The organism is Serinicoccus sp. CNJ-927, from assembly GCF_001942435.1.
Classification (GTDB): domain Bacteria; phylum Actinomycetota; class Actinomycetes; order Actinomycetales; family Dermatophilaceae; genus Ornithinicoccus; species Ornithinicoccus marinus.
The window spans coordinates 1-56,727 of sequence record NZ_MKKF01000052.1 but is presented as its reverse complement, the minus strand read 5'-3'; the positions used below and the strand labels follow the sequence as shown (position 1 = coordinate 56,727).

Genomic DNA, 56,727 nt, shown 5'->3' with positions numbered 1-56,727 from the left:
GGTTCGATGACGGCAGAGATGGTGTCGCCGATGAAGGTGAAGACCGTGCTCACGATCCCGCCGTCGCCGCCGGCGCTGGCCCCGGCCAACCAGCCCGAGAGCCGGTCGAGCAGACCGAACATCAGCTCCAGGGGCAGCAGGATCGCGACCGCGAGCAGGTTGAAGAAGTCGTGGACCGTCGCGGCTGCGAAGGCGCGGCGGAAGACGTCCTTCTGCCGCGCCATCCCCAGGCTGACGATGGTGTTGGTCATCGTCGTGCCCATGTTGGCGCCCATGAGCATCGGGATGGCGACCTCCATGGGGAGGCCACCGGCGACCAGCCCGACAACGACCGAGGTCGTCGTCGACGAGGACTGGGTGAGCGCCGTCGCCAGCAGGCCGATCATCAGGGCGATGAGCGGGTTGTCGGCGAAGGCGAAGAGCTCCTCGGCGCGGTCCCCGGTCGCGGTCTTGAAACCGTCGCCGATGAGACTCACCGCCGTGATGAGCAGGTAGACACCCAGGGCTACCCCGATCCAGTCGCGCCGCTGGGCCGCAGCGCCGGACAGCGGGATGAAGTCGAGTGGACTGCGCGCGGGCAGATCCTCGGACGGTTGCTGCTCGATTCGCTGGTCGAGGTGCTCCTCGACGGCGGTCGTCCCGGTGTGGTCGGACATCGTTACCCTCCATGCACGGTGGCCTGGTCCCAGCCGACCGCCCCGCCGCAGACGGGAGGGACACGGCGGGCAAGAGGGTGATGAACGACCGGTGAATGTTGGTGTCAGGGGTGCAGCCGGGCGCCCTCGAGGACCTTGTCGACGCCGTTCTCCGGGCCGTGCACGGCCAGCCCCACCAGGTCAAGGTCGGTCCCCGCGACTGCCTCGACGACCGCGCGGTCGGCGGCATCGTGTCCCGTGGCGAACCTGTCGTCCGTGTAGACGGCGAGTGGGAGACCACGCCGCACCGCGCGCTCCCGAGCGGCGCGCAGCGTGTGCGCGGACGCCCCGAAGACGAGCACCGGCATACCGAGGATGGCCAGGTAGGTAGGTCTGCCCATCGGCGTCGACATGGTCCTGTCCCACGAGCTCGGGGCAGGCCGCGGCGACGCCTGGCGAACGGCGGCGAGAGCAGGTCGTCGGTCATGCATCCAGGGTGTGAGGGTTGGGTCGGGCCGTCTTGCACGTCCTTGATCCCGGCCGCGCGGTCTCAGCGGTGGGAGCGCTGGTAGCGCAGGGTGCGGAAGTGCCGCGTGACGTGGGCCTGGTCGGAGAAGCCGGCGTCGACCGCGACCTGCCCGGCGGGCAGACCGGTGAGCAGCAGCCGGCGTGCGTGGTCGAGGCGGCGACCGTGCACATACCGGTGCGGTGGTATGCCGTAGCTCGCCGAGAAGGAGCGCACCAGGTGCGGGACGCTCACCTGTAGCTCGGTCGCCACGGTGGTCAGCAGGTCAGGACCGAGCGGGTCCGCGCGAGGCAGAGCACCCGTTTGGCGAAGCCGCCCTCGGTGAGAGCCCGACCGTCGTGGGGGACGTGCGGCGGCAGGACGGTCCTTCCCGCGCGAGGCGGCGCCTGGCCCGCACGCCGGTCGAGGGCGTAGCCGATGGCGCCACGGTCCACGACCAGGACGGTCCTCGTGTCGTGGGTGTGCGTCGGGTAGGCGTGGTCCTTCCAGGCGGCGTGGAAGACCTCCTCCACCCCGCGCAGCCCGGGCCGAAAGGCCCGCACGCGGTCCGGGGCTGGCTCCATCGCTCGATCCTCGGGGCCGGCTCAGCAGCCAGTCGCCCGGCCACCATCCAGTGCGTCCAGCACCGCTGCTGCGGCGTGCCCATCGCCGTAGGGCGCGGCCTCGGTGGGCGCGGGGCCCGGGCGGGAGGCAGCCTCGCGCACGGCGGGGCCGGGCTCGGCGAGGACGTTCCAACCCAATTGGACCGTCTCCACCCACTCGGTCTCGGTGCGGACGGTCGTGCAGGGGGTGCGCAGGGCGAAGGCCTCCTTCTGCAGGCCGCCGGAGTCGGTGATGACCCCGCGGGCCTGGCTGACCGCGCCGACCAGCTGCGGGTAGGGCAGCGGGTCGCGGGTGGTGAGCGCGCCGCCGCCGAGGTCGAGCCCCTGCTCGGTGGCGCGGGCCCGCAGCCGCGGGTGGGCGAGCAGCATCACCGGGTGGTCGACCTGCTGGAGCGCCTCGACGATCGCGCGGAGGCGAGCCGGGTCGTCGGTGTTCTCCGCCCGGTGGATCGTCGCGACGGAGAAGCCGCCTGGCGGCATACCGAGCATGTCGAGGGTCGCGCCGACGTCGGTGAGCTCGTTGCGCACCTGGAGCAGGACGTCGATCATGACGTCGCCCACGACGACGGTGCGCATCGCGAGACCCTCGGCCGCGAGGTGGTCGCGCGCACCGCGGTGGGGGCGAGCAGCAGGTCGGCGGCGTGGTCGGTCAGCACCCGGTTGTGCTCCTCCGGCATCCGGCGGTTGAAGGAGCGCAGCCCTGCCTCCAGGTGCGCGATCGGCAGGTGCAGCTTCACCGCCGAAAGCGCCCCGGCGAGCGTGGAGTTGGTGTCGCCGTAGACGAGGACCCAGTCGGGACGGTGCTCCAGCAGCACCTCGTCCAGCGCGGCGAGGATCGCGCCGGTCTGGGCCCCATGCCCGCCCGAGCCGACGCCGAGATGCACGTCGGGGTCGGGGATGCCCAGGTCGGAGAAGAAGACGTCGGAGAGCATCGGGTCGTAGTGCTGCCCGGTGTGGACGATGACGTGCTCGACGTCGCGCGCTGCGCACTCACGGGCGATCGGCGCGAGCTTGACGAACTGCGGCCGAGCACCGACGACGGAAAGGACCCTCACCTGAGCGACTCCAGCCACCCTGCGATGGCGCGCCGGAAGTCATCCATCACCCGGGGAGCAGCTGCGGCAGCTTCTGCGACGATGGCGATGTCGACGGACTGGCTCAGGATCCGTTCCGTGGCCAGCCGGGCTACCGGATCGGCGGGGAGCGACGGATGACCCATGCCATCACCGAGCAGGCCCAGCAGGTCGCTGGTCAGGCCGACGAGGTCACCGCGCGTGCTCCCGGTATCCCAGGCGACCGCGAGATCCACGTCACCGGGGGAGTTGTCGGTGGGCTCTGCGGCGCTGCCGAACAGCACGACCAGGGCGAGCCCGTGCCGCTGAGCAGCGTCGGCGAGCGTGCCGTCAGTGAGCGCCCGACGCAGTCGTGCCAGAGCTGCAGCCCCGTCGCGCGTGTGCGTCATCGACATGGCTGCCAGCCTAGAGCCTGCCCTCGAGGCGTCGCGATAGCGTGGCCCGCGTGCGGGTCCTGGTGGTGACGACGTGGTGGCCGACCTCGTCGTCACCGGCGACCGGCGTCTTCGTCGCCCGTGACGTCGCCGCGCTCGCGACCCGGCACGACGTGCGGGTGCTGCATCTCGTCGCTCCCGGGCTGGCGGGACGACCAGATGCTCGCCCGGACGGCGAGCTCGCGGGGATGGTGCTGACGGAGTCGGTCGTGCCGGTGGAGCAACTGGTCATGGACGTCAAGCGGCCGGATCACGTGCTGTGGGCGGCGCGGCGGGTGCGGGAGCTGTCCAGGGGCGCTGACCTGCTGCACACGATGGCCATCTCCTCGCTGCTGCCGCTGGCGGGCTGGCGGCCCTCGGTGCCGTGGGTGCACACCGAGCATTGGTCCGGGCTGCTGGCTCCGGAGACCTTGACCCCGGCCCTGCGCGTGGCCCGCCGCGCCGTGCGACCGCTGCTCGCGCGGCCCGACGTCGTGGCCGTCGTGGGCGAGGAGCTCGCGGCGGGGATGCGCCGCCTGCGCTCCGGCCCCGTCGAGGTGGTCCCCAACATCGTCACCGTGCCGGCCGAGCTGGCTCCCCGGAGGCGACCCGACGCCGACCTCGCCGGGCGCGGGGTGCTCGAGATCGTGGCGGTGGGCGGCCTCATACCTCGCAAGGACCCGGTGCGCACGGTCGAGACGGTCGCCGCCCTGCGGACCCGGGGGATCGCCGCGCGGCTCACCTGGATCGGCGAGGGCCCGCTGCGCGGGAACGTCGAGCTGCGGGCGGATGCGCTGTCCGTGCTGGTGCGGCTGCCCGGCGGGGTCCAACCGCAGGAGGTGCCGGGGCTGCTGGGGGAGAGCGACGTCTTCCTGCTGCCGACGCGCGCGGAGACGTTCTGCCTGGCCGCGGCGGAGGCGCTGGCGGCGGGTCGCCCCGTCGTGGTCGGTGACACCGGCGGCCCGCGGGAGTTCGTCGGTCCGCCCAGTGGGGCGCTGGTCCGGCCCGGTGCGGCCCCGGAGTCGTGGGCCGACGCGGTGGAGCAGGTATGGCGTGACTCCCGAGGCCTCAGTGCTGAGGAGATCTCTGGTCCGGTGGCGCGGCGCTACGGCCCGGAAGGGTATGCCCAGCGGGTGGACGAGATCTATCGGCGGCTCGTGGGGAAGGGCGGAGCGGTGGCCGGTCGTGGGTCAGGCGAGGGCCCTCCCGCGGATGTCACCCGGGAGCAGCCCCTCGTCGACCTGGTGATCGCGCTGCACTCGGCCGATCGGCAGGTCGGCCGCGCGGTGCGCTCGGTGCTCGACGGCTCACCTGGCGTCGACGTGCGGGTCAGCGTGGTGGCCCACAACCTGGCGTTGAAGGACGCCCGCGCCGCGCTCGGAGACCTGGCCGACGACTCCCGGGTCCGGGTGCTCGAGCTGGCCGACGGCATACCGAGCCCGAGCGGACCCTTCACCCTCGGTCTGGACGCTGCCACCGCACCCTGGACGGCGATCATGGGGTCCGACGACACGCTGGCCCCGGGGGCGCTCGCCGGGTGGCTGGCGGCGGCCGATGGCCTCGACCCTCAGACGCCGGTCGTCGTCGTGCCGCCGCTGCGTCTGGCGGGGCGACGCGTGCCGACGCCGCCGGTGCGTCCGGTGCGGCGTCTGCGGCCTGGGGGGCTGGATCTCGTGCGCGACCGGCTCAGCTATCGCTCGGCACCGCTCGGGCTGCTCTCGCGCGGCGCGCTCGCGTTGCCGGGCGCGCGGCTGCTCCCTGGTGCGTTCGTCGGGGGCGACGTGCCGATGGTGACCGCGCTGTGGTCGCAGGCGGAGGTCAGGTATGCCGCAGCCGCCCCCGCCTACGAGATCCACGAGGACGCCGGCGACCGGGTGACCTATGACCCGCGGCCGCTGGCGCAGCAGCTGGCCAGCGTCGATGCGTTGTGGGACCTGCCTGTCGGCCAGCAGTTGACGGCGACGCAGCGGCGTGCCGTGGCGACGAAGGTGCTGCGGATCCACGTCTTCGGCGCGATCCTCACGCGCGCCGACCCCACCTGGTGGACGCCCGCGGAGCGCGAGGAGCTGGCACGGGTGACCCGGCGGGTGCTCGCCGAGGCACCCGGCTGCGCCGACCCGCTCAGTGTGGCTGACCACGCCCTGCTGGCCGCGATCCTGGACGTCTCGGTGCCGGCGGATCGGATGATCGAGCTGGCCCGGGCCCGGCGCCGGCACGGGCATCCGCGGACGCTGCTGCCGTCGTCGTGGCGGCACGCGCTGCACCCGGAGGCCCCGCTGCGCTTCATGGCTGCCTCGCTGATCGCCTCGCGTCGGTGAGTCACGCCCGCGCTTGAGCGTCGCCTCCACCTGAGTCTCGTCACGCTCGTGCGCCTGGTGGTGACACAGCCGTGGGCGGGAGAACGCCTGTGTCACCACCAGAGGCACAGGTATGCCGCATCGGCCGTCCGATCGGCGCAGACCCCCCGGCCAGTGAGGGCATATCGCGCGGCCGGTCAGGGCATGTCGCGCGGACGGTCACGGCATATCGCGCGGCCGGTCGACGCAGACCGCGCGGCCGGTCGACGCAGTCCCCGCGGCCGGTCCATCAGGGGGCCGAGGTGGTGGAGGCGGGGAAACGGTCGTCGAGCCAGCCCACCAGCTCGGTCTCCACCTCGTCGCGGTTGACCTCGTGCAGCACCTCGTGGCGGGCGTCCGGCCAGATCCGGGTGGTCACGTCCTGCAGGCCGACGTCGCGGAACATCGCGGCGACCTCCTCGGTCCCGGCCGCGCCGCCCACGGGGTCGACCTCGCCCGCGACCAGGTGCACCGGCAGCTCCCGCGGCATCTGCGCGGCCACCGACGGCTGGCTCACCCACCGCAGCCCGGTGAGCAGGTCGCGGTAGAAGCCGGCGCTCGCGGTCGCCCCGGACAGCGGGTCGGCCTCGTAGGCGTCGACCTGCGCGGTGTCGCGCGACAGCCAGTCCGAGCGGGTGCGGTTGGGGCGGAACTGCGCGTTGTAGGGCCCCATCGTCAGCGCCGTCATGAGGTGGCTCGCCGCGCGCGGCCCGCGCAGCCGCGCCTCGAGCGAGGCGACGGTGAGGCCGAGGTTCCCCAGGAGGCCGGGGGCACCGGCGGTGCCGGAGAGGACCAGCGCGGCGAGCCGCTCGCCGTAGCGTGCGGCGTAGGCGCGGGCCAGGAGCGAGCCCATGCTGTGCCCGAGCAGCACGATGGGCACGCCCGGGAGGTCGGCCTCGATGCGGTCGGTCAGCGCGAGCAGGTCGTCGACGACCGCGGCGAAGCCGCCCTCGTCCGCCAGGTGCCCGAGCACCCCGCGCTCACCCCGCCCCGACACGGTATGCCCGTGGCCCCGGTGGTCGGGGGCGTAGACGGCATACCCGTGGTCGGTGAGGCGCTGGGCGAGGTGGTCGTAGCGCGCGGCGTGCTCGACCATCCCGTGGGCGATGAGCACGACCGCACGCGGCGCCTCCTCGGGCAGCCAGGTGGTGACGTGGACCGGGGTGCCGTCGGGGGTGCGCAGGACGAAGGATGAGGCGTCGGGCATACCCCCATGATCCCCGATGCCCGGGCGCCGAGCACGGCGGGGAGGCAGCGCCCCGGACCCGTATCCTGGGCCGGCAGGGATCGCCGACCAGGACGGGATGCAGGTATGAAGATCGCGGTTGTCGCGATGGGCAAGATCGGGCTGCCGCTCGCGGTGCAGTTCGCCGACGCCGACCCCGCCCACGAGGTGGTGGGGATCGACGTCAACCCCGAGACGGTCGCGGCCATCAACGCGGGCCGCGAGCCCTTCCCCGGGGAGGCGCACCTGGCCGACAAGCTCGCCGAGCTGGTGCCTGCCGGGCGCCTGCGCGCCACGACCGACTACGCCGACGGCATCTCCGGCGCGGACGCCGTGGTGGTGGTCGTGCCGCTCTTCGTCGACGACGTCACCGGCGCCCCCGACTTCGGCTGGATGGACTCCGCGACCCAGAGCCTGGCGCAGCACCTGACCCCAGGCACGCTCATCTCCTACGAGACCACGCTCCCGGTCGGCACCACGCGTGGCCGGTGGAAGCCGATGATCGAGCAGATCAGCGGGCTGACCGAGGGCGACGACGGTGGCTTCCATCTCGTCTTCAGCCCCGAGCGCGTCCTCACCGGTCGCGTCTTCGCCGACCTGCGGCGCTATCCCAAGCTGGTCGGCGGACTCACCGAGGAGGGCACGCGTCGAGCCGTCGCGTTCTACGAGGCGGTGCTCGACTTCGACGAGCGCGAGGACCTGGCTCGCCCCAACGGCGTGTGGGACATGGGCAGCGCCGAGGCGGCCGAGATGGCCAAGCTCGCCGAGACGACCTACCGCGACGTCAACATCGGGCTCGCCAACCAGTTCGCCCGGTTCGCGGACAGCGTCGGCATCGACGTGCACCGGGTCATCGAGGCCTGCAACTCCCAGCCCTACAGCCACATCCACCAGCCCGGCATCGCCGTCGGCGGTCACTGCATCCCCGTCTACCCACGGCTCTACCTCTCCACCGATGCCGACGCCACCGTCGTCCGCAGCGCCCGCGAGGCCAACGCCGCGATGCCGGAGTATGCCGTCGCCCGCGCCGAGGCGCTGCTCGGCTCGCTCGAGGGCCTGCGCGTCCTCGTGCTCGGCGCGTCCTACCGCGGCCGCGTCAAGGAGACCGCCTTCTCCGGGGTCTTCGCCACCGTCGAGGCGTTGCGGGGACGCGGCGCGCAGGTGCTCGTCCACGACCCGATGTATGCCGCTGACGAGCTCGCGGCCCTCGGCTGGGAGCCCTACGCCTGGGTGCCGGGCGAGGCCGGCGACCCGGTGGACGTCGCGATCGTGCAGGCGGACCACCCGGAGTACGCCCAGCTGTCCGCCGCTGACCTTCCCGGGCTGCGGGTGCTGCTCGATGGCCGCCGCGCCACCGACCCCGCCAGGTTCACCGGGGTGCCCCGCCTGACCATCGGCGGGGGCGAGCCGGTCGCGAGATGACGCGCCGTCCCGGGGGCCGGTCGTGGGCGCGCCGCCGATGAGCGAGGGTGTCGGCTGGCTGACGGTGCTGCCGGGGACGCTCGCCCTGGCGGTCCTCTGGGTGCTTCCGGGGTATGCCGTGCTGCGGGCCCTCGGTGCCCGCGGCCTGCTCGCGCTGGGCGGCGCCCCGGCGGTGACGACCGGGATCGCCGGGGTGCTCGCGATCGGCTACGACCTGCTCGGCGTGCCCTGGACGCTGTTGACCTCCGCGCTCGGCGCCCTGCTCGCCGCGGTCGTCGCCGGGCTCGTCGGTGCCGCGCTCGGCACGACGCGCGACCCCAGCGGGGTGACGGTCGCGGGCGAACGGGCGCTGCGGCATACCGAACGCGGCTGGCTCGCCCTCACCTGGCTGCTCGGCGGCGGCGTCCTCGCGGCCACGATGACGACCGGGATGGGCCGGGCGGACCAGCCGCCGCAGGCGTGGGACGCGGTCTTCCACCTCAACGCGCTGTGGTTCGTCCGGGAATCCGGCAACGCGAGCTCGCTGGGCGGGCTGGCGCCGATGTACGCCGACCAGGCCGCGCCCTTCTACCCAGCCGTGTGGCACGCGCTGGTGGCGATCGCGCCGGGTTTCGCCGGGGTGACCGAGGCCGCCAACGCCTCCTCGCTCGTCCTCGGGTCGGTGATCTGGATCGCCGGCCTCGTGGCCCTGGCGCGGGTGGTCTGGCCGGCCCGCGCCCTGCCGACCGTCCTGACCCCGGTGCTCGCCGCGACCTTCGTGACCTTCCCGGCGGTCTCCGTCTCCATGCTCGCGGTGTGGCCCTTCGCGCTGTCGACCGCGTGCCTGCCGGGGACGATCGCACTGCTCATCGCGACCCTGCGCGGCGTCCTGACCTGGCGGATGCACCTCTCGCTGGCGCTGGGCCTGGCCTGGGCCGTCGCCGGGGTGGTCCTCGCCCACCCCTCCGGCCTGTTCTCGCTGGCGCTGCTGGCCCTCCCGCTCCTGGCGGTCCTGCTCGTGCGTCAGCTGCGGCGGCAGTTCCGCCTCGGGCGGCGGGCGGTCGCGATCGGCGTGGGCGTCGGCGGCGCGCTGGGGGCGCTGGGCGTCGCCGCCTTCCTGCTGACCTTCCCGCCAGTGCTCTCGATCATGGACTACCAGCGCGGAGGGCAAGAGTCCTATCTCCCGGGGATGGGGTCGCTGGCGATCGACCACCCGCTGGTCTACGTCTACAAGATCACCTCGGTCAACCTCGTCGTCACGCTGCTCGTCTGGCTGGGGATCGCCCTCACGCTGCGGTGGCGGCACGCGCGCTGGCTCGTCGTCGCCCTCGGCGGGGCGGTGGTGCTCACGCTGCTCGCGGCCGGGCCCCCGGAGCAGCCGCTGCGGGTGCTCGCCGGGTTCTGGTACACCCAGGCCTCCCGCATCAACCAGCTCGTGCTCATCCCGGCGATCATGCTGGCGGCCGGGGCCGGCGGGTGGCTCTGCGGCCGGCTGACGCGGGTCCTCCGGGTGCGGGTGGAGTGGGTCGCCGCTTGGCTCGTGGTGGCGCTCGTCGTGCTCACCTCGGGGCTGCGCTGGACGAGCCAGGTGCAGGTCATGGCCTCGACCTACACGGCATACCCGATCGCCTGGGGGACGATGCTGGAGCCGGAGGAGATCGCGATGATCGACCGGGCGGGCCAGACCCTGCCGGAGGACGCCGTGGTCCTGGGCGAGCCGGTGGCCGGTTCGCCCTACCTGCTGCACCGCGCCGGCGTCGATGTCGTCTTCCCCCAGCTCAGCCCGATCCCCGACAGCCCGGCCCGGACGGTCCTGGAGGAGCGTTTCGATGAGTGGGCGAGAGACCCGGCCGTCTGCGCGGCGGTGCGCGAGCTCGGGGTCACCCACGTGTATGCCGACTCGCTCGACTACTACGACGGCCTCAACGCGAAGTACGAGAGCCGCACCCAGGGGCTCTACCTGCTCGACCCCGACGGCGGCAAGGGCAGTGGCGGCGCCGACGAGGCGGGCGCCTGGACGCTCCTGGACGAGGGCGGCCGTGCCTCGATCTGGGAGTTCAGCGGCTGCCAGTGACAGCCGGTATGTCATCTGAGCGCCGGTATGTCATCGGTGAGCCTCCTCGAACAGGCTGTGAGTTGACGACCGGCTCAGAGACGTGTCGTGACGACGGGCGCCGCCCGCCGATGAAGGTATGCTCTTCAGATGAGTCGAAAGAAGCCAGAGGCTTCATCAGCGACGTCAGCGGTGTCGGTGCTCATCCCCTCAGGCGATCAGCCGTTCGCCCAGGGTCCGACGCCGGCCTCGATCCACGACGTCACCGAGTACTTCCTGGTCGGCAGCTTCGTCAGCTGGCTGATCGCCCTGGGCAGCCTGGCCCTCGCCAGCCTCTCCTGAGCCAGCGACGATCCAGGGTGCGGTCACCATCCTGCGACCTTTGGTCGCCCCATAGCCGATGAAGGTTGCCGGAAGGTGACCGCACTGGGGGAGTCGAGGCACCAGGTTCACCTGGGGCCGGCGCGGGCGACGAGCTGCCGCACCTGTGAGTCGGCGTCCCCCGCGAGCCGGTCGGAGACCTCGTGCGGGCAGGCCGGGTGCACCGCCACCCACCGGCGCACCACGGCGACGGCGTCCCCGGCGAGCCGGTCCAGCAGATCCGGGCCGGCCCAGGCGTTGCGCGCCAGGGCGACCCGGACCCGGGTGTCCTCGTCCTCGGCGAGGGCGTGCAGCAGCTCGGCCGGCGCGTGCCGGTGCGCCGCCGCGCTGGCCCGGATCCCCGGTCGAGGGTCGCGTGCCAGCGCGGCGAGGCGGCGCACCGTGGACCCGGTCACCTCCGGCGAGCGGAAGGTCGACACCGGCGCCCCGTCGAGCGCGGCCACGCGCAACCGCCGGCGCTGCTCGTCGGTGAGGAAGGTGACGCAGGACATCCCCGCTCCTCAGGAGTCGGCGCGGGTGTTGACCTCGTAGGAGGTGTTGATCGACTCGAAGAAGTTGACCAGCTGCAGGGTGTCGTTGGCCGCGGCCATCCACTTGGCCGGGTTGGCGACGCCGTACTCCGGCTCGAAGCCCAGCTCCTCCAGCCGCCGGTCCGCGAGGTAGCGGACGTAGGTGTTGATGTAGTCGGCGTTGAGCCCGAGGATGCCGTTGGGCAGCATGTCCCGGTTGTAGGCCTCCTCCATCTCCACCGCGTGCAGGATCATCCCGCGGATCTCGTCGGCGAACTCCGGCGTCGCGACGTCCGGGTTCTCCTCGAGCACGGTGAGGATGAGGTTGATGCCGAACTTCAGGTGCAGGCTCTCATCGCGGACGATCCAGTCGATGAGGGACCCGAAGTTGCGCAGCAGGTTGCGCTGCCGGAAGCTCAGCGCCACCATGAAGCCCGAGTAGAACCAGATGCCCTCGAGGATGACGTTGTAGGCGACCAGGTTGCGGACGAAGTCCTGCTTGCCCTCGGTCGTGGAGATGTCCAGCGTCTGCTCGGTCATCCGCTTGATGAAGCGGACCTCGAACTCCTCCTTCGCGGCCATCGAAGGCACGTCGACGTGCGAGGTGTATGCCGCCTCCCGGTCGATGGGGAAGGTCTCCAGCACGTACTCGAAGCTCATGCAGTGGTTGGCCTCCTCCCACATCTGCTTGGCGAGGTAGAGGTGGCACTCGGCCGCGTTGACGTAGGGGTAGACGCCGAAGGCCAGCGCCTTGTTGACCAGCAGCTCGTTGGGGTTGAAGTAGCTCATGAGGAAGGTGAGCGCGTGCCGCTCGTCCTCACTCATCCGCTCGAAGTCGCCGAGGTCCTCGCCCAGCTGCACCTCGTTGGGGAACCAGGTGTTGGCGACGGCCTGGTCGTAGAGCTCCATGGCCCACGGGTAGGTGACGGGCTTGAGCAGCAGGCCCTCGCGGATGCCGGTGCCAAGGATGCCGTTGCCGACCTCGGTGCCGTTGCCGGTGGTGGTCGTGTCGAGGGTGTCGGTCATGGGGTCGTCTCCTCCGGGAGGTCTGGTCGGCGGGTGGTCACTGGCAGGAGTCGCACTGCAGGCGCTCCATCGGGTCGATCGGGCACTGCTGGCCGTCGACCTCGTCGACGACAGGCAGCTGCTCGACCTGCGGCGGCGCCTCGACCACGGGGGCCGGGGTCGGGGTCGCCGAGGGGCGGGCGGCTGCGCCGAAGCCGGAGCGGGCGGGCGCGCCGCTGCCGCCACTGGCGCCGAAGCCGCGCCGGGCACCGCCACCCCCTCCGCCGGTGGTCGGCTGGGCCGCCTTGTTGACCTTCACCGTCGACTGCTCGGCAGTGTGCCGGGGCATCATGTGCAGGTAGTAGGTCGTCTTGACGCCCATCCGCCACGCGGCGGAGTAGAGCTCGGCCATCGAGCCGACGTCGCGGCTCGCGAGGTAGATGTTGCGGCTGATCGCCTGGTCGATCCACTTCTGGGCGCGGGCGGCGACGTGCAGGAAGGCGTAGGGCGAGAGCTGGAAGCTGGTGCGGTAGATCTCGGTCAGCTCGGCCGGGACCCCCTCCACCTTGGACAGGTCGCCCTGGTGCCGCAGCAGGTCCTCGCGCACCTGCTCCCACAGGCCGAGCTCGCGCAGGTCCTCGACGAGGTTGCGGTTGACCTCGAGGAACTTGCCGGCGCTGGTGGCCCGGCTGAAGATCTGGCTGAACTGCGGGTCCAGCCCCGGCGTGGTGCCCGCGACCAGGCCGATCGAGGCGGTCGGGGCGATGGCCATGAGGGTGGAGTTGCGCATCCCGCCGCGCACCTTCTCGCGCAGCACGTCCCAGTCCATGGTGCTGCTGCGGTCGACCTCGACGGTCAGGCCACGGTCGGCCTCCATGAGCCCGATGGTGTCGACGGGCACCATGCCCTCGCTCCAGCGCGACCCCTCGAAGGTCGGGTATGCCCCGCGCTCACGGGCGAGGTCGGCGCTGGCGTCGATGGCGTGCCAGGACACGAACTCCACGAGCCGGTCGATGAGGTCGTAGGCCTCCGTCGAGTCGTAGGACATCCCGAGGCGTTCCACCACGTCGGTGAAGCCCATCACGCCCAGACCGAGCGCCCGGTTGAGCTCGTTGGACCGCTCGGACTCGGGGACCGAGCTGATGGTGATGTCGATGAGGTTGTCCAGCTGGCGGACGGCGAGGCGGGCCGAGTGGGCCAGCCGGTCCCAGTCGATGCTGACCTCGCCCTCGCTGCGCCGTCCGTGGACGTGCCGCGAGAGGTTGATCGAGGCGAGGTTGCAGACCGAGACGTTGTCACGGTCCTGCGGCAGCGTGATCTCGGTGCACAGGTTGGAGGAGTGGATCGTCCCGGTGTTGTTGTTGAGCGCCCGGGTGTTGATCGAGTCCTTCCAGGTCAGCCAGGGGTGGCTGGTGGTCTGCAACGAGACGAGGATGGCCTTCCACTGCTCCCGCGCCCGCAGCTTCTTGTGCCGCAGCGTCCCCGCCTTGGCCTGTGCGACGTAGCCGGCATACCGGGCGGAGAAGTCGGCACCGGTGGCCTCGACCAGGTCCGGGGTCTCCAGCGGGTCGAAGAGGAACCACTCGTCGTCGGCGGCGACCCGCTTCATGAACTCGTCGCTCAGCCACACCGCGGTGTTCGCGGTACGGGTCCGGCGGTAGGGGTCGCCGGAGTTCTGGCGCAGGTCGAGGAAGGCGGGGAAGTCGAGGTGCCAGTTCTCCAGGTAGAAGCACAGCGCGCCGAACTTCTTGCCGCCGCGGCTCACCGCCCGCAGGGTCGAGTCGATGGTGTGCATGAAGGGGATCGGCCCGGTCGAGGAGGTGTTGTTGGAGCGGATCGGGCTGCCCTCGCAGCGCAGCTTGGAGACCGACATCCCGATGCCGCCGGTGCCCTTGGTGAGCCACATGACGTCGCGCACGCTCTTGGCGATGTGCTCGATGTCGTCCTCCATCTGCATGACGAAGCAGTTGGAGAGCTGGCTGTAAGCGGTGCCGGCGTTGACGAGCGTCGACCCGGCAGCGAGGTACTCCAGCCGGGACATCGCGTCGTAGAACTGCAGCGCGGCGGTCGTGGGGTCGGCCTCGTTGACAGCTAGGCCCATCGCGACGCGCATCCAGAAGAACTGCGGCGTCTCCAGCACGGTCTTCGCCGGGTCGGAGTCGTTGAGGGCATACCGGGTGCGCAGCGTCTGGGCCCCGATGTAGCGCAGCAGGTCATCGCGCGAGGGGTCGAGCGCGTCGGCCAGCACCTCGAGGTCGAAGAGCTCGGTCAGCCGGGGGTCGAGCAGGCCGGTCCGGACGCCGCGGGCGATGGTCCCGGGGAAGTACTGCCGGTGCTTGGCGGCGATGACCTCGGGGTCGTCCTCACCGAGCAGGTCGCGGGTGTCGCCGAAGACGGCCTTGTACATCGTCTTGACCAGCAGGCGGGAGGCGATGGTGTCGAACGCCGGGTCGTCCTTGACGTTCTGCAGCGCGACCTGGATGACCGCCTCGTCCAGCTGCTCGCTGGTGATGCCGTCGAAGAGGGTGATCTCCAGCTCGGACTGCAGCTGGGTGGCCCGGACGACCGCGTCGTCCAGGCCGCGGGCCGCCGCCTCGATGGAGCGGGCGATCTCGTGCCCGTCGTAGGGAACTCGGGTGCCGTCGCGCTTGACGACGGTGGTGGTGCTGGCCATCGGTTCACCCCTCGTGAACTCGGTCCTGCTGCGAGAGGCGCCCGCGCCGGAGGAGGGGGAGGGGTATGCCGTGGGTCCCGCGGTCCTCGCGGGTCGCCACTGCCAGCCCCAGACCGTCCCTCGCGGTCACGAGCCACGCGCGCCATCGGGGCGCCCGTGCACTGGCAGGTCTTCGGACTCACGGGCGCCCGGTCGGCTCTCGCCTCCCGGTCCTACTGGTCGCGGCTTCCCACGCCCCCTCAGGGGCGCAGTGCCTGGATGCGACGGTCGTTCCCGTTCACCGCTGCGGGGCAGTCCCGGGTTCTCACCGGGTTCCCTCTTGCGACGACCACGACCCACGGGAGCCCCGTGGACCGCAGCCGAACCAGCTGCGTGCGCCACTATATACAGAAGAATGACACGGATGTAACCCCACATCTTGTGAATCCCCCCGAGCGGCGCGGGTGGTGGCCCGCTGCCCCACCGAGCGCTGCTGGTGGTGGCCCGCGGCACTCCTGACACACTGACCTGCGTGGAGTTCTACAGCGCCTACGACCAGGGCTTCGCCCGCATCGCCGCCTGCACCCTGCCGGTGGCGATGGCCGACCCGGCCACCAACGCCGAGCGCACCGTCGCCCAGCTGCGCGAGTGCGACGTCGAGGGGGTCGCGGTCGCGGTCTTCCCCGAGCTCGGGCTGACCGGGTATGCCATCGACGACCTGCTCCTGCAGGACGCCGTCCTGGACGCCACGGTCGACGCGCTGTGGTCAGTGGTCGAGGCGAGCCGCGACCTGCTGCCGGTCGTGGTGGTCGGGGCGCCGCTGCGGCACCGCAACCGGCTCTACAACTGCGCGGTGGTGATCCACCGTGGTGCCATCCTCGGCGTGGCGCCGAAGTCCTACCTGCCGAACTACCGCGAGTTCTACGAGAAGCGGCACTTCGCTGCGGGAGCCGGGACCGACGGCCAGACCATCCGGCTGCCGCGCGCGAGCCACGCGGACGCGGTGGAGGTGCCCTTCGGCCCGGACCTCCTCTTCCGGGCGGTGGACCTGCCCGGGCTGGTCCTGCACGCCGAGGTCTGCGAGGACCTCTGGGTGCCGGTCGCGCCGTCCTCCGAGGCCGCGCTCGCCGGCGCGACGGTGGTCGCCAACCTCTCGGGCAGCCCGATCACGGTCGGCAAGTCGGCGGAGCGGCACGCGCTCGCGGCGCAGGCCAGCTCCCGCCTGCTGTGCGCCTACGCCTACGCGGCGGCGGGGGAGGGGGAGTCCTCGACCGACCTGTCCTGGGACGGGCAGACGATGGTGCACGAGCTGGGCCGGCTGCTCGTGGAGTCCGAGCGCTTCGCGCAGGGCCCGCACCGCAGCGTCGCCGACGTCGACCTCGTGCGGATCCGGGCCGACCGGGCCCGGCAGGGCAGCTTCGACGACAACGCGCTCGCCCTCGGCGACCGGGTCACCCGCTTCCGCACCGTCGACCTCGTGCTCGACCCGCCGCGGACCGACATCGGCCTGCGCCGCACCGTCGACCGCTTCCCCTTCGTCCCGGACGACCCCGCCGACCTCGCGCAGGACTGCTACGAGACCTTCAGCATCCAGGTCACCGCGCTGGCGCAACGCCTCGGCGCCATCGGCGACCCGAAGGTCGTCATCGGGGTCTCCGGCGGCCTGGACTCCACCCACGCCCTCATCGTCGCGGCCCGGGCGATGGACCGCGCCGGGCGCCCGCGCAGCGACATCCTGGCCTTCACGATGCCCGGCTTCGCGACGAGCGACCACACCAAGGACAACGCGACCGAGCTCGCGACCTCGCTCGGCGTGACCCTCGAGGAGATCGACATCCGGCCGATGGCGCGCCAGATGCTCGAGGACCTCGGCCACCCCTTCGCCGACGGCGAGCCGGTCTACGACGTCACCTTCGAGAACGTCCAGGCGGGCCTGCGCACCGACTTCCTCTTCCGCGCGGCCAACCAGCGCGGCGGCATCGTGCTCGGCACCGGCGACCTCTCCGAGCTCGCGCTCGGCTGGTGCACCTACGGCGTCGGCGACCAGATGTCGCACTACACCGTCAACTCCGGGCTCGCCAAGACGCTCATCCAGCACGTCATCCGCTGGGTCGTCGAGGAGCAGATGTTCGACGAGGTGACCGGGCGCGTGCTCACCTCGATCCTCGACACCGAGATCACCCCCGAGCTCGTGCCCGCCGGCGAGGACGGGGCGGTCCAGTCCACGCAGGAGAAGATCGGGCCCTACGAGCTGCAGGACTTCACCCTGCACCACGTCATCCGGTTCGGTATGCCGCCCAGCCGGATCGCCTTCCTCGCCTGGCACGCCTGGCGAGACGTCGAGCACGGTCCGTGGCCGCCCGGCTTCCCGGAGGAGGGTCGCAACGCCTACGACCTGGCCACGATCCGACGCTGGCTGGTCCTCTTCGTCCAGCGCTTCTTCGCGTTCAGCCAGTTCAAGCGCTCGGCGCTGCCCAACGGGCCCAAGGTGTCCTCGGCGGGCGCGCTCTCGCCCCGGGGCGACTGGCGCGCCCCGTCCGACGCGAACGCCCGGGTCTGGCTGGAGGAGCTCGAGCGGCACGTCCCGCGCGGCTGACGTGCGCCCAGCAGGATCCCTCCGCACGCACCGTTCGTGCCCGCATACCGTGCGGCCGCCGGTCGGTATGCCCGCAGCCGCGCCGGTCGGGCGGGGCGGTTTGACGCATCATCCATGCCGGGGAATAAGGTTAGGCATAATCCTTGCTTACCGATGAGCAGGCACACCGACCCGGGTGCCTGCTCGCATCGTGACCCGACCGAAAGCCACGCACCCCATGCCGCAGAGCCAGCAGGACGCCCCGCTGATCGTCGAGGGGCCGCTGTCCGACAACGAGCGCCTCAAGCGCGAGAGCGACTACCTCCGCGGCACGATCGCGGAGGACCTGCGCGACCAGATCACCGGTGGCTTCGGGCCGGACAACTTCCAGCTCATCCGGTTCCACGGGATGTACCAGCAGGACGACCGTGACCTGCGGTCCGAGCGATCGCAGCAGAAGCTCGAACCGCTGATCAACGTCATGCTCCGGGCCCGGATGCCCGGCGGGGTCATCACCCCCGAGCAGTGGCTCGTCGTCGAGGACTGGGCGCAGCAGCACACGATGTACGGCTCGGTGCGGCTGACCACGCGGCAGACGTTCCAGTACCACGGCGTGCTCAAGCCGGACATCAAGGACACCCACCAGGCGATCAACGCCGCGGGCATCGACTCGATCGCCACCGCCGGCGACGTCAACCGCAACGTCCTGTGCTCCAGCAACCCGCTGGAGTCCGCACTGCACGCGGAGGTCTACGACTGGGCCGCGCGCATCTCCGAGCACCTGCTGCCGCGCACCCGGGCCTACATGGAGATCTTCCTCGACGGGGAAAAGGCGAAGAGCACCGAGGAGCCGATCCTCGGGAGCACCTACCTGCCGCGCAAGTTCAAGACCACCGTCTCGCTGCCCCCCAACAACGAGGTCGACGTCCACGCCAACGACCTCAACTTCGTCGGGATCGTCGAGGACGGCGAGCTCGTCGGGTGGAACGTCCTGGTCGGTGGCGGGCTGGCGATGACCCACGGGGACACCGCGACCTACCCGCGCAAGGCCGACGACCTGGGCTTCGTCCCGCTGGAGCACACCCTCGCGGTCGCCGAGCACGTCGTCACCGTCCAGCGCGACTGGGGCAACCGCACCGACCGCAAGAACGCCAAGACGAAGTACACCCTCGACCGTGTCGGGACCGACGTCTTCAAGGCCGAGGTCGAGCGCCGCGCCGGCGTCACCTTCGAGCCCTCCCGGCCGTACGAGTTCACCTCCCGCGGCGACCGCTTCGGCTGGGTCAAGGGGCACGACGGCAACTGGCACCTGACGGTCTTCATCCTCAATGGCCGCATCAAGGACCGTCCCGAGGCCCCGATCAAGACCGGGCTGCGACGGATCGCCGAGGTCCACCAGGGCCACTTCCGGCTGACCGCCCACCAGAACCTCATCATCGCCGGCGTGCCCCCGCGGCAGAAGCGCGTGATCGACCGCCTCGCGCGCGAGCACGGCCTCGTCGACGACACCACCACCCCGCAGATGCGCAGCTCGATGGCCTGCGTGTCCTTCCCCACCTGCCCGCTGGCGATGGCGGAGTCCGAGCGCTTCCTGCCCGGCTTCGTGCGGCAGGTCGAGGGGCTCCTGGACAAGCACGGCATACCCGAGGACCACATCGTGCTCCGGGTGTCCGGCTGCCCCAACGGCTGCTCCCGCGCCATGCTCGCCGAGGTGGGTCTGGTCGGCAAGGGCCCGGGGAAGTACAACCTGCACCTCGGCGGCAACCGGATCGGGACCCGGGTGCCCAAGCTCTACCGCGAGAACATCAGCGCCGAGGCCATCCTCGACGAGCTCGACCACCTCATCGGGTCCTGGGTCTCCGGGCGCGAGGAGGGCGAGGGCTTCGGCGACTTCCTCATCCGCACGGGCGTCGTGGCCGAGGTCATCGTCTCCCGCACCGACTTCCATGCATGACCAGCCGAGAGGACGAATCATGACGGCTCTGGCCAGGAACGACGACTGCTGCGCCCCCGCCCCGCTCATGCCGCACGACCTGGACGCCGCGGCGCTCCGGCTCGGCGGCCGCAGCGCCCAGCAGCGCGTCGACTGGGCGATGGACCACCTCCCCGGCGGGTATGCCGTCACCTCCAGCTTCGGCGTCCAGTCCGCGGTCATGCTCCACCTCGTGACCCGCCGGGTCCCGGACATCCCGGTCCTGCTCTTCGACACCGGCTACCTCTTCCCGGAGACCTACCGCTTCGTCGACGAGCTGACCGACCGTCTCGGCCTTAACCTGCACGTCTACCGCTCCCCGATGTCGCCCGCGTGGCAGGAGGCGAGGTTCGGCCGGCTCTGGGAGCAGGGCGTCGACGGGATCACGGAGTACAACCGGATCAACAAGGTCGAGCCGATGCAGCGCGCCATGAGCGAGCTCGGCATCAACACCTGGTTCAGCGGGCTGCGCCGCGAGCAGTCCGACGGCCGGGCCGACCGGCAGACCGTCGAGCTGCAGAACGGCCGGGCCAAGGTGCACCCCATCGTCGACTGGAGCAGCCGCGACGTGCACCGCTACCTCACCGAGCACGACCTGCCCTACCACCCCCTCTTCCACGAGGGCTACCTCAGCATCGGCGACACGCACACCACCCGCCGGGCGCAGGACGAGCTGGATGAGGAGGGCACCCGCTTCTTCGGGCTCGTCCGCGAGTGCGGTCTGCACGTGGAGCAGGGCTGACATGACGATCACCAGCACCGTCCCCCAGGGCGCGAGCCCGCTCTCGCCCGACCAGCACCAGCGGTTCTTCGAGCTCGCGGCCTCGCTGTCGCCCATGCAGAAGGTCTGGCTCAGCGGCTACCTCGCCGGCAGCGCCGAGACCGGGGCGCCCGCCGGGGCCGCCCCGGCCGCCGCCGCCGAGCCGGCCACCCTCACCGTGCTCTACGGCTCGCAGACCGGCAACGCCAAGCACGTCGCGGCAGAGCTGGCCTCGGCGGCCTCGGCCCGCGGCCTCACCGTCGCGCTGACCGACATGGCCGACTTCAAGCCCACCCAGATCAAGCACGAGAAGTTCCTCACCGTCGTCGTGTCGACCCAGGGCGAGGGGGATCCCCCGGAGACGGCGGAGAAGATGCACGCCTTCCTGGCCTCCAAGAAGCGCCCGACCTCGCCGGGACCCAGGTCAGCGTGCTCGGTCTCGGCGACTCCAGCTACGAGTTCTACTGCCAGGCCGCGGTGGACTTCGAGGACCGGCTCCGCGCGCTGGGCGCCCAGGTCGTCGCCGACCGGCTGCTGCTGGACGTCGACTACGAGGACCAGGTCCCGGGCTGGATCGAGACGACCCTGGACGTCTTCGAGCCCGAGCTGACCGCGGTGACCCCCGCCGGCGGGACCGTGGTGCAGATGCCCGGGCTCTCGGCGGCCGCGCCGACGGCATACTCCAAGCGGAACCCGTTTACCGCGGAGATCTCCGAGGTGCAGAAGATCACCGGCCGGGACAGCACCAAGGACGTCCGGCACGTGGAGATCTCGCTCGAGGGTTCCGGGCTGACCTACCAGCCGGGCGACTCGCTCGGCGTCTTCTTCCACAACGACACCGAGGCGGTGCAGGCCATGCTGGACGCGCTCGGCCTGGACGGGGGAGCGGAGGTCACCCTCGGGGAGCAGACCAAGACGCTGCGCGCCACCCTGACCGAGGACCTGGAGCTCACCCAGTCCTACCCCGGCTTCGTCGAGAAGTACGTCGGTGCCGCGGCCGAGCCGGTCGAGGCGCTGGCCGCGCTGGTCGAGGACAAGCCGGCGCTGCGGTCCTTCCTCGAGCAGCGGCAGATCTACGACGTCGTGCACGAGCACCCCGCCCGGATCACCGCCCAGCAGCTCGTCGACTCGCTGCGCAAGATGCAGCCGCGGCTCTACTCCATCGCCTCCAGCCAGAGCGAGGTCGAGGACGAGGTGCACCTCACCGTGGGCGTCGTCGAGTGGCACGGCTTCGGGCGGGCCCACCTCGGCGGGTGCTCCGGGCACGTGCGACGGGCCCAGGAGGGCGAGGAGGTGCGGGTCTACGTGGAGCCCGGGGACCACTTCCGGCTCCCGCAGGACCCCTCGGTCCCGACCATCATGATCGGCCCCGGCACCGGCATCGCGCCGTTCCGTGCCTTCCTGCAGGAGCGCGAGGCGCAGGGCGCCGACGGCGACAACTGGGTGATCTTCGGCAACCCGCACTTCACCCAGGACTTCCTCTACCAGGTCGAGATGCAGGCCTACCTCAGGTCCGGGCTGCTGACCCGGATGGACGTCGCCTTCAGCCGGGACCAGGCGGAGAAGGTGTATGTCCAGCACCGGATCTCCCAGCACGGGGCCGAGGTCTTCGACTGGCTGGAGCGCGGGGCGCACCTCTACGTCTGCGGCGACGCCACCCGGATGGCCAAGGACGTGCACGCCGCCCTCGTCGAGGTGGTCGCCGAGCACGGACGGATGGACGCCGAGGCGGCCGAGGACTACCTGGCCGCGCTGCGGGACGGCAAGCGCTACCAGCGGGACGTCTACTGAGTCAGGCCCGCCGGGCGCCCGGTCAGGCCGGCCGCGGGTCCGTGCGCACCCTTCCAACCCCAGGCGCCCCACTCGTCCCTCGATGCCAGGAAATGCCGATCTGCCCACGCCATAGCCTGCGCGGATCAGGATTTCCCGGCAGGTCGTGACTGGTGGGGTGAAGGGGGGCCGGCGAGGGATCGTCGGGCGAAGGCCGCCGCGACGCCGCTCCGCAGGTCCTTAGGCCGGCCGCGGGGCATACATGATGATCGCGACCCCGGCGAGGCAGACGAGGGCGTCGGTCACGTCCCACCGGTCGGGCACGAAGCCGTCGACGGCCATGCCCCAGGCGAGGGGCCCGGCGACGAAGACCCCGCCGTAGGCCGCGAGGATGCGGCCGAAGTTGGCATCGGGCTGCAGCGTGGCGAAGAAGCCGTAGAGGCCGAGGGCGATGACGCCGGCACCGATCCAGACCCATCCCCTGTGCTCGCGCACCCCCTGCCACACCAGCCAGGCGCCGCCGATCTCGAAGAGCGCGGCGAGCGCGAAGAGGACGAGGGACCGGAGCACGATCATCGGGTGGCCTCCGGGGCCGTCATCAGGCCGCGACCCACTGGCCGCGCTGCGTGAGCACGTCCTTGAGGACGTCGGCCCGGTCGGTCATGATCCCGTCGACACCGAGATCGAGCAGGCGGTGCATCTCGACCGGGTCGTCGATCGTCCACACGTGCACGGACTTGCCGATCTCGTGCGCGGCTGCCAGCGTGGTCGCTGTCACCACCTCGATGCCGTGGTGCTGCGGCGGCACCTGCAGCGCGTCGACCGAGCGCAGGGCCCGCGCGGCGACAGAGGCGCGGATGAGGGGTGGGAGCTCGGCCGCGGCGCGGAAGGAGGCGGTGCTGCGCTGGCCCGCCGAGGTCGCCACGGGCCGGGTCAGCCGCATGACGGCCGCGTCGCGGCGCTGGTCGGAGAAGCTGGTCACGCAGACCCGGTCGTGGGCGCGGGCGCGCTCGATGACGCGCACCAGCGGCACGATCGCGCCGGGGGTCTTGATGTCGATGTTGACCCGCAGGTCCGGGAAGCTCGACAGCAGCTCCTCGAGGCGCGGGACCGGCTCCTGCCCTCCGATCCTGGCCCGTGACACCTCCCGCCAGGACAGCTCGGGGATCGCGCCGCGCCGGTCGGTGACCCGGTCCAGGGTCTCGTCATGGAAGGCCACGACCATGCCGTCCCGCGTCGCGTGCACGTCGGTCTCGACGTAGCGGTAGCCGAGGTCGACCGCCGCCTCGAAGGCGGCCATGGAGTTCTCCAACCCGGCCGCGGCGGGGTCGAAGCCACGGTGGGCCATCGGGATCGGGCCGGGGTGGTCCAGGTAGGCCGTGCGCACCCTCCGAGGGTATCCGCCGGGCGGCCGGCCCCGGTCACACGTCGCTGCGCGGCGGCTCGATCTCGGAGGCGACCGGACCCGACGGCACGAGCTCGCCCACGCCGCCCAGCACCTCGTCCGGCCGGAACGGGTAGGAGGCGAGGGTGTCGAGGCTGCTGATGCCGGTCGTGACGAGGACGGTGTGCAGCCCTGCCTCCATGCCCGCCACGATGTCGGTGTCCATGCGGTCGCCGATCATGCCGGTGCTCTCGCTGTGCGCCCCGATGGTGTTGAGCGCCGAGCGGAACATCATGGGGTTGGGCTTGCCCACGACATACGGCTCACGTCCGGTCGCCTTGGTGACGAGCGCGCTGATCGCTCCGGTCGCCGGGAGGATCCCGTCGGCGCTCGGCCCGGTCGCGTCCGGGTTGGTGGCGATGAAACGGGCGCCGTCGGCCACGAGCCGGACCGCGGTGGTAATGGCCTCGAAGGAGTACTGCCGGGTCTCGCCGATGACGACGAAGTCGGGGTCCGTCTCGGTCATCGTGAAGCCGGCCTCGTGCAGAGCGGTGATGATGCCGGCCTGCCCGACCACGTAGGCCGACCCGCCGGGCTTCTGCGTGGCGAGGAAGTCGGCCGTCGCCAGGGCGCTGGTCCAGATGCGCTCCTCGGGCACGGGCAGGCCGGAGTGGTGCAGCCGCGCGGCGAGGTCGCGCGCGGTGAAGATGGAGTTGTTGGTGAGGACGAGGTAGGGGGTGTGGGTCGTCTCCCAGTGGTCGATGAGGTCGCGCGCGCCGGGCAGCGCGCGGTTCTCGTGCACCAGGACGCCGTCCATGTCGGTCAGCCAGGCGTCGATGTCGTCGCGGGTCCGCATGGTCTCAAGGCTAGGCCCGGCAGATGACGGCGAGGTTTCCCGAGGCCAAGACCCAGTCCCGCGCCGGGGGATGAGCGCGACACCGGTGCGACACGGCGGTCCTACCGTGCTCCCGTCCCGTACCGGGAGCGAGTGAGCGACAGATGGGATCAAGGATGATGCATCGGACGCGGGCCTTCGCGGTGGCGGCGGCCCTCATGGGTGTCTCGGTGATGGGCACCGGGGCATACGGAGCCGAGAGCGAGGGGAGGGGGGAGAACGAGTCCGCACCTCCTCTCGCCACGACCGACGAGGTCGAGGCCGCCGGCGCGCTGGAGATCGCCTCGGCCATGGCGGTGGACGACCAGCTCGTCACGGGTGCCGAGTTCGCGCCCCTTCCCGCCAGCGATGCCGGAGCCAGCGCCGGTGTCGGGTCGGACCTGACCGGCTTCCCCGTGGACGGCGAGGAACTCGCGGTGCTGAGTACGGGGCTGCTCGACAGCGTGCCCGCCCCCGGCTTCTTCGCCGACACGAGCCTGGGAGGAGATGCAGTGCGCGGGGACTCCGACCGGGACGTCACGGTTCTGCGCCTCGACCTGGACATCCCCGACGGGGCGAACTGCCTGGGCTTCGACTTCCGCTTCCTCTCCGAGGAGTACCCGAGATACGTCGGGACCGAGTACAACGACGCCTTCATCGCCGAGGTGGGCGAGTCGACCTGGACCACCGACGGGTCGTCCATCATCGCCCCCGACAACATCGCCTTCGACGAGGACGGCGAGGTCGTCAGCATCAACTCGACCGGCATCGGCGGCATGACTCCGGAGCGGGGTGCGGGCACCGCCTTCGACGGGGGCCTGGGGTCCGAGGACGGGAACGCCGACGGAGCGGCGACGGTGCGGCTCTCGGCCTCCCAGCAGGTCTCCCCGGGCCAGGAGTCCCTCTACCTCTCGATCTTCGACCAGGGAGACCGCTCCCTCGACTCCGTGGTCTTCCTGGACAACCTGCGCGCCGGCTTCGCCCCGGACCCGGGTCTCGACTGCACCCCCGGTGCCGTGGTCGTCACCCACGACCTCGACCTGAGCCCCGCGACGGGCACCGGTCCCGTGGGGAGCGAGCACACGGTGACGGCCACGCTCACCGAGGACGACGGGCCGGTGCTTTCCGACGCGGAGATCGAGTTCGTGGTGACCGGGGCCAACTCCGCCACCGGGACGAGCGTCACGGATGGCGAGGGCAACGCGCAGTTCACGTATGCCGGCGCGAACCCGGGCGCCGACACGATCACCGCCTGCTACCGCCACGACGGTGCGGAGGCCTGCACCGCCTCGGCCTCGGTCGCCTTCTCCTGGACGGCGCAGGAAGGCGCCATCGAGCGGATCTGGGGTCCGGACCGCTACGGCACCGCGTCGCAGGTGAGCGCGACCTGGGAGCCCCACGTGCCCGTGGCCTACATCGCCACCGGCGTGAACTACCCCGATGCCCTGCCCGCCTCCGCCCTGGCGGGTGCGACGGACAGCCCCGTCCTGCTGACCAAGACGAACGCGCTGCCCGCGGACACGGTGGACGAGCTGGCTCGGCTGATGCCCGAGCGGATCGTCGTCCTCGGTGGTGATGTGGCCGTGTCCCCCGACGTCGAGGCCCAGCTGGCGGACCTCGCCCTGGCCGACACCCCCGACGAGGTCACGAGGCTGGAAGGCAAGGACCGCTTCGGCACCGCCGCCGCGGTGGCGGGCGAGTTCGCGGACGGTGACGTGGTGTACGTCGCCAGGGGGACCGACTTCCCGGACGCCCTCGCCGGCGCGGCACGCGCGGGTCTCGAGGGTGCCCCGGTGCTGCTGACGCGCACCGAGAGCGTCCCCGCGGCCACCCTCACGGCTCTGGCCGAGCGCGATCCCGAGCAGATCGTCGTCATCGGTGGCGACGAGGCAGTCTCCGACGACGTGGTGGAGGTGCTGGAGGGGTATGCCGACGACGTGGACCGCCTCGCCGGCGAGGACCGCTACGGGACCGCGGTGGCGGTCTCCGGTGACTACCCCGCGCCGGCCCCCGCCGTCTTCATCGCGACCGGCGAGGTCTACGCCGACGCGCTCACCGGCGGCCCCCTGGCGGCCCGGCTAGCCGCCCCGGTCCTCCTGACCCACCAGGACGAGCTCCCCCTGGCGACACGGGAGGAGCTGGACCGTCTCGCTCCCTCCAGGATCATCATCCTGGGTGGGACGACCGCGGTGAGTGCCGGTGTCGAGGAGGCCCTGCTGCCGTACCTGGACTAGGGGGCAGGTCGGTCCCAGGGTCAGCGGCGGGGCTGACCCTGGGACCGCGCGCTGCCCCCCGACCACCCTGTCACCCCTGGGTGGCTGGGGGTCAGCGCAGCCGCAGCGGGCCCGAGTCCGGGGGAGGGGGTGAGGGCTCCCCGACCTCCCCGAACGGCTGGACCCCGCGCTCGGAGCGCGCCACCTCGGCGCTGGGTCGCCAGCGGGTGGGGAAGGTCGCCCGCGCCGCCTCGCGGGTGAGCGTCACGTCGTCCAGCGGTCTCGCCGAGGCGACGAGCACGACGTTGCCGTAACGCTTGCCGGTGGCGACCTCGCGCAGCACCAGCTGGCCCACGTGCGGCAGCGACTGGCGCAGCGTGGCGCCCAGGCGGGCGACCCACCTCAGCCCGGGCAGGTCGGCCCCGTTGACGAGGACGAGACCCTCCGGCGCGAGCACGCGTGCCAGCTCCGCGGCGAACGACCCTCCCGCGAGCGCGCCCGGCACCCGGCCCTCGTCGAAGGCGTCGACCACGACGACGTCGGCCGAGCCGTCGCGCAGCCCGCCGATCCCCTCCTGCCCGGTCTGCGGCCGCACCCGGATGCGGTGGCCGCGCGGCAGCGGCAGCTCGCGACGGACCAGCTCGATGAGCGCGGCGTCCGGCTCCAGCACGATCTGCGGGGAGCCCGGGTGGGTGCGGTGCACCCAGCGGGCCAGGGTCATACCGGCGCCGCCGACGTGCGTCACCGCGAGCGGCGCCGGGTCGGGTCGCAGCGCGCGCAGGACGAGGGCCAGGTGCTCGACGTACTCGAAGACGAGGAGCTCGGGGTCGTCGAGGTCGACGTAGGACTGGGGGTGCCCGTCCCGGAGGACCGTGGCGCCGCCCCGCTCGTCCCGGACGATCTCCACCTCAGATGTCGCGGAAGGTCTGGATCTGCGCCCCGAGCGCGTTGAGCCGGGTCGCGAGGTCCTCGTAGCCGCGGTTGATGACGTAGACGTTGCGCAGCACCGAGGTGCCCGGCGCCGCGAGCATCGCCAGCAGGATGACCACGCCGGGACGCAGCGCCGGTGGGCACATGATCTCGCCCGCGCGCCACTTGGTCGGCCCCTCGATCATGACCCGGTGCGGGTCCATGAGGTGCACCTTGGCGCCGAGGGTGGTGAGCTCGGTGAGGTAGATCGCACGGTTCTCGTAGACCCAGTCGTGGATGAGCGTGGACCCCTGCGCGCAGGCCGCGATGATCGCGAAGAACGGCAGGTTGTCGATGTTGAGGCCGGGGAAGGGCAGCGGGTGGATCTTGTCCAGCGGTGCCTTGAGCGGACCCGGCTTGGTGGTCAGGTCCACGAGCCGGGTATGCCCGTTCGCGCTGGCGTACTCCTCCGACAGGTGGCACTCGAAGCCCATCGTCCCCAGCACGGCCAGCTCGATCTCCATGAACTCGATCGGCACCCGGCGGACGGTGATCTCGCTGCCGGTGACGACCGCGGCCGCCAGCAGGCTCATCGCCTCGATGGGGTCCTCTGAGGGGGCGTACTCGATGTCGGTGTCGATCTCCTCGACCCCGGTCACGGTCAGCGTCGTCGTGCCCAGGCCCTCGATGCGCACCCCGAGCTGCTGCAGGAAGACGCACAGGTCCTGGACCATGTAGTTGGAGCTGGCGTTGCGGATGACCGTCGTGCCGGTGTGCCGGGCCGCGGCCAGCAGGACGTTCTCGGTGACCGTGTCGCCGCGCTCGGTGAGCACGATCGGCCGGGTCGGGGACACCGCGTCGTCCACGGTGGCGTGGTAGCTGCCGGTGGTGGCGGTGACGTCCAGGCCGAAGTGCCGCAGCGCGATCATGTGCGGCTCGACGGTGCGGGTGCCGAGGTCGCAGCCCCCGGCATACGGCAGCTCGAAGGTGTCGAACTCGTGCATGAGCGGGCCGAGGAACATGATGATCGTCCGGGTGCGACGCGCCGCGGCCTCGTCCATCGAGTCGAGGTCGATCTTCTCCGGCGGCACGATCTCCAGGTCGGAGGAGTCCGGGAGCCAGCGGATCTTGTAGCCGATGCTGGTGAGCACCTCGGTGATCCGGTTGACCTCCTCGATCCGGGCGAGGTTGCGCAGCGTCGTGCGGCCCTTGTTGAGCAGCGAGGCGCACAGCAGCGCCACGGCGGCGTTCTTGGAGGTGCGGACGTCGATGCCGCCGGACAGCTTGACGCCGCCCTCGATGCGCAGGTTCTGCGGGATGCCGGAGGAGACCTGGACGATCTCGGAGTCCAGCTTCTCGCCGATGCGGGCGATCATCTCCAGGGAGAGGTTCTGCTTGCCCTGCTCGATGCGCGCGACGGCGCTCTGGCTGGTGCTGAGCAGGTCGGCCAGCTCGGCCTGCGTGAGGTCCTTGTGGCGGCGGGCGTCACGGATGAGCCCGCCGATGCGGGAGAGGTAGCTCTCGGTCATCCGGCCACTGTAGATCACATATATGAGATATGCCTGGACGGGTGGGGTCGGTGCCGGAACCGCCGCGGTCGCGGCGTTGCGCTCCTGCCGGGACCGGCCGGCGCGTCCTACCCTGGGGGTGTGGTGAGCCGGATCTCCGACCAGCGTCCGCGGCAGCGTCCCGCGGCCGGCCAGGGTGCGCCCGAGCCGGGCGTCTTCGCCCGGGGCCTGCAGGGTATACGCGCGGCCCAGGTCCGCTCCGAGCTGGTCCTCGAGGAGGTCCCCGCCCCGACCCGGCTCGCGCCGCACGCGGTGGCGCTGTCCGGGGAGGTCGTCCCCTCCCGGGTCGATGACGAGGACCCGATCGCCACCGGACGCTTCGTCGTCCTGCACGACCCCGAGGGGCCCGAGCCGTGGGAGGGCACCTGGCGGGCGGTGACCTACGCCAAGGCGCAGATGGAGCCGGAGGTCGGGCACGACCCGCTGGCCGGTCAGGCCGGGTGGTCCTGGCTCACCGACGCGTTGGACGACGCGCAGCTGGGGTGGTCCGCCGCCGCCGGCACGGTCACCTGCGTCACCTCGGAGAGCTTCGGGGCGCTGGCCGACCGGGAGCCGACCGTCGAGCTCGAGATCCGCGCGTCCTGGACCCCGGTCCTCACCGACGGGGACGAGGCCAGAGAGCTGGCCGCCCACCTCGGTGCCTGGGGCGACCTGCTCTGCACCCTCGCCGGGCTGCCGCCGCTGCCCGACGGCGTGGTGGCCCTCACCGGGGTCCGCCGCGACCGATGAGCCCCGACCTCACCGACGAGGACCCCAGCAGCGACTACGACCGCCTGGAGACCCCGCTCGAGGGGATCCCGGCGGTGGTGGACACCGCCGAGGGGCTGCAGCAGCTGATCACCGCCCTGGGGGCGGGGGAGGGTCCGGTCGCCGTGGACGCGGAGCGGGCCTCCGGCTACCGCTACGGGCAGAGGGCCTACCTCATCCAGCTGCGCCGGGAGGGGACCGGCACCTGGCTCGTCGACCCCATTGCCTTCGACGACCTCACGGCGGTCGACGGGGCGCTCGCGGGGACGGAGTGGGTGCTGCACGCGGCCACCCAGGACATCCCGTGCCTGGCGGAGGTCGGGATGCGCCCGCGGGCGCTCTTCGACACCGAGCTCGGGGCGCGGCTCGCCGGGCTGCCGCGGGTCGGTCTGTCCGCCGTGCTGGAGTACTACCTGGGCGTGACCCTGGCCAAGGAGCACTCGGCCGTCGACTGGTCCACCCGGCCGTTGCCTGAGCCGTGGTTGCGCTACGCGGCCCTCGACGTCGAGCTGCTGGTCGAGCTCCGTGACCGGATGGAGCGCGACCTGCGCGAGCAGGGCAAGCTGGACTGGGCGCAGCAGGAGTTCGCCGCGCTGTGCGACTTCACCGGGCCGCCCGGGCCGGACGAGCCGGACGCCTGGCGTCGGACCACGGGGGCGCAGCGGCTGCGCCGACCGCGGTCGCTGGCGGCGCTGCGCGAGCTCTGGACGACCCGGGACGCCCTCGCCCGGGAGCGCGACGTGCCCCCGGGCCGGGTGCTGCCCGACGGCACCCTCATCGACCTGGCCCACCGGATGCCGACGCAGGCCGCCGCTCTCGCCTCCGGTCGCAAAGAGTCCTCGCGGACCCGGCAGCGACGTGCCGAGCAGGGTCTGCTGCGTCACCAGCGTGCCTGGCTGGGCGCGCTCAAGGCCGCCGCCGCCCTGCCCGACGACGCCCTGCCCGAGCCGCCGCGGCGCGGCGACACCCCGCCGCCGCCCCGAGCCTGGGCCGAGCGGGAGCCGGCCGCCGCCGAACGCCTCACGCAGGTCCGGGCCGACCTGTCCGAGCTGTCCGAGCGGCTCGAGATCCCGGTCGAGAACCTCATGACGCCGGACGTGGTGCGGCGGATCCTCTGGAAGCCTCCCGCGGAGATGGGCGACGGGTCAGGGGACGGAGACACCTCAGGGTCTGGCTATGGCTCAAGGCACGGTGACGGAGATGCGGCGGACGCGGTCGACCGTGCGGCGGCGGAGCTGGGAGCCCGCCCCTGGCAGCGCCAGCTGGTGGTGCCGATCCTCGTCGCTGCCCTGGAGGCCCACCCCTCCTGACCACCGAGCGCCGCCCATGGTTGCCGGCGTCAGCGGGCAGAGTGCTCGTGCACCAGCTCGACCACCCGGGTGAGCACCGCCGGGTCGGTGTCGGGGAGGACTCCGTGGCCCAGGTTAAAGATGTGCCCGGGCACCCCGGCCGCACGCCCCTCGTCGACGATCTCGCGCACGCGGGCGGCGAGCGCCTCCCAGGGGGCGAAGAGGAGGGCCGGGTCGAGGTTGCCCTGGACGGCATACCGTCCACCGGTCCTTGCCGCGCCGTCGGACAGGCTGACCCGGTAGTCGACCCCGATGACGTCGGCGCCCGCCTGCGCCATCGCTGGCAGCAGCTCGCCGGTGCCCACGCCGAAGTGGATGCGCGGCACGCCGAGGTCGCCGATCCCCTCCAGCACGGACCGGCTGTGCGGCTCGACGTGGCGCAGGTAGTCGGCGCGGGAGAGGTGGCCGGCCCAGGAGTCGAAGAGCTGCACCGCGCTCGCCCCGGCCTCGACCTGGACCCGGAGGAAGGTCCGCGAGATCTGTGCGAGTCGGGCGCACAGGTCGCTCCACAGCTGCGGGTCGCCGTGCATGAGCGCTTTGGTCCGCTCGTGGTTCTTCGACGGTCCGCCCTCGACGAGGTAGGACGCGAGGGTGAAGGGGGCTCCCGCGAAGCCGATCAGAGGCGTATGCCCCAGCTCGCCGACGAGCAGCCGCACCGATTCCGCGATGTCAGGAACGTGCTCCGCTGTGAGCTCCGGCAGGCGGTCGAGGTCGGCCCGGGTCCGGATCGGCTCGGCGATGACCGGGCCGGTCCCCGCGACGATGTCGAGGTCCACCCCGACGGCCATGAGAGGCACGACGATGTCGCTGAAGAAGATCGCCGCATCGACGCCATGGCGGCGCACCGGCTGCAGCGTGATCTCGGTGACCAGCTCCGGGGTGCGGCAGGCGGTGAGCATCGGCACGTCGCGCCGCACCTCGCGGTACTCCGGCAGGGACCGCCCGGCCTGACGCATGAACCACACCGGGGTATGCCCGACCGGTTGCTTCCGCGCGGCGCGCACCAGCACGCTGTCGGCGGGGCTCGGGGTGAGATCGGTGGAGGATGCGGCAGGGGAGGTCACCGCACGAGTCTCGCACGGCATACCTGATCCGGACGGGGGCAACCATCCGCGACGCCCGAGGGGCTACTGCTGCGGTGCCGACCCCTCATGCTCCGGCGTCTGCCCGTCCCTGGCCTGCGGTGCGCTCGGGGCGGTGCTGCGGGCGGACGACGCAGCATGGCGCCGGCGCCACCACCAGAGCACCGGTACGAGGATCACCCCGAGCACGACCAGGAAGGGCAGCAGCGCTCCGAGCAGCGTCAGCAACACCGTCACGGACGCGGCGAAGGCGTCCCAGCCCTGCTGCAGTCCGGCGACGAACCCGGTGTCGGGCCGCGCCTCGTCGAGGTCCTGCGACGCCTCGGCGAGGTGCAGCGTGATCGTGGACCGGGCGACGTCGTCGGCGAGCACCTGCATCCGGGCCTTGAGCGCATCGAGCTCGGCCTCGCGGGTGGACAGCTCGCGCTCCAGGCTGGCGATCGACTCGACGTCGGGGGCCTCCTCGACGAGGTCCCGCAGTCGGGTTGCCCCGGCCTCGAGCGTGGCGATGCGAGCCTCGACGTCGCGGTACTCCGTCGTCACGTCGTCGGCGCTGCTGCTGGAGGACTGCACCTGACCCAGCTCGCCCAGCGTCGCCACCACCGGGTCCAGCTCGGCGGAGGGGACCCGCAGCACGAGCGACCCGTAGCCACCACGGTCCTCGGTGCCCGGCCGGACGTCCTCGGAGGAGACATAGCCCCCGGCGCCCGTCACCGTCGCGCGGGCGCGGGTCACGGCGGCGTCGACCGCCTCGACGACGACCTCGAGCTCGACGCGGCGCACCATCAGCGGCGCCTCGCCGTCCGCCGCGACCGAACCCTCGCCGATCTCCGCAGCGGCCTCGGCGGCGCGGCTCCCTGCCTCGTCGCCACCCTCCTGCGCGGCGGCACCCTCCGCCCCCTCCTCTGCGTCGGCGGCATAGCCGGAGGCGGCGTCCGCTCCCGCGTTCTCCGCGCCGCTGTCGGCACTGCTGCACCCCGTCAGCAGCGCCAGCAGCACCGCCACCACGGCTGCCACGATCGTCCTGGTGCCCATCGGTTCGCCTCTCCTGATCGAACGCCCGCACGGCGACCCCCTGCGGATCGACGGTGCGACGGGAGCCACCGACGGGGTCGTTCCACCGCGGCGGTCACGATCGCGTCACGATGACGACGGCGGGGTCACGGGCCGGTCACGCCGGCCCGGGTGAGACGCTGGAGGTATGACGTCCTGGCTGGTCATCGGTGGCGGGATCAGTGGGCTCACGGCGGCGCTGGCGGTGCTCGAGCGCGAGCCGACCGCCCGGGTCACCGTGCTGGAGGGCAGCGACCGCCCCGGCGGCAAGCTGAGCGGTGCGCGGGTCGCCGGGTGCGAGGTGGACGTCGGGGCCGAGGCCGTGCTGGCCCGGCGCCCCGAGGCCGTGGAGCTCGCCCACCAGGTCGGATTGGGAGACGAGCTCGTCCACCCCACCTCAGCCGGGGCGCAGGTCTGGAGCCGGGGCCGCATCCACCCGCTGCCGCGGCGCACCCTCATGGGGGTGCCCGCGGACCCGGGGGCGCTCACGGGGCTGCTCACCGGCGACGAGGTCCGCCGTGCGGCGGCCGAACCAGCCGGCCGGGTCGAGGCCGACGACGTGAGCGTGGGGGAGCTCGTCAGCGGGCGGATGGGTGGCGCCGTGACGCAGCGACTGGTCGAGCCGTTGCTCGGGGGCGTGTATGCCGGGCACGCCGACCTCATCTCGGCCCGGGCCGCCCTGCCCGCGCTGCTGCGCGCCGCGCAGGACGGACAGCGGCTGCAGGACGCGGCGTCCGGGATCCTGCCCGCACCCACCGACGGCACCCAGTCAGTGGGCACGGCACCGGTCTTCGCCACGGTGCGGGGCGGGCTGCACCGGCTCGTGGACGCCGCGGCCGGGCACATCACGGCCGCCGGGGGTGATGTCCGCACCGGCACCCTCGCGCGCGAGCTGCGCCGACACCCGGATGGTGGCTTCGAGGTGGTGACCGGCCCGCGACCGGACCCCACGGCATACCGGGCGGACCGGGTCGTGCTCGCGACACCTCCCGCGGCGACCGCGCGACTGCTGCGCGACGTGTCCCCCGCCGCTGCGGACCGGCTCGTCGGCGTGGAGACAGCCTCGATGGCCGTGCTGACCTTCGCCTTCGCGACCGAATCGCTGGGGCAGCTCGACGGCTCCGGGGTCCTGCTGCCGCCGGTGGAGGGCCGCACCATCAAGGCGGCGACCTTCAGCGCCACGAAGTGGGACTGGGTCCGCGAGCTGGGCCGGGGCGCCGGGCCCGACGGCGAGGACGTCACGTTCCTGCGCACGTCGGTGGGCAGGCACCGCGAGGAGGTGACGCTCCAGCGTCCCGACGAGCAGCTGCTGGCCGCCGCGCTGGGGGACCTTCGGGCCGTCCTGGGTCGTGCCCTCCCGCCGCCGGTGGACGCGCACGTGCAGCGCTGGGGAGGTGCTCTGCCGCAGTATGCCGTCGGGCACGTCGAGCTCGTCGCGCAGGTGCGCGCGGCGGTCTCGCAGGTGCCCGGGATCGCGGTGTGCGGGGCGACCTACGACGGGGTCGGGGTGCCCGCCTGCATCGGCTCGGCCCGCCGTGCCGTGGCGGAGCTGCACCCCGCACAATGAGGGGCATGGCCGACTACACCCACCCCACCCCCGACCAAGCCGAGGAGATCAACGCCTCGCTGCGGTATGCCGCCTACTCGGTCTTCCGCTCGGCGGCTCCGCTGCCGCAGGGCAAGGCGCGCGCGAGCCTGGTCGCGCAGGTCGAGCGGCTCTTCCAGGACCTGGAGCAAGAGGGCCTCGTGATCCGCGGGGTCTACGACGTCTCCGCCCTGCGTGCCGACGCTGACCTGATGATCTGGTGGCACGCGGAGCAGGTCGAGACGGTCCAACGGGCCTACCAGCGGTTCCGGCAGACCGACCTCGGCCAGCACCTGGCACCGGTGTGGAGCAACGTCGCGATCCACCGGCCGGCGGAGTTCAACCGCGGTCACGTGCCGGCCTTCCTCTCCGGGGCCGAGGCCAAGGACTACGTCTGTGTCTACCCCTTCGTGCGGTCCTACGACTGGTACGTCATGGACGCCGAGGACCGCTCCCGCATGCTGCGCGAGCACGGGATGGCGGCCCGCGACTACAAGGACGTGCTGGCCAACACCCTCGCGAGCTTCGCGCTCGGCGACTACGAGTTCCTGCTCGCCTTCGAGGCCGACGAGCTGCACCGGATCGTCGACCTCATGCGGGAGCTGCGCAACACCGAGGCGCGGCTGCACGTCCGGGAGGAGATCCCGTTCTTCACCGGCCCGCGCGTGAGCCTGGAGCGGATCGTCGACGCGCTGCCCTGAGCGTCGTCGGGCGCCTCGGCCGCGGATTGAGGGCCTCGGGATCGTCTCGGTCTCTGCGGTGACCTGAGCACGGTTGCGCACCTGATGCACGGCTCTCGACGGCTCACCCGGTGCATACCCTTGCCCAGGTCGACGACCGCGGACCTGGGCACGGTTGCGCACCTGATGCACGGCTCTCGACGGCGCGCCCGGTGCATACCCTTGCCCAGGTCGGCTGGACCCGCCGGTGGACACGGCGGCTCGGGCGGAGCCGCGTGCGAGGGTGTCGGTATGCCTGAACCCACCGCGGCGACCGACTCACCCACCATCGGCATCCTCGGCACCGGCTCGCTGGCGGCGGCCATCGTCAGAGGGCTCTGCGAGGGCGTCGACGACGCACCGCCGATCCTGCTCTCCCCACGGGGCGAGCGGATGAGCGCGCGGCTCGCCGCGGCATACCCCGACGTGACGGTGGCAGCGGACAACCAGGCGGTGGTGGACGGCGCCGACACGGTGCTGGTCTGCCTGCGTCAGGACGACACCGGGGCGCTCGGGGACCTGACGTGGCGACCGGAGCAGACCGTGGTGAGCGCGGTCGCGGGGCTCACCGCACCAGCGCTGGCCCAGGCGGTGGCACCCGCGACGGAGGTGGCGCGGGCGGTGCCGGTCGTCGGCGTCGCGACCCGGTCGTGGTCTACGCCGCTGCGCCCGGCACTGCCTGGTGCGGTGGCGGTCTTCGAGCGCACCGGCGGTGTGCTGCCGGTGGAGGACGACGAGCAGTTCGACGCGATCTTCACCGCGCTCGGCACGGTGGCCCCGCTCTTCGACTACCTCGCCGCGATCGAGGGCTTCCTGCGCGACCACGGCCTGCCGGCCGGTGGGGCCCGTACGCTGCTGGGGCAGAACGTCGCGCTCGCGCTCGCCCCGCTCGGCGTCGAGCCGGAGCCGGACTTCGCCGAGCTGCGGCGCGAGCACACCCCGGCCGGGGGCGGCAACGAGCAGATGGCGACGCTCCTGGCGCAGGCCGGGGTGCCGGAGGCGACGCGCGCGGCCCTGGACGAGGTCTTCCGTCGCCAGACCGGCGGCGCCTGGGAGTAGCCGGGCGACGCGGCTGCCGCCTGGCTGGGCCGGTCAGCCGGCCTTGGGCTCCAGTGTCATCGCGATGCTGTTGATGCAGAAGCGCTGGTCGGTGGGGGTGTCGTAGCCCTCGCCCTCGAAGACGTGGCCGAGGTGGGAGCCGCAGGAGGCGCAGCGGACCTCGGTGCGCGTCGCGCCGAGCGAGTCGTCCTGGAGGTACTCCACCCGGTCCTCGGCGAGCGGGGAGTAGAAGCTCGGCCAGCCGCAGTGGCTCTCGAACTTCGTCTCGCTGCGGAACAGCTCGGTGCCGCAGGCACGGCAGGCGTAGACACCCTCGGTGGTGGTGTTGGTGTACTCCCCCACGAAGGGGCGCTCGGTGCCGGCCTCACGCAGCACGGCGTACTCCGCGGAGGAGAGCTGCTCGCGCCACTCCTGCTCGCTCTTGGCGGTGTCGTAGGCCTTGCCCTCAGGCTTGGCGGCGTCGGTCGCGGGGGTGCTGTGGTGGCTCATGTCCTGGACAACGAGCGGCGCCGCCGATTGCTTCCTGACCTGCCGTTCCGGACATCGGCTCCTGGCGCACGTCGCCCAGGAACCGAGGTCCAGAGCCGTGGGTCGGTGCTGCGGCGTGCCGCTACATTGCGGGTATGCCTGCCGACGCCCTCACCCTGACCGCCCCCGGCCCGGACGGCGAGGAGCGGGCGGTCCGGCTGTCGAGCCCGGGCAAGGTGGTCTGGCCGGCCACGGAGGCGGGTGCGGCGATCACGAAGGCCGACCTCGCGGCATACCTCGAGGCGGTGTCGAAGCCGATGCTGCGTGCGCTCGCGGACCGGCCGGTGACCCTCCAGCGGGTCCGCGGTGGCATCGAGGGGGAGGAGTTCTACTCCAAGAACCCGCCCAAGGGGGTCCCCGAGTGGTCGCGGACCACGACGTGCACCTATCCCTCCGGCCGCAGCCACCCGCAGCTGGTGATCGACGACCTCGCCACGCTGTGGTGGACCGCGCAGATGGGCACGGTGACCTGGCACCCGTGGCCGGTGCGCAGCGGCGACAACGACCATCCCGACGAGCTCCGCATCGATCTGGACCCGCAGCCCGGCCGCGGCTTCGCCGACGTCGTCGAGGCGGCCCGGGGGCTGCGTGAGGTGATGACCGAGGCGGGGCTCACGCCTTTCGTGAAGACCACGGGCAACCGGGGGGTCCACGTCTTCGCCGCGATCGAGCCGCGGCTGGAGTTCCTGGAGGTGCGGCACGCCGTCATCGGCCTCGCCCGCGAGCTGGAGCGACGGATGCCCGAGCTCCTCACGACGGCATGGTGGAAGGAGGAGCGCGGTGAGCGCATCTTCGTCGACTTCAACCAGGCGACGCGCGACCGCACCCTGGCCGCTGCCTGGAGCACCCGGATCCTCCCGGGTGCGCCGGTGTCGGTGCCCCTGACCTGGGAGCAGCTGGGGGATGTCGACCCGGCCGGGCTCACGCTGCACACGGTGCCGGACTTCCTCGCCGAGCACGGCGACGCCTGGGCGGGCCTGCATCGGGAGGCGGGCTCGGTCGACGGTGCCTACGCGCTGTGGGAGGCCGACCTGGAGCGTGGCCTGGGTGAGCTCAACTTCCCGCCCGACCACCCCAAGATGCCGGGTGAGCCGCCGCGCGTTCAGCCGTCCAAGAAGGTGGCCGAGCACTGGGACGCCGACGGCAACCGGGTGGAGGGCACCTGAGGGGTGAGGATCGATCGCCGTGGACGTGACACGCAGACAGGTCCGTTCCGGGCTCCTGCCGATGTCACCCAGCGGCCCCCTTCGGTGCCCTCGACGGCCGTCATCATGAGCGCAACCGGGCAACTCGGCGCGCCCGGCGCGCGTGACGGCGCTCAGGTCGTCGTGGTCGCGAGGTAGAGGTCGCCCGCGCCCTCGATCCGCACCGGCCCCGCCTGGTCGACGAAGCACGCGTCACCGCGGCGCAGCGTCAGGGTCGCCTCGCCCGCGCCCAGCGTGAACTCGCCCGCCAGCACCAAGGCGATAGACGGGCTGCCCGTGGCCACGTCTGCCGACCCGGTCACGTGCAGCAGCTGCCAGGGCACGTCCGCCCCGCTGGCCTGGGTGCTCGGACGGTATGCCCGCACCCCCGGGGCGACCTCGACCGGCGCCAGGCGCGGTGGCGGGCCCGATGTGAAGTCCAGCACGCGCAGCAGCTCGGGAACGTCCACGTGCTTGCCGGTCAGGCCGCCGCGCAGCACGTTGTCGCTGGGGCCCATGACCTCGACCCCGAGGCCGGACAGGTAGGCGTGCACGTTGCCCGCCGGCAGCCACAGCGCCTCACCGGCGGCGAGTCGCACCCGGTTGAGCATCAGAGCCACGGCGATCCCCGGATCGCCGGGATGATGCGCAGTGAGCAGCCGGACAAGGTCGGCATCGCGCTCCGGCAGGCCGTCGAGATCCTCCTTGCCGAGCGCACGCACCAGCCTCTCGGCCTCCGGGTCGCCGGAGAGCAGCCACGCCACCGCGGCACCCACCCCCGAGCCTGTCTGCCCGGCGACATCCCCCTGCCCCGGGGCACTCGCGACCCGATCTCGCCACACCCCGACGGCAGGGTCGTCGAGCAACCCCGCCAGGGTGTCCAGCAGCGCGAGGACCTCCTCGACCGGCCGGAAGCCGCACAGCGCGTCGAAGCCGTCCTCGACGGCCACGATGATCTCCGGCTTGGCGTGCGGGTCCTGGTAGCTGCGCTCCGGTGCACCCAGCGGCACCCCGGCCGCCTCCTCCCGGGCATACCCGGCCCGCGCCTGCTCCGCGCTGGGGTGCGCCTGCAGCGACAGCGGTGAGGCCGCGGCCAGCAGCTTCATGAGATAGGGCAACGACTCGCCGCTGCTCTGCTCCCAGACCGCGAGGTCGGTCCATCCCGCCGCAGCCTCGAGCGCCCGGGAGGGTGCACCCGCGTGCGCTCCCAGCCACAGCTCGGCCTCCGGGCCGGTGCCCGGCGGCTGGCCAAGCGCGGCCCGGATGCCGCCGACCCGTCCCCAGGCGTAGTCGCGGACCTCGCCGGCCAGCGGCACCAGCCCCGCCGTGCTCACGGGTCAGCCCCCGTCTCCTCCTCGTGGATCCTCACCGTGCCCGCGTCGCCGTCCACGGTGAGCATCGTCCCCGTGGTGATGCGCTCGGTCGCGGAGCCGGTGCCCATGACAGCAGGTATGCCGTACTCCCGCGCCACGATCGACCCGTGCGCGAGGGCACCGCCGACATCGGTCACCAGCCCGGCCGCCTGCCCGAAGAGCGGTGTCCAGGCCGGGGTGGTCGTCCGGGCGACGAGAAGGCTCCCGGGCCGCATGAGGTGGAAGTCCGCGGTCGAGCCGATGACGCAGGCGGGGGCGGTGACCCGCCCCGAGCTCACCGCAAAACCGGTGAGCGTGCTCGCGTCGGCATCGGAGCTTCCGCCCGGGGTGGGGTGGAAGGCGGTGAGCTCGAACGGCCCGACCTTGAGGGCGCCGCGCTCGGGCACGATCGGCGGTGGCGTGAGCCGGGAGCGCGCGGCGCGAAGGTCCCGACGCTCCTGGGCGAGACCGGCCAGATGGGCGGGCTCGCCGATGGCTCCCTCCAGACCCGCCACGGCGCCGGTGTCCCTCGTTCCGGTCGGCTCACCCGCGACCGCACCCCCCAGCCGAAGCGCCGAGCGGATCTCGGCGTCGGTGAGGAAGTAGACGTCGCCCGCGTCATGGAGCGCCGCGACCTCCACCAGCCGCCGACCCAGCTCGGCGGCCAGGCGCCGGGCCGCCGGCCAGCCCGACCCGAGGTGGAACATCACGTGCTCGCGGTAGGGCGCGTAGTGGGCGGTCCACCGCCAGAGCAGGTCGAAGGCGGCGCGCGCGAGCGGTCCGAGCCGTCGGCGGGTGTGCGCCAGCAGCTCCTCGCGCTCGGCAGCCATCCTCCGCTGGCGGGCGCGCGCACCCTCGGCCGGCTCGGACCCCACCAGCGCCCGCAACGTCGCGGCCACCAGCGTCGGGTCCTCGCCCATCGGCGGCTCGGCGAAGTCGAGGGAGTAGATCTGGTGGCCGTAGGTCGCCAGGTGCCGGCGCAGCCCGGCCAGGACCGCACCACCAGCCGGGTGCTGCTCCAGCGCGGGCAGGAGCTGCGCGGGCTCGGTGCCGAGCACGAGGTCGCGCAGCCCCGCCGACGCCCGCACCTGGTCCGCCAGCCCCTCCAGGTCGGCCTGCGCGTCCAGGGCGGGGGAGGTGAAGCCGCGCAGGAAGGACGAGCTGCCCAGGCCGGGCTCCGGCAGCGCCGACCGCAGCGGCGGCAGCCGCGAGGCCAGCCCGAAGGTCGGGTCGAGCAGCCGCGACATTCCAAGGTTCAGCGCCGAGCCGAACCAGTAGCGCGCGTCCTCCAGCGCCAGCTCGGCGAGCCCGTCGAGGAGGTCCTCGCCCGTCGCCGTCGCGAGGTCGACGTGGGTCCACCGAGCCCGCACCTGCTGGTAGCGGGGCAGCACGGCCCCGTGCCAGTCGAAGGCCGGGCTGCCGAAGATGCGGGGGAGGCGGGCATACACCCCGGCGATGCCGCGCAGCGTCGCCCACCCCATCCGGAAGCTGGCGGTGGTGTAGCCGAAGCCGTTGATGGAGCGCCCGAACCCCTGCGGCACCATCTCGTCGACGTCGAAGGTGGCGCCGGTCGCCGAGGCCATCTCCTGCCCGAGCTCGCGCATCGCCTGCTGCAGCCCGCGGCGGAGATAGAGCTCCTCGAAGAGCGGCGACAGCGGGCCCGGCATGTGCTCCACGACCTGCCGGCGCATCCACACCGTGCCCGGCACGGGTGGCTCCCACCGCACGTCCCTCAGCGGTGCCGGCGGCAGGGAGGTGATCGGCCGCGCCTGCAGCACCGCCACGGTGCCCTCGCTCACCGCCCACTCGACGTCCATCGGCGTCCCGGTGTGCTCGGCGATGCGGCCACCCAGCCCCGTCAGCTCCAGCGCCGTCTTGCGGTCGAGGGCGGGGGCGTCGACGAGCTCGGCCGGGGTGGGCTCCTCCCGCGTGCCGGCCCGCGTCGGCACGGTGCGCACCTCCTTGGCCGCGATGTGCTCCTCGACGACCTCGGGCGCGGCCGGGTCGGCGGTGCTCACCACGACGGTGTCCGGCGTGACCAGACCACCCACCACGGCCTCCCCGAGACCCCACGCGGCGTTGATGACGGTTCGCCCGCGCTCGCCGGTCGCCGGGTCGGCGGTGAAGAGCACCCCGGCCACGTCCGCCGGCACCAGCCGCTGCACGACGACCGCCATCGCGACGTCCTCCTCGCGCAGGCCCTGCCTGGCGCGGTAGGCGAGGGCGCGCTCGGACCGCAGCCCGGCCCAGCAGTCGCGCACGGCGAGCAGCACCGGGTCGGTCCCGGCGACGTGCAGGAAGGTGTCCTGCTGGCCGGCGAAGCTCGCCTCCGGCAGGTCCTCTCCGGTGGCCGAGGAGCGCACGGCCACCGGCAGATCCTCCCCGGCGCCGGCCCGAGCGCCCAGCTCGAGGTATGCCTGCGCCACCTGGCCCCGCACCTCCTCGGGCAGGTCGCCACCAGAGCCGGCCGCGGCATACGCCTCCGTCGTCAGCACGAATGCGTCCGGCACCGGCATCCCGGCGCGCACCAGCTCGCCGAGCCCGGCCGCCTTGCCGCCCACGTCCGCGAGCATCGAGGCGTCCACCTCCTCCAGCCACCGGACGAACCCGTCGGCGGGCATACGCCTCACCCTCCTCGGTCGACCCGGGGCGCCCTCACCCCGCCTGGCCCGCCAGTATGCCCGCACCCACCGACACGCTCGTGCCCGCCTGGCCCCCGGACGGCTGTCGGCGGCATCGGGCACACTGAGCGCGTGGACCTGCCCGTCATGCCCCCGGTCAAGCCGATGCTCGCCAAGCCGGCCGCGAGCCTGCCCCCCGGCTGGCTCTACGACCCGAAGTGGGACGGCTTCCGCTCCATCGTCTTCCGCGACGGCGACGAGGTCGAGCTGGGCTCGCGCAACGAGAAGCCGATGACCCGCTACTTCCCGGAGCTCGTCGAGGCGGCGCGTGCCGAGCTGCCGCCGCGCTGCGTCGTCGACGGCGAGATCGTCGTCTCCTCCCCGGACGGGTCGCGACTCGACTTCGACGCCCTCGGCCAACGTATCCACCCCGCGGACTCCCGGGTCCGGATGCTCAGCGAGGCGACCCCGGCGGCCTTCGTCGCCTTCGACCTGCTGGCCCTGGGCGACGACGACCTCACCGGTATGCCGTTCCGCGAGCGCCGCGGCCGGCTCGAGTCGGTCCTGCCCAGCACCTCCGCCGGCTCGATCCACCTCTCGCCGCTCACCGACGACCTGGAGCTGGCGATGCGGTGGTTCACCGACTTCGAGGGTGCGGGGCTCGACGGCATGATCGGCAAGGACCCCGAGGCGGTCTACGAGCCCAACAAGCGCATCCTCACCAAGCTCAAGCACACCCGCACCGCCGACTGCGTCGTGGCCGGCTACCGCACCCACAAGTCGGGCGACGACGTCATCGGCTCGCTGCTGCTGGGCCTGTTCACCGGTGAGGGACGACTGGCCCACGTCGGGGTGTCCTCCTCCTTCACCATGGCGCGGCGGCGCGAGCTCTTCACCGAGCTCCAGCCGCTGGTGGCCGACTTCGAGGGCCACCCGTGGGACTGGGCGTCCCAGCTGCAGGCCGACACCCCGCGCAAGAGCGAGGGATCGCGCTGGGCGGCCGGCAAGGACCTGTCGTTCACGCCGCTGCGACCGGAGCGGGTCGTCGAGGTGAAGTACGACTACCTCGAGGGTGGCCGCTTCCGGCACACCGCCCACTTCCAGCGCTGGCGGGAGGACCGCGAGCCGGCCAGCTGCACCTTCGAGCAGCTCGACCAACCGGTGGACTACCCCCTCGCCGACGTGCTCGGGGCCCCGGTGACGGGTCGCTGAGGCAGGGGGCACGAGACAGGTGGCACGCATGACGAGCACGGCGGGGCGGGCGGCCGCGGTCGGGTCGGCCGTGGCCGGGGGAGCGGCGCTGGGGGGAGCCGTGTCGATGGGCACGGCGACCTACTTCGCGCACCGGGTCATCACCCCGGACCACGAGAAGAAGGACGACGTCACCGTCGTGTCCGTGGACACCGAGGCTGGCACCGTGACCCTGCGCGCCGACCCGCAGACCACGTCCGTCGGGCGCTACGGCCTGTGGCTGGACCGGGGCGCCGGGCACGCCCGGCTCGGTGAGGTGGTCGAGCCGGCGCACACCGAGCCGGAGGAGCCGGCACGCGGTCATCGGCGGCAGACCGTCGTGACCCGGCAGCTGCTCGGCGTCGACGTCGGCGACCTCGTGCCCGGCCCGGCCCGGTGGAACAAGTACTTCTACTGCGGCGACCCTTCCGGTTCGCTCGGCCTGGAGCACGAGGACGTCGTGGTCACCTCGGACATCGGGGACCTGCCCGCGTGGCGGGTCCCTGGCGACCCGTCGGCGCCGGGACACGGCGAGGACTGGGCGATCCTCGTGCACGGCCGCAGCGCGCAGCGCGGCGAGACGCTGCGCGCCGTCCCGGTGCTGCACCGCCTGGGCTACACCTGCCTGATCCCGATGTACCGCAACGACATCGGGGCACCCCCGTCGTCGGACGCGCGCTACAGCCTCGGCCTGTCCGAGTGGCGCGACATCGACGCCGCGATGCGGTATGCCCTCGCGCACGGCGCCAGGCGGCTCATCCTGCTCGGGTGGTCCATGGGCGGCGCGATCGTGCTGCAGGCGCTCAACCGCTCCGACGTCGCGCACCGGGTGCAGCGGGTCGTGCTCAACGGGCCGGTCATCGACTGGGGATCGGTGCTGGCGCACCAGGCCGACCTGCACTTCATCCCCCGGCCCATCGAACAGCTGGCCCGCAGCCTGCTGCGCAGCAAGGCATCCCGTCACCTGCTGCGGGTCGCAGAGCCGGTCGACGTCGCGGCGACCAACTGGGTGGACCGGGCCGACGAGGTCAGCCACCGCATGTTCATCATCCACTCGATGACCGACGAGACGGTGCCCTACGGCCCCTCGCAGGACCTCGCCCGGCGCCGCCCGGGCCTGGTGCAGACCTTCGTCTGGCCCCAGGCGCGGCACTGCCAGGAGTGGAACACCAACCCCTCGCTCTGGGAGGACCTCGTCGCCTCCTTCGTGCGCTGAGCCGGAGAGGGCACCACATGGGAGCACTGCAGCTGGCCCGCGGGCCGCTGACCGAGGACGAGCTGGACGCGTGGTACGCCCTACCCGAGGACCACCCGGCCGACACGGCCTGGGTGCGGGGCAGCTTCATCGCGACGCTGGACGGCCGGGCCACCGGCCCGGACGGCCGCAGCGGTGGGCTCAACGAGGGCTCGGAGGGTGACCACGCCGCCTTCGAGGCGGGACGCCGCTGGGCAGAGGCGGTCGTGGTCGGTGCCGGCACCGCGCGCGCGGAGGGCTATCCGCCGCTCGAGGGGTGTCTGCTGGTCGTGGTGACGCGGTCCGGCGACGTGCCGGCGTCGCTGCACGACCACCCGGACGTCCTGGTGGTCGGCGGCGACGGCGAGGACGTCGGTCCCGAGCGCGTCCTGGCGGCGATCCGTGACCGCGGGCTCCACCGGGTCGTGGTCGAGGGTGGCCCGGCCCTCTTCGGCCCGTGGGTCGCGGCCGGAGCGGTCGACGAGCTGTGCGTCACGGTCCGGCCGGTGCTCGCCGGTGGCGAGGCTCCCTCGCTGGTGCCCGCGGACGTGCAGCTCCCCCAGCTGGTCGGCGAGGCCACCCACCTCATCGAGTGGGACGGCGACCTGCTCCTGCGGACCCGGCTGCGCTGACGGACCCCGGCCGGTCTGCCAGACTGCGGCGATGGGCACGAAGGCGAAGAAGCAGAAGAAGAAAGACGAGGCCAAGGCGCGCAGCTCAAGGCCACGTCGGGCAAGGCCGCGAAGGGCGTCAAGGGCAGGAAGGCCGCCAAGGGCAAGAAGGGCGCGAAGGGCAAGAAGGGCGCGAAGGCCTCGACCGAGCGCAGCTCCGCGCAGCAGGCGACGGCGACGTCATACACCGACGCCCTGCGCGCCGGCGACGGCTTCGTGCTCGCCGACCTCGACCCGCGCTCGACCCCGGCCTTCGACGGGGACAAGCAGGCCGGCAAGGAGGCGCTGGCCGCCGCCGACGACGAGCTCGACACGCTGCAGGAGCAGCTGTATGCCGAGTCCAAGGCAGGCGGGCGCAAGCGGGTGCTGCTGGTCGTGCAGGGGATGGACACCGCGGGCAAGGGCGGCATCATGCGGCACGTCGTCGGCGCGGTCGACCCGCAGGGCGTGGAGCTCACCGCTTTCAAGGCGCCGACCGCGGAGGAGAAGAAGCACCCTTTCCTGTGGCGCATCCGCAAGGCGCTGCCCGGCCCGGGGATGATCGGGGTCTTCGACCGCTCGCACTACGAGGACGTGCTCATCGTGCGGGTGCACGACCTGGTGCCGCCGAGCCAGTGGAAGCGGCGCTACGCCACGATCAACCGCTTCGAGCAGGGCCTGGTCGACGACGACGTCACCGTCATCAAGGTCATGCTGCACATCAGCGCCGACGAGCAGAAGGAGCGGCTCGCCGAGCGGCTGGAGCGCCCGGACAAGCACTGGAAGTTCAACCCCGGCGACCTGGACGAGCGCGCCTACTGGGACGACTACCAGGAGGCCTACCAGGCGCTGCTCGAGCGCTGCAGCACGGACGCGGCGCCGTGGTTCGTCGTCCCCGCCGACCGCAAGTGGTATGCCCGGCTCGCCGTCCAGCAGCTTCTCCTGGAGCACCTGCGCGGGCTCGACCTCGCCTGGCCGAAGGCAGACTTCGACGTCGCGGAGCAGACCGAGCGGCTCGCCGACCTCTGAGACCTGCCGTTCTGGACATCGGTTTCTGGGGGACCGGGCCCCAGAAAGCCGCGTCCAGATCGTCAGCCGTCGGCGAGCTCGGACTGCGGCGTGGCCTGGAGCACGACGACCGCGCGCGCTGGCATCTGCCGCGTGCCGCCGGTCTCCCACGGCACGTCGTCGAGGTCGTCGCCGCTGGTGTCGACGACGACCTGCCAGGTCGGGGTGTTCATCCCGTCCGGCACGGTGAAGTCGACCGGCTCGTGGTGGCCGTTGAAGAGGAGGAGGAAGTGGTCGTCGGTGACCGGCCGGCCCCGCTCGTCCCGCTCGCTGATGGCCTCGCCGTTGAGGAAGACCATGACCGCCTGCTCGCGGCTGTGCCAGCGCTCCTCGGTCATGATCTCGCCGCCGGGGGAGTACCACTGGATGTCGCCGAGCTCGCTCTGCCCGCCGTGCTCCGCATCGCCGGCGTAGAACCGGCGGCGTCCGAAGGCGGGGTGCTCGCGGCGCAGCGCGATGAGCCGTGAGGTGAAGTCGAGCAGCTCGGCCTGGCGCGGGTCGAGGTCCCAGTCCATCCAGGCGATCTCGTTGTCCTGCGCGTAGACGTTGTTGTTGCCGTGCTGGGTGCGGCCCATCTCGTCACCGTGCGCCAGCATCGGCACGCCCTGGCTCAGCATGAGGGTGGCGAGGAAGTTCTTCTGCTGCCGCAGCCGCAGCGCGCAGACCTCCGGGTCGTCGGTCGGGCCCTCCACCCCGCTGTTCCAGGAGCGGTTGTGGTCCTCGCCGTCGGCGCCGCCCTCGCCGTTGGCCTCGTTGTGCTTCTCGTTGTAGGACACGAGGTCGGCGAGCGTGAACCCGTCGTGCGCGACGACGAAGTTGATCGAGGCATACGGGCGGCGGCCGCTCTGCTCGTAGAGGTCGCTGGAGCCGGTGATGCGCGAGGCGAACTCGCCCATCGTCGCCGGGGCGCCCCGCCAGTAGTCGCGCACGGTGTCGCGGTACTTGCCGTTCCACTCGGTCCACAGCGGCGGGAAGTTGCCCACCTGGTAGCCGCCGTCACCGAGGTCCCACGGCTCGGCGATGAGCTTGACCTGGGAGATGATCGGGTCCTGCTGGACGATGTCGAAGAAGGCGGAGAGCTTGTCGACCTCGTGGAACTGCCGGGCGAGCGTCGCCGCGAGGTCGAAGCGGAAGCCGTCCACGTGCATCTCGGTGACCCAGTAGCGCAGGCTGTCCATGATGAGCTGCAGCACGTGCGGGGAGCGCATGAGCAGGCTGTTGCCGGTGCCCGTCGTGTCGTAGTAGTGCGCCTTGTCGTAGTCGACGAGCCGGTAGTAGCTGGCGTTGTCGATGCCGCGGAAGGACAGCGTCGGGCCCAGGTGGTTGCCCTCGGCGGTGTGGTTGTAGACGACGTCGAGGATGACCTCGATGCCGGCCTCGTGCAGCGTCTTGACCATCGACTTGAACTCGGTGACCTGCTGGCCGCGGTGGCCGTAGGCGGAGTAGCCGTTGTGCGGCGCGAGGAAGCCGATGGTGTTGTAGCCCCAGTAGTTGGACAGCCCCTTGTCCTGCAGGTGCGGGTCGTCGACGAACTGGTGCACCGGCAGCAGCTCCACGGCGGTCACCCCGAGGCTGGTCAGGTGCTCGACCACGGCCGGGTGCGCGACCCCGGCATACGTCCCGCGGATCTCCGGGGGCACCTCCGGGTGGTTCATCGTCAGACCCTTGACGTGCGCCTCGTAGATCACGCTGTCGTGGTAGGCGTGACGGGGCGGCCGGTCGTGGCCCCAGTCGAAGAACGGGTTGACCACGACCGAGGTCATCGTGTGCAGGGCGGAGTCGTCGGTGTTGTATGAGGTCGGGTCGCCGAAGTCGTAGGCGAACAGTCCCTGGTGGCCGCGGATCTGGCCGGCGATCGCCTTGGCGTAGGGGTCCAGCAGCAGCTTGTGCGGGTTGAAGCGGTGGCCCTCCGAGGGCTCGTAGGGACCGTGCACCCGGAAGCCGTAGCGCTGGCCCGGCTGGCAGTTGGGGATGTAGCCGTGCCACACGTGCGCGTCGACCTCGGTGAGGGGGACCGTGGTCTCGATCGCGCGGTCGTTGATGAGGCAGAGGTCGACAGCGGTCGCGTGCTCGGAGAAGAGCGCGAAGTTCGTGCCGGTGCCGTCGAAGGTCGCGCCGAGCGGGTAGGCCGATCCGGGCCAGAGTTCCATCGGGTGGTCGGGCCTTTCAGTGGGGTTCAGGGGAAGGCTGACCGCGGTGTCACCAACATCTCAGTGTATGCCGTGGGCCGGCCGCCGAGGGCCTCGGCACCTCCCCGGCACGTCGCGCCATAGGGACCGTGACCCGCGGCTACCGTCGAGGACGTGACCACCGCACCCACCTTCCGGCGTCGGTTGCGCCGGGTGCTGGCACCGGTCTCTGGGGCGGCGGCTGCCCGAGCGCGTGGACGTGCTCGTCGAGCTCTACTGGCCGCTGGTGGGGGTGCTCGGGATCATGAGCCTCACCGGCCTCTTCCACGTGGCCACCCCGGCCCGCTCGACGTTCTGGCGCGACCTGCCCGGGGCGCTGCTGACCGTCGTGCTCTGGGTCGTGAGCTCGATCCTCATCCGCCGCTGGGCCGAGCTCGCGGCGGGCGGCTTCTCGGTCTTCGGCCCGCTGACCGCGCCGATCATCCTCATGGTCTACCTCTACTTCCTCTCCTTCGCCGTCCTGGTCGGCGCCTCGCTCAACGCGGGGATCCGCCGCCTGCGGCCGCCGCCGGAGTACCGCGGTCCCACGGCGCGGGTCAACGAGTGGTGGGAGGAGCGCCGTGCGCACCGCGAGCTACGCCGCGCCGAGCAGGAGGAATTGGCCGCCCGGAGCCGGGAGTCCGAGGAGGACGAGGAGCTGCGTCTGGCGGCGATGGACGGCATACCGGGGCCGCGCTGAGCCGCCGCAGGACGCGCCGTGCGGGTGATTTGGAAACGTCCGCCGCCGTCGGCTAGTGTTTTACCTCGCGCCGCTGGTAGCAGCGGAGCAGGCGGATGTAGCTCAGTTGGTAGAGCGCAACCTTGCCAAGGTTGAGGTCGCCGGTTCGAGCCCGGTCATCCGCTCTGAGGCACCACCACCAGATGCCTCATGGTGGAGTGGCCGAGAGGCGAGGCAGCGGCCTGCAAAGCCGTATACACGGGTTCGAATCCCGTCTCCACCTCGCACTCGCGATCTTCATCGCGCAGGGACGATTGGCGCAGCGGTAGCGCGCTTCCTTGACACGGAAGAGGTCACTGGTTCGATCCCAGTATCGTCCACCAGTACAACAAGCCCCTGACCAGCAGGTATGCCGGTCAGGGGCTTCCGTATGGCCCAGCGCGTGTCATACACGTGTCATTCGGCTGCGCCTGCCGTGTCATGGAACGTAGAGGAGTTGGCTGCCGAGTACCTTCACCGCTGTCTGTCGAAAGGCGAGTAGGGGGTTCGACAGGCTCGCCCTGAAGGTCACAGATCAGCTGCTGTCCACTTCGAGGGCCGCCGACGGCGGAGGCGGTGAGACGTTCTGATCCGGGGCAAGTCAGGACGCACGCGCCGGAAGCTGCGGTTCTAGAGGGCGCCGACGGTCGAGGGCGACCGTAGCGCGAGAAGTCACGGTGCTCTCGAGGGGCGAGAGGGCGCGATCGATGTGAGTCACGTCGTCGCCACGTGGGGCCAGGCCGGCAAACTGGGTGCCGGGTCGCCCTGGGGGTGGGGTGAGCGCGGTGCAGGTCGTGGATGAGGGACCGGTGGAGAGGGGTGCGGGCCACGTAGCCGCTGTCTCTGCCTAGTCCGGCAAGGGGAAGGGTGCGGTCATTGGCGGCGAATTGACGCGTCCGGCCACTCGTGGGCGTGGTTCCTCGTCCTGATGCAGACTCAGGGCATGGATTGGTCGCGCGACGGGCTGAGGACCGCAGGCTTCGACGGGTTTGTCCATTTCGTCGACCTCCAAGCCGCACGCGTACCTCGCGGATCAGGGGTGTACGTCGTGCTGCGCGAGAAACTGGAGGGGCCGACCTTCCTTGATACCAGCCCCGCGGGACGGTTCAAGGGCAAGGACCCCTCCGTCACACGGGACCTCCTTGACGCGGCTTGGATAAACGAAGCACACGTTCTCTACATCGGCAAGGCAAGCGGTGGGGCATCCGGCAGGCGAGGGTTGTCTACGCGCCTGGACGAGTTCCGTAAGCACGCGCCGGCGCCCCTGTGGGGCACTGGGGTGGCAGGTACATCTGGCAGTTGGCCGAGAGTCCGAGTTTCCTCGTGGCCTGGCTCGAAACGCCCGACGACGACCCAGAAGACGTCGAGTCTGAGCTAATCACCCAGTTCGTCTCCGACTGGGGGCAGCGCCCATTCGCAAACAGGAAGGCTGGCCGAGTGCGGAAGACGTATTAGGCGGTATGCGGCGGTATGACGTGCCTCTGAACCACCCGACCGGCGGCAGTACAGGATCTGCATGTGCGTGCGGCCGCGCTAGTGCGGCAGGTCCGCTGGCCCGGGTGCAGCAGACCTCACTATTCGAGCTGGAGGGGTGGGCCGCGCCGATGGGAGCAAGGCCGGCGTTAAGGCCGCGATCTGTCGGAGCTCCTACATAGACTCAACAGCGACAGGGTTCTTGAACCGTCTATACGATGAGCAAGGGAGCGTCCGTGCGGGTACGACAGGTTTGGGTCCGGTTCTACAAATCGTTCAACTTCGACTACGAGCTGAAAGCAATGCCAGGCACGAAGCCCGTGCCGTGGCAGCAGGTCGAAGGCGTCTGGATGCCGCATGTGCGGATCCCGATCGAGCCCGACATCACAGCCGTGGTCGGTGCGAACGAGTCCGGCAAGACCCACTTGCTCGACGCCATCAGGATCGCCCTCACTGGGGATGGCCTCCGCCAGCGGGATTTCTGCAGGTCGTCGACGCTGTTCTCGGTCGAACACGGATCGCGTCGGTTCCCCGAAGTCGGCCTGACTCTTGAGCTCGAGGTCGACGAGGCGGACGCCGTCGACGAGCAAGGCATCTCGCGGCGAAGGAACGGCGATCTTTTGCTTCTGCGCCCAGAGCCAGAGGTGGTGGCGGTGGTGGACCGCGATGACGAGCGCGTCGTCCTCACCAACGAGCAAGTGGCTGCGCTCCAGGATCTGCTACCGCATCCACACGAACTGAATACCGAGATCGCGCTCCCCGACTCGGTCTCGATTGCGGAGCTCGCGAACAACGGCGGCGGTCTGGCCGGGCGAAAGAAGCGATCCGCGCTCCTCGCGCTGTTCGACTCCGTCACCACGGCCGAGGACGTCACGAGGAGCGCTCCGAGCGTCCTAGCGCTGGTCAACGCAGACCAGTCGACCGAGTCCGCGAAGAGGCAACAAGAGCAGCAGCTAGGCATCGATCTGCTGGTTAAGATCGCGCGGATAGAGGAGTCGAGCTTCAAGGAACTCCAGAGCGCAATCGCTGACGAGCGCGAAGGACTGGTCAACGGCCTCATCCAGGAAATGAACAACTCGATCGCTCGCCACCTAAACGTCTCCCGGTGGTGGAGCCAGGACCCGGAGTTCCAGCTTCGCGTCTCGCCGAGGGAGCACGAGCTCGTGTTCACGATCCGCGACCGGACCGGGACCGACTATTCGTTCACGGAGCGGAGCCGGGGGCTGCGGTACTTCCTCAGCTACTACGTGCAACTGCTCGCCCATGACCGACCGGCCGAGAAGCCGGAGGTTCTCCTGATGGACGAGCCCGATGCCTACCTCTCCGCCTCGGGACAGCAGGACCTCCTCCGGGTGCTCGAGCATCACGCGCGCCCGGACGACGAGGATCGCGAGGATCAGGTCGTGTACGTGACGCACTCGCCGTTCCTCATCAACCGCAACGCTGGCCACCGGGTGCGAGTGGTTGACAAGGGGTCGCGCGACGAGGGCACCCGCCACGTCAAGGACGCAACGCGCAACCACTACGAGCCGCTTCGCACATCTCTCGGCGCTTTCGTCGCCGAGACCGCCTTCATCGGCGGCGACAACCTGTTTGTTGAAGGCATCGCCGATCAGGTCCTCCTCGCCGGAATGAACATGCGGCTACTACGCGCGGGGACGGCACCCAGTCACTGCCTTGACCTCAACCAGGTGACGATCGTCCCGGGCGGTTCGAATGTCCCCTACATGCTCTACCTCGCGCGCGGCCGCGACCAGGTCAGGCCCGCGTGCGTTGTTCTGGTCGACGGTGACTCCTCAGGGGAAACCGCACGCAAGCAGATCAGGAAGGGCGGCGCGCACGGCAAACCGACTGTCGCCGAAGACCTGGTCGTGCAGGTGACCGAGTGGTCGGGCACCGTCTCTTTGGAGGTGACCGAAGGCGTCGTCGTCCGCGAACCCGAGGACCTGATTCCTGCGTCGGTCGCGGTCACAGCCGCGAGGGGGTACGCGCGCGCGTTCCTTGGAGTCGACGAGGAGTCCGCGAAGCGGCTCAGTGAGGAGGACGTCACCGGCGGGCTTCAGGCCTCGGACGGGAGCCTCTGGGACGCAATGGAGAAGGCGTTCGAGTCCACCTTTGACACACGGATCAGCAAGGCGGGATTCGCGAAGGAGCTGCTGGCCTTCCTGGGCGCTTCAGAGGGAGACGCGAGCCGCCCGCCCGGAGTCCCCGCCCTGGACAAGAACTTCGGCCTACTGATCGAGCATCTCGCCGATAAGCTCAACTTGGCGCGGGACCGCGAGTCCGAGAGCCGCCGCGACCAACGCCTCGATCGCATCATCGACAGCTTCACCGGGGACTATCCAAGCGGCTGCACGCGTGATCGAGCTCTTACGGTGCTCAAGCGCGTCGACGCGGCGGTGGATGACACCACAGCAGGCGACGTCGTCCGCGCCGAGACGGCGAGGCTGCGGCGGGAGTTTAAGCTCACCTCCGAGCCGCTCAAGAACGTCGACGACTACTCGGACTTCCTTGAGCGGCTCGGCAACGTGCGCCACCTCGAACGCCTCCAGGATCAGGGCGTTCTCTCGGGGACCCGACGAGATCGGTGAGTCCACAACACACTTCGGAGTAGACCCCGCGAGTACCTGGTGTCGTGGAGCAACGGTGACGACGACGCCGTGGTGGAGCTCGCACCGGGGTCGCTCCATCCCGACGCTTTCCAGACGAGGGAACAGGACTCATCTTCGCGAATGGACCCTGACAGGGACATGTTGTCCCTGATAGCTAACGGGATGTGGCCGCCGAGGTTCTAGTCACTCGTGCTGCCATTTCAACTCCCACTGTTCTGTCAGGTACATATCCCGCGCGGTGTCCTCGTCGCGCTGATACCCGCAGGCAATGCACAAGCCCACCGCCATGGTGCCGCCGCTGTCGTCGTAACCAAGCGGAACGAAAGTACGCCGGAAGCAGTCGTCACACTCCTCAGGCTCCATTACATCGAGGAGGTCCTTGACTCGGCGCACATCCCTTTCCGCGTATGCCTCTGCCTTCTCGGAGAACAGGGTGACCATCATGTCGTCCACCGTTCGATGAGCCGCAACGTGGTGGAGCACCCCGAGGCCATCCATCTCGTCGAGCGCACGCAGCGCGGTCACGTGCTTTGATTCGAGTTGAATCCACTCGTCATCGGCTCGGCCATGTCGGAGCGGCTGGGTCAGCTGCAGTCCGTTCGCCAACGTTTCCTGATCGATGCTGAGGCCGAGTGCGCTCGCCCTCGGCAGCAGAGCGCTGGCGGGTAGCGTGAGCCCTCGCCGGTCGACAACGGCCACGGGATCGATGGCCGCGATGATGGCGAGTAGACCATTCGTCAACGCGACGTCGAATGGGCCTTCAGGGGGCACCCGATCCTCATCGAGCACTGCGACATTCAGCGCATACCGAGCCTGCCGCATGACCTGCCGACGAACATGGTCGGGCGCCCATAGGTCTAGCGTCATGTACAACATCACCTCTTGTCGTCTCCAGCGACCTCGCCAGAACGTACCCCAAAGAGGGCGCTCACCGACTTGCGGCCAACTGCACGGCAGTTTGGTTGGCTGGGCGCGCCGGGCCGGCGCAAGGGCTCTCGCCAACCGTCCTGCATTCGGTGTTGTGCGACCCGACTCTCCGGGTGACAGTGATGTACCGCGCCCTGCGCGTGCCCGGGCCGTGCGGATTACCTACAGATCCCTGATGAGTGCGCGACTCCCGGCGGTCAGCGTCGCCATGAAATCGAGGTCGGGTCTGAGACATCAGGCAGTACTCGTCCTACAACCGGACCATGGACACGCAGGCGTCGTCATGTCGCGTCACAGTGGGCGATACGACGTACGTGGCTGAGGGGGTGCACAGGCGACCAAGCCTCTGAGTGCTGCCAGGAGCCGTCGCCGGATGGCTGCAGCGTGGTCACAGGCGTATGGGCGTACCCGCCGCTGGGGCGTGAGAGCTTCGAGTCCCTTCACGTCCACTCGCATGCCAGGGCCTTCACCAGCGAAAACGCGGGTGAAGGCCTTCGCTTTGTGTCGAGCGTGCATCCCACGTGCATCTCGTCTCGTCAAGGCCACTTGGGACGACGGTTGGTAATGGCCTCCAGGGCCGGTCACGGTGGCGGCCGTGGCCGGGGCCCTGCACGGTACGGAGGCGCTTCCGGTCGACCTGGTCGACAGGCTCGACCTGCCATGGGTTGTAGACACCCTCACCCGTGACCTGGCCGCCGACCTGGCGGGACCTACAGACCTTCAGCAGTCCCGCTCAGCCAAGGACACGTGGGCGTGCCCCGATCGCACGCCAAGACGAAGAGCATGGGGTGTAGTGTGTGGAGGCTTACCATCCCACGGACGGCGAGCTAGCCGCGGAGTAGTGGGCACTCGGCCATAGGATGTGCGGACGTTGTACTTCTGGAAACACCCTTATACAGTCGGCACCTGACCATGGCGCAACCTGGGACCAGAGCGTTTTAGTGAGTACCAATGGTAGAGACGCATATCCCTTTCTGGGGCGAGAACCATGGAGTGTCCAGCGACTGTGAAACTCACGCGTACATACCACGGCACCACGCGGGCCCCCGACCGGGCGTTCTTATCACCCGCTAGTGCAACCCGAAGGCGACCTTCCTTGGCGATTTCGTTGCTACTCCTTCTCATTGCTGGCTTTCTCGGATATCAAGCAGGGAGGACGGTGTCCCTAGGTCTGCACCTATACGCGTGGATCATGGATATATGGCAATTATGGGTCAGCATTCTTATTGCCTTGCTTTTGTTATCATTTCTGATTGCTTTGACGTTGATTGCTAGTCTCACCGGATTTCTAAGGAAAGGCATCCTTCAGAACGCGGTATCTTGGTTCGTGGTCGCGTTGGCGGGGGGTGTTTTACTGGGGGCGATGGAAGTTGCCGGCGAGACACAGGAACGTGTGTTTGGGGATACGATAGGCATATTCGTCGACGCTTCACACCCTGCATCCTTGTCGACGCCTCGAGCACACATCACCGTCTTTCGAGGTGGAGCAGAAATAACGCTGCAGTCGACACCCGTCTCGGGTGACCTTATGAGGACCATTTGGGTTTTGCCGACCAACTTCGGCATCACGGGTCACCCTGGCTGCGCGCGACTCGAGGGTGACACGAATTGGATAGTGTTGTCCTGCACTCGGGGTTTGACGCTGAGTCATAACGATGATACTTGGCAAGCAACCGCTCCCGCACGGTTGGCTTCGGTACTGACGATCGATACCAACCCAGAAAGTTTTGGTCTCGACCCCTCCAGGTTCAGGCCGGTGCGAGACGCAAGCATTGAATTCGACACATGGCTTGGTAGTCACCGGACTCTTGATCGAATTACCGTCGGTCGCGGATACCCCACTGAGGCGGGAGCTGCCTTTACGATCTCAGAACAGCCCACATCAATTTTGCGCGCGGGCGTGGAAGTCAAAACCCCGGGGGAGGTCGCTCTGAACGCTAGTCGAGATCTCACGCTGATCGTATTGGGTGGCGCCTTCACATGGATGCTCTTACCGCGTGCCCAAGGGTCTGTTTATGAGGCTGAGGCCGGCGAGCGAATGGCACGCAAGAGTCGAATGGTCAGGAAGCGCGAACGTATCAGAAAAAAGCACGACGCTGACCATCGCTCGGGCGACGATGGAGTGGGCTCCGCCATGCCACGGCACGCGAGTGAGCAAGGTCATGAGCGGCGCCAACAAGCGGTGCAAGACAAGAATCGCCGCCGAAACAACTTGGATTGAGCAAAAACACAGCCTCACCAAGGAACTGCCACCGCTAGGGCGAATAAGCGCAAACGCGGGGAGAGGGGCAGTGAGCGCCATTCCCGGTGTCACGATCAGGAGGTAGAGAACATGTCTTCCATCCCGGCGACATTGCCAGAAAAGACTGCGCCGGTCGAGTCAGATAGCAAATTACCTTCTTACCACACGTCGATGCCGGTAGAGGTTGTCGGCGGCGCTTGAAAAGTAGACAGTAGCGGCGCTCGAAAAGTGGACACTCCGCCAACGATTGGAGTGTGATCACCATGGAGGACTGGGCGCTGATCAGGAG

Annotated in this window: 43 protein-coding genes, 3 tRNA genes, 2 pseudogenes and 1 riboswitch (1 of these 49 only partly in view); of the genes and pseudogenes, 26 read left to right on the top strand and 22 right to left on the bottom strand. The window is 71.0% G+C overall.

Annotation, left to right across the window (positions count from 1 at the left end; translation table 11 throughout):
- From BJF86_RS16385 to BJF86_RS16360, 6 genes and pseudogenes are all read right to left on the bottom strand, one after another.
- Positions 1–656 carry the 5' portion of a Na/Pi symporter gene (locus BJF86_RS16385; protein ID WP_083653277.1) on the bottom strand. The gene continues 601 nt to the left of window position 1, outside the view, so 656 of the gene's 1,257 nt are visible here — the first part of the coding sequence; the start codon lies at positions 654–656; its stop codon lies beyond the left edge, outside the window.
- A gap of 104 nt (positions 657–760) precedes the next feature.
- A complete protein-coding gene (locus BJF86_RS16380) occupies positions 761–1,048 on the bottom strand; it encodes a DUF2000 family protein (protein WP_237768280.1) in 288 nt (95 codons plus the stop codon).
- A 137-nt stretch (positions 1,049–1,185) separates the two neighbouring features.
- Positions 1,186–1,413, bottom strand: coding sequence for a helix-turn-helix domain-containing protein (locus BJF86_RS19230; protein WP_237768279.1), 228 nt, complete (start codon positions 1,411–1,413; stop codon positions 1,186–1,188).
- Between the two features lie 5 nt (positions 1,414–1,418).
- A complete protein-coding gene (locus BJF86_RS19225; protein ID WP_075820526.1) occupies positions 1,419–1,724 on the bottom strand; it encodes an AraC family ligand binding domain-containing protein in 306 nt (101 codons plus the stop codon).
- Positions 1,725–1,745: 21 nt separating this feature from the next.
- A pseudogene (gene wecB, locus BJF86_RS16365) lies at positions 1,746–2,818 on the bottom strand (non-hydrolyzing UDP-N-acetylglucosamine 2-epimerase).
- Positions 2,815–3,231, bottom strand: coding sequence for a hypothetical protein (locus tag BJF86_RS16360; RefSeq protein WP_075820524.1), 417 nt, complete (start codon positions 3,229–3,231; stop codon positions 2,815–2,817). Before BJF86_RS16360 ends, wecB begins: the two are co-directional and overlap by 4 nt.
- Positions 3,232–3,281: 50 nt before the next feature.
- Here BJF86_RS16360 and BJF86_RS17165 point away from each other — a divergent pair, with 50 nt between their 5' ends.
- Entirely contained in the window at positions 3,282–5,567 is a 2,286-nt protein-coding gene (locus BJF86_RS17165) for a glycosyltransferase family 4 protein (RefSeq protein ID WP_143553904.1), read from the top strand.
- Between the two features lie 268 nt (positions 5,568–5,835).
- On the opposite strand, the gene BJF86_RS16340 is transcribed toward BJF86_RS17165, so the two are convergent.
- Positions 5,836–6,792, bottom strand: coding sequence for an alpha/beta hydrolase (locus tag BJF86_RS16340; RefSeq protein ID WP_075820522.1), 957 nt, complete (start codon positions 6,790–6,792; stop codon positions 5,836–5,838).
- Between the two features lie 105 nt (positions 6,793–6,897).
- Between BJF86_RS16340 and BJF86_RS16335 the strand changes: the two genes are divergently transcribed.
- From BJF86_RS16335 to BJF86_RS17740, 3 genes are all read left to right on the top strand, one after another.
- Complete coding sequence (locus BJF86_RS16335; protein ID WP_075820520.1) at positions 6,898–8,232, top strand: nucleotide sugar dehydrogenase; 1,335 nt, start codon at positions 6,898–6,900, stop codon at positions 8,230–8,232.
- Between the two features lie 37 nt (positions 8,233–8,269).
- Positions 8,270–10,285: a DUF6541 family protein gene (locus BJF86_RS16330; RefSeq protein WP_143553903.1), complete on the top strand. Its 2,016-nt coding sequence runs from the start codon at positions 8,270–8,272 to the stop codon at positions 10,283–10,285.
- Positions 10,286–10,414: 129 nt separating this feature from the next.
- Positions 10,415–10,606 (top strand): hypothetical protein, encoded by a 192-nt coding sequence (locus tag BJF86_RS17740; RefSeq protein ID WP_143553902.1) that lies wholly within the window; start codon positions 10,415–10,417, stop codon positions 10,604–10,606.
- Between the two features lie 107 nt (positions 10,607–10,713).
- On the opposite strand, the gene BJF86_RS16325 is transcribed toward BJF86_RS17740, so the two are convergent.
- The 3 genes from BJF86_RS16325 to BJF86_RS16315 are packed head-to-tail and all read right to left on the bottom strand — an operon-like array spanning position 10,714 to position 14,833.
- Positions 10,714–11,136: a hypothetical protein gene (locus tag BJF86_RS16325; protein WP_083653274.1), complete on the bottom strand. Its 423-nt coding sequence runs from the start codon at positions 11,134–11,136 to the stop codon at positions 10,714–10,716.
- Between the two features lie 9 nt (positions 11,137–11,145).
- Positions 11,146–12,180 (bottom strand): ribonucleotide-diphosphate reductase subunit beta, encoded by a 1,035-nt coding sequence (locus BJF86_RS16320; protein WP_075820516.1) that lies wholly within the window; start codon positions 12,178–12,180, stop codon positions 11,146–11,148.
- Positions 12,181–12,217: 37 nt separating this feature from the next.
- On the bottom strand, positions 12,218–14,833 hold the full coding sequence (locus tag BJF86_RS16315; RefSeq protein WP_075820514.1) for a ribonucleoside-diphosphate reductase subunit alpha: 2,616 nt from the start codon (positions 14,831–14,833) through the stop codon (positions 12,218–12,220).
- Between the two features lie 145 nt (positions 14,834–14,978).
- A riboswitch (cobalamin riboswitch) is annotated at positions 14,979–15,217 on the bottom strand.
- A 127-nt stretch (positions 15,218–15,344) separates the two neighbouring features.
- Here BJF86_RS16315 and BJF86_RS16310 point away from each other — a divergent pair.
- The 5 genes and pseudogenes from BJF86_RS16310 to BJF86_RS16295 all read left to right on the top strand — a co-directional run bounded on the left by BJF86_RS16310 (position 15,345) and on the right by BJF86_RS16295 (position 21,910).
- On the top strand, positions 15,345–17,408 hold the full coding sequence (locus tag BJF86_RS16310) for an NAD(+) synthase (protein WP_075820512.1): 2,064 nt from the start codon (positions 15,345–15,347) through the stop codon (positions 17,406–17,408).
- Positions 17,409–17,625: 217 nt separating this feature from the next.
- Positions 17,626–19,341: an assimilatory sulfite reductase (NADPH) hemoprotein subunit gene (gene cysI, locus BJF86_RS16305; RefSeq protein ID WP_022923795.1), complete on the top strand. Its 1,716-nt coding sequence runs from the start codon at positions 17,626–17,628 to the stop codon at positions 19,339–19,341.
- 67 nt (positions 19,342–19,408) lie between these two features.
- On the top strand, positions 19,409–20,101 hold the full coding sequence (locus tag BJF86_RS16300; RefSeq protein ID WP_414819954.1) for a phosphoadenylyl-sulfate reductase: 693 nt from the start codon (positions 19,409–19,411) through the stop codon (positions 20,099–20,101).
- Positions 20,037–20,611: pseudogene (locus tag BJF86_RS19220) on the top strand (flavodoxin domain-containing protein); the annotation flags it as partial. The gene BJF86_RS16300 and the pseudogene BJF86_RS19220, both read left to right, overlap by 65 nt.
- Positions 20,612–20,764: 153 nt before the next feature.
- On the top strand, positions 20,765–21,910 hold the full coding sequence (locus BJF86_RS16295) for a sulfite reductase flavoprotein subunit alpha (protein WP_414819953.1): 1,146 nt from the start codon (positions 20,765–20,767) through the stop codon (positions 21,908–21,910).
- A 219-nt stretch (positions 21,911–22,129) separates the two neighbouring features.
- On the opposite strand, the gene BJF86_RS16290 is transcribed toward BJF86_RS16295, so the two are convergent.
- The 3 genes from BJF86_RS16290 to BJF86_RS16280 are packed head-to-tail and all read right to left on the bottom strand — an operon-like array spanning position 22,130 to position 24,129.
- Entirely contained in the window at positions 22,130–22,465 is a 336-nt protein-coding gene (locus BJF86_RS16290; RefSeq protein WP_075820508.1) for a YnfA family protein, read from the bottom strand.
- Between the two features lie 22 nt (positions 22,466–22,487).
- Complete coding sequence (locus tag BJF86_RS16285; protein ID WP_083653272.1) at positions 22,488–23,276, bottom strand: glycerophosphodiester phosphodiesterase; 789 nt, start codon at positions 23,274–23,276, stop codon at positions 22,488–22,490.
- A gap of 34 nt (positions 23,277–23,310) precedes the next feature.
- Entirely contained in the window at positions 23,311–24,129 is an 819-nt protein-coding gene (locus tag BJF86_RS16280) for an HAD-IIA family hydrolase (protein ID WP_075820506.1), read from the bottom strand.
- A 155-nt stretch (positions 24,130–24,284) separates the two neighbouring features.
- Here BJF86_RS16280 and BJF86_RS16275 point away from each other — a divergent pair, with 155 nt between their 5' ends.
- Positions 24,285–26,381 carry a cell wall-binding repeat-containing protein gene (locus tag BJF86_RS16275; protein ID WP_075820504.1) on the top strand — a complete coding sequence of 699 codons (2,097 nt, stop codon included), beginning with the start codon at positions 24,285–24,287 and terminating at the stop codon, positions 26,379–26,381.
- A 91-nt stretch (positions 26,382–26,472) separates the two neighbouring features.
- Here the strand turns inward: BJF86_RS16275 and BJF86_RS16270 are convergent, their stop codons facing one another.
- On the bottom strand, positions 26,473–27,267 hold the full coding sequence (locus BJF86_RS16270) for a spermidine synthase (RefSeq protein ID WP_075820501.1): 795 nt from the start codon (positions 27,265–27,267) through the stop codon (positions 26,473–26,475).
- Between the two features lies 1 nt (position 27,268).
- Positions 27,269–28,798 (bottom strand): helix-turn-helix domain-containing protein, encoded by a 1,530-nt coding sequence (locus tag BJF86_RS16265; protein ID WP_075820499.1) that lies wholly within the window; start codon positions 28,796–28,798, stop codon positions 27,269–27,271.
- Between the two features lie 120 nt (positions 28,799–28,918).
- On the opposite strand from BJF86_RS16265, the gene BJF86_RS16260 reads away from it, so the two are divergent.
- Together BJF86_RS16260 and BJF86_RS16255 are read left to right on the top strand one after the other, a co-directional pair.
- Positions 28,919–29,566, top strand: coding sequence for a DUF3000 domain-containing protein (locus BJF86_RS16260; protein WP_075813938.1), 648 nt, complete (start codon positions 28,919–28,921; stop codon positions 29,564–29,566).
- Positions 29,563–30,894 carry an HRDC domain-containing protein gene (locus BJF86_RS16255; protein ID WP_075820497.1) on the top strand — a complete coding sequence of 444 codons (1,332 nt, stop codon included), beginning with the start codon at positions 29,563–29,565 and terminating at the stop codon, positions 30,892–30,894. Before BJF86_RS16260 ends, BJF86_RS16255 begins: the two co-directional genes overlap by 4 nt.
- A 29-nt stretch (positions 30,895–30,923) precedes the next feature.
- Here BJF86_RS16255 and hemE read toward each other — a convergent pair whose 3' ends face one another.
- Both hemE and BJF86_RS16245 read right to left on the bottom strand, forming a co-directional pair.
- Entirely contained in the window at positions 30,924–32,018 is a 1,095-nt protein-coding gene (hemE, locus tag BJF86_RS16250) for a uroporphyrinogen decarboxylase (RefSeq protein ID WP_083653270.1), read from the bottom strand.
- Between the two features lie 42 nt (positions 32,019–32,060).
- Complete coding sequence (locus BJF86_RS16245) at positions 32,061–33,050, bottom strand: DUF4349 domain-containing protein (RefSeq protein WP_075820493.1); 990 nt, start codon at positions 33,048–33,050, stop codon at positions 32,061–32,063.
- A 166-nt stretch (positions 33,051–33,216) separates the two neighbouring features.
- Here BJF86_RS16245 and hemG point away from each other — a divergent pair, with 166 nt between their 5' ends.
- From hemG to BJF86_RS16230, 3 genes are all read left to right on the top strand, one after another.
- Positions 33,217–34,635: a protoporphyrinogen oxidase gene (gene hemG, locus BJF86_RS16240; protein WP_075820491.1), complete on the top strand. Its 1,419-nt coding sequence runs from the start codon at positions 33,217–33,219 to the stop codon at positions 34,633–34,635.
- Positions 34,636–34,640: 5 nt separating this feature from the next.
- Positions 34,641–35,354, top strand: coding sequence for a hydrogen peroxide-dependent heme synthase (gene hemQ / locus BJF86_RS16235; RefSeq protein ID WP_075820489.1), 714 nt, complete (start codon positions 34,641–34,643; stop codon positions 35,352–35,354).
- 270 nt (positions 35,355–35,624) lie between these two features.
- Positions 35,625–36,431, top strand: a complete 807-nt coding sequence (locus BJF86_RS16230) for an NAD(P)-binding domain-containing protein (protein WP_075820487.1) — start codon at positions 35,625–35,627, stop codon at positions 36,429–36,431.
- 33 nt (positions 36,432–36,464) lie between these two features.
- On the opposite strand, the gene msrB is transcribed toward BJF86_RS16230, so the two are convergent.
- Positions 36,465–36,920, bottom strand: a complete 456-nt coding sequence (gene msrB, locus BJF86_RS16225) for a peptide-methionine (R)-S-oxide reductase MsrB (protein WP_075820485.1) — start codon at positions 36,918–36,920, stop codon at positions 36,465–36,467.
- Positions 36,921–37,054: 134 nt separating this feature from the next.
- On the opposite strand from msrB, the gene ligD reads away from it, so the two are divergent.
- Positions 37,055–38,125: a non-homologous end-joining DNA ligase gene (ligD, locus tag BJF86_RS16220; RefSeq protein WP_075820483.1), complete on the top strand. Its 1,071-nt coding sequence runs from the start codon at positions 37,055–37,057 to the stop codon at positions 38,123–38,125.
- Positions 38,126–38,277: 152 nt separating this feature from the next.
- Here ligD and manA read toward each other — a convergent pair whose 3' ends face one another.
- Together manA and BJF86_RS16210 are read right to left on the bottom strand one after the other, a co-directional pair.
- Positions 38,278–39,477 carry a mannose-6-phosphate isomerase, class I gene (manA, locus tag BJF86_RS16215; RefSeq protein WP_237768277.1) on the bottom strand — a complete coding sequence of 400 codons (1,200 nt, stop codon included), beginning with the start codon at positions 39,475–39,477 and terminating at the stop codon, positions 38,278–38,280.
- Positions 39,474–42,116 (bottom strand): PEP/pyruvate-binding domain-containing protein, encoded by a 2,643-nt coding sequence (locus BJF86_RS16210; RefSeq protein ID WP_075820481.1) that lies wholly within the window; start codon positions 42,114–42,116, stop codon positions 39,474–39,476. The genes manA and BJF86_RS16210 overlap by 4 nt, the downstream gene beginning before the upstream one ends.
- A 132-nt stretch (positions 42,117–42,248) precedes the next feature.
- On the opposite strand from BJF86_RS16210, the gene BJF86_RS16205 reads away from it, so the two are divergent.
- The 4 genes from BJF86_RS16205 to BJF86_RS16190 all read left to right on the top strand — a co-directional run bounded on the left by BJF86_RS16205 (position 42,249) and on the right by BJF86_RS16190 (position 46,259).
- Positions 42,249–43,328 carry an ATP-dependent DNA ligase gene (locus tag BJF86_RS16205; protein ID WP_075820479.1) on the top strand — a complete coding sequence of 360 codons (1,080 nt, stop codon included), beginning with the start codon at positions 42,249–42,251 and terminating at the stop codon, positions 43,326–43,328.
- A 28-nt stretch (positions 43,329–43,356) separates the two neighbouring features.
- Positions 43,357–44,562, top strand: a complete 1,206-nt coding sequence (locus tag BJF86_RS16200; RefSeq protein WP_075820477.1) for an alpha/beta hydrolase — start codon at positions 43,357–43,359, stop codon at positions 44,560–44,562.
- A gap of 17 nt (positions 44,563–44,579) precedes the next feature.
- Complete coding sequence (locus BJF86_RS16195) at positions 44,580–45,212, top strand: dihydrofolate reductase family protein (RefSeq protein ID WP_075820475.1); 633 nt, start codon at positions 44,580–44,582, stop codon at positions 45,210–45,212.
- 234 nt (positions 45,213–45,446) lie between these two features.
- Positions 45,447–46,259: a polyphosphate kinase 2 family protein gene (locus BJF86_RS16190; RefSeq protein WP_237768284.1), complete on the top strand. Its 813-nt coding sequence runs from the start codon at positions 45,447–45,449 to the stop codon at positions 46,257–46,259.
- A gap of 62 nt (positions 46,260–46,321) precedes the next feature.
- Here BJF86_RS16190 and glgX read toward each other — a convergent pair whose 3' ends face one another.
- Complete coding sequence (glgX, locus tag BJF86_RS16185) at positions 46,322–48,448, bottom strand: glycogen debranching protein GlgX (protein WP_075820471.1); 2,127 nt, start codon at positions 48,446–48,448, stop codon at positions 46,322–46,324.
- 238 nt (positions 48,449–48,686) lie between these two features.
- On the opposite strand from glgX, the gene BJF86_RS16180 reads away from it, so the two are divergent.
- The 5 genes from BJF86_RS16180 (at position 48,687) to BJF86_RS16155 (ending at position 53,248) form a co-directional block, all read left to right on the top strand.
- A complete protein-coding gene (locus tag BJF86_RS16180; RefSeq protein ID WP_237768276.1) occupies positions 48,687–49,166 on the top strand; it encodes a YhjD/YihY/BrkB family envelope integrity protein in 480 nt (159 codons plus the stop codon).
- Between the two features lie 91 nt (positions 49,167–49,257).
- Positions 49,258–49,330: transfer RNA gene (locus tag BJF86_RS16175), tRNA-Gly, on the top strand.
- Between the two features lie 27 nt (positions 49,331–49,357).
- A tRNA-Cys gene (locus tag BJF86_RS16170) sits at positions 49,358–49,428 on the top strand.
- Between the two features lie 25 nt (positions 49,429–49,453).
- Positions 49,454–49,528 (top strand) — tRNA-Val (locus tag BJF86_RS16165).
- Positions 49,529–50,875: 1,347 nt separating this feature from the next.
- On the top strand, positions 50,876–53,248 hold the full coding sequence (locus BJF86_RS16155) for an AAA family ATPase (RefSeq protein WP_083653266.1): 2,373 nt from the start codon (positions 50,876–50,878) through the stop codon (positions 53,246–53,248).
- Positions 53,249–53,452: 204 nt separating this feature from the next.
- Here the strand turns inward: BJF86_RS16155 and BJF86_RS16150 are convergent, their stop codons facing one another.
- Complete coding sequence (locus tag BJF86_RS16150) at positions 53,453–54,145, bottom strand: hypothetical protein (protein ID WP_237768275.1); 693 nt, start codon at positions 54,143–54,145, stop codon at positions 53,453–53,455.
- Positions 54,146–55,388: 1,243 nt separating this feature from the next.
- Between BJF86_RS16150 and BJF86_RS17735 the strand changes: the two genes are divergently transcribed.
- Complete coding sequence (locus BJF86_RS17735; RefSeq protein WP_143553899.1) at positions 55,389–56,417, top strand: hypothetical protein; 1,029 nt, start codon at positions 55,389–55,391, stop codon at positions 56,415–56,417.
- The last annotated feature ends 310 nt before the right edge of the window (positions 56,418–56,727 follow it).

Excerpts from the sequence above, each read along its gene's own strand:
- BJF86_RS16340 (WP_075820522.1), bottom strand. The coding sequence starts at position 6,792 with ATGCCCGACGCCTCATCCTTCGTCCTGCGCACCCCCGACGGCACCCCG.
- BJF86_RS19225 (WP_075820526.1), bottom strand. The coding sequence starts at position 1,724 with ATGGAGCCAGCCCCGGACCGCGTGCGGGCCTTTCGGCCCGGGCTGCGC.
- BJF86_RS16245 (WP_075820493.1), bottom strand. The coding sequence starts at position 33,050 with ATGGGCACCAGGACGATCGTGGCAGCCGTGGTGGCGGTGCTGCTGGCG.
- hemG (WP_075820491.1), top strand. The coding sequence starts at position 33,217 with ATGACGTCCTGGCTGGTCATCGGTGGCGGGATCAGTGGGCTCACGGCG.
- BJF86_RS16335 (WP_075820520.1), top strand. The coding sequence starts at position 6,898 with ATGAAGATCGCGGTTGTCGCGATGGGCAAGATCGGGCTGCCGCTCGCG.
- BJF86_RS16380 (WP_237768280.1), bottom strand. The coding sequence starts at position 1,048 with ATGTCGACGCCGATGGGCAGACCTACCTACCTGGCCATCCTCGGTATG.
- BJF86_RS16360 (WP_075820524.1), bottom strand. The coding sequence starts at position 3,231 with ATGTCGATGACGCACACGCGCGACGGGGCTGCAGCTCTGGCACGACTG.
- BJF86_RS16195 (WP_075820475.1), top strand. The coding sequence starts at position 44,580 with ATGGGAGCACTGCAGCTGGCCCGCGGGCCGCTGACCGAGGACGAGCTG.
- BJF86_RS16320 (WP_075820516.1), bottom strand. The coding sequence starts at position 12,180 with ATGACCGACACCCTCGACACGACCACCACCGGCAACGGCACCGAGGTC.
- BJF86_RS17735 (WP_143553899.1), top strand. The coding sequence starts at position 55,389 with ATGGATATATGGCAATTATGGGTCAGCATTCTTATTGCCTTGCTTTTG.
- BJF86_RS16290 (WP_075820508.1), bottom strand. The coding sequence starts at position 22,465 with ATGATCGTGCTCCGGTCCCTCGTCCTCTTCGCGCTCGCCGCGCTCTTC.
- glgX (WP_075820471.1), bottom strand. The coding sequence starts at position 48,448 with ATGGAACTCTGGCCCGGATCGGCCTACCCGCTCGGCGCGACCTTCGAC.
- BJF86_RS16230 (WP_075820487.1), top strand. The coding sequence starts at position 35,625 with ATGCCTGAACCCACCGCGGCGACCGACTCACCCACCATCGGCATCCTC.
- BJF86_RS16265 (WP_075820499.1), bottom strand. The coding sequence starts at position 28,798 with ATGACCGAGAGCTACCTCTCCCGCATCGGCGGGCTCATCCGTGACGCC.
- BJF86_RS17740 (WP_143553902.1), top strand. The coding sequence starts at position 10,415 with ATGAGTCGAAAGAAGCCAGAGGCTTCATCAGCGACGTCAGCGGTGTCG.
- BJF86_RS16325 (WP_083653274.1), bottom strand. The coding sequence starts at position 11,136 with ATGTCCTGCGTCACCTTCCTCACCGACGAGCAGCGCCGGCGGTTGCGC.
- msrB (WP_075820485.1), bottom strand. The coding sequence starts at position 36,920 with ATGAGCCACCACAGCACCCCCGCGACCGACGCCGCCAAGCCTGAGGGC.
- BJF86_RS16280 (WP_075820506.1), bottom strand. The coding sequence starts at position 24,129 with ATGCGGACCCGCGACGACATCGACGCCTGGCTGACCGACATGGACGGC.
- BJF86_RS16210 (WP_075820481.1), bottom strand. The coding sequence starts at position 42,116 with ATGCCCGCCGACGGGTTCGTCCGGTGGCTGGAGGAGGTGGACGCCTCG.
- hemE (WP_083653270.1), bottom strand. The coding sequence starts at position 32,018 with ATGCCGTGCGAGACTCGTGCGGTGACCTCCCCTGCCGCATCCTCCACC.
- BJF86_RS16275 (WP_075820504.1), top strand. The coding sequence starts at position 24,285 with ATGATGCATCGGACGCGGGCCTTCGCGGTGGCGGCGGCCCTCATGGGT.
- BJF86_RS16200 (WP_075820477.1), top strand. The coding sequence starts at position 43,357 with ATGACGAGCACGGCGGGGCGGGCGGCCGCGGTCGGGTCGGCCGTGGCC.
- BJF86_RS16155 (WP_083653266.1), top strand. The coding sequence starts at position 50,876 with ATGAGCAAGGGAGCGTCCGTGCGGGTACGACAGGTTTGGGTCCGGTTC.
- BJF86_RS16300 (WP_414819954.1), top strand. The coding sequence starts at position 19,409 with ATGCCGCACGACCTGGACGCCGCGGCGCTCCGGCTCGGCGGCCGCAGC.
- BJF86_RS16330 (WP_143553903.1), top strand. The coding sequence starts at position 8,270 with ATGAGCGAGGGTGTCGGCTGGCTGACGGTGCTGCCGGGGACGCTCGCC.
- hemQ (WP_075820489.1), top strand. The coding sequence starts at position 34,641 with ATGGCCGACTACACCCACCCCACCCCCGACCAAGCCGAGGAGATCAAC.
- BJF86_RS16150 (WP_237768275.1), bottom strand. The coding sequence starts at position 54,145 with ATGTTGTACATGACGCTAGACCTATGGGCGCCCGACCATGTTCGTCGG.
- BJF86_RS16295 (WP_414819953.1), top strand. The coding sequence starts at position 20,765 with ATGCCCGGGCTCTCGGCGGCCGCGCCGACGGCATACTCCAAGCGGAAC.
- BJF86_RS16315 (WP_075820514.1), bottom strand. The coding sequence starts at position 14,833 with ATGGCCAGCACCACCACCGTCGTCAAGCGCGACGGCACCCGAGTTCCC.
- ligD (WP_075820483.1), top strand. The coding sequence starts at position 37,055 with ATGCCTGCCGACGCCCTCACCCTGACCGCCCCCGGCCCGGACGGCGAG.
- cysI (WP_022923795.1), top strand. The coding sequence starts at position 17,626 with ATGCCGCAGAGCCAGCAGGACGCCCCGCTGATCGTCGAGGGGCCGCTG.
- BJF86_RS16255 (WP_075820497.1), top strand. The coding sequence starts at position 29,563 with ATGAGCCCCGACCTCACCGACGAGGACCCCAGCAGCGACTACGACCGC.